The organism is Alphaproteobacteria bacterium (assembly GCA_033344895.1).
GTDB lineage: Bacteria > Pseudomonadota > Alphaproteobacteria > UBA8366 > Aestuariispiraceae > Pacificispira.
In genome coordinates this window covers 2,871,143-2,928,813 of record JAWPMN010000001.1, presented here as the reverse complement: position 1 = coordinate 2,928,813, position 57,671 = coordinate 2,871,143, and the positions used below count along the sequence as shown (strand labels likewise).

Sequence of the window (57,671 nt, the reverse complement as noted above, 5' to 3'; positions counted from 1 at the left end):
TTGCCGGTGACCGTCTCGTTGCCCTCCGACAGCGTGACCGTCCCGTCATCGTTCGCGACCGGGACATCGTCCACAACGTCGACCCGGATCGTGGCACTGGCGGCGTCGCCATCGGCATCGGTCACCGTCACGCCGAAGGGCATGCCGGCAATCGTGTTCTCGCCCGCGCCGGCAGGATGATCGAGCTGTCCGGTCAGATCGAAGGTCCAGCCGAATCCGTCCGTCGCATTGCCGGTCAGGGTCAGCGTAAAGACATCCTGACCATCCGCCGAGGCAGTGATCGTCTGACCGTCGCCGGACAGGGTGTAGCTGACCGCCTCACCGCCGGAGGTCAGGCCCATATCCTGCAGTTCCTGCGGGATCGACAGGGCGATGGAGCCGAAGCCGTCATCGCCGGTATCGATGTTGAGGCCGCCACTGACGGACGAGACCTGGCTCTGATCGGAACCGTCGGCCAGGTCGCCTGCCTCGCTGCCCAGATCGTCTTCGTCCACGACCGCGCTGTCCGCATTGGCACCCGGGTAGGATATCTCGATCGTCGGCTCGTCATCATCGGTGATCGTCACCGTAAGGACCGCCGTATCCTGGTCGCCATCCCCGTCGGTCAGGGTGTAGGTGAAGCTTTCGGTCACCGATTGCGAGCCCGTGACCGCGTCCTGCGCCGTCGTGAAGGTGTAGCTGCCGTCGGCCTGAACCGTCAGGCTGCCAGTCGCCGTGGTGACCGTGGCGCCGTTGACCGGATCGACCGTGGCCGTGGCCGGTGCACCGTTCTCGTCGGTATAGGCAATTTCGGTGACCGATGCGCCATCCGCACCCGGAATGTCGTTCGAATCCACCAGATTTCCGCTGACCGACTGGCCTTCCTCGACCGGGCCGGCATTGTCGTCGACCGCCACCGGGACGTCGTCGACGACCTGGACCGAGAAACCGTGTTCGAAGACCAGACCATCCAGCGAAGCCGGATCGAGGTCGAAATCGGTACCGCCGACTCCGTCCTTCGGAACGCCCAGGATGGTGAAGTCGAAGGTCAGAACGTCTTCCGCCGTGAACTGCGGATGATCCAGCTGGTCCATCAGTTGGAACGTATAGGTCGCGTCCGGATTCAGCGTCACGGTGAAGACCGGGCGCTCATCAGCCCCGCCTGCATCGGCGATAGCCGTCAGGACGCCGTTATCCTGCGTGAAGGTAACCGCGTCGCCGGCGGCCGTCAGACCGGTCGGCAGGCTGGCCATGTCGAAGCTGAAGTTCAGATCGCCGTATTGCAGCGCCGTCGGTGCACCCGGGGCCGGACCGTCCGCGCCGTAATCGATGGAAATCAGATCTTCGCCGGCGAGGTTGAGGTCGCCGATCGCGCTCAGGCTTTCCTTGTCCGTGTCGGAACCGTCGGACAGATCGTCCTCGTCCACCACGACCGTCTGGCCGGTAACCTCGGACCCGCCCGTGCCCGTGCCGTCCGGATCGATATAGGTGAAGTCGATCCCGGTGATCCAGTAGTCGGAACTGTCCTGGGTCGTCGTCTGACCGTCCTCCCCATCCGGAATGCCCTGGGCATACGGTGTCGCGGAGAAGACCAGTTGGTCGATCGTCACGCCTTCCGGCAGGTTGATGTCATAGCTGCCCTGATTGCTGCCGACATTGGCGGTGAAATCACCTTCGGCAACCAGTTGACCGTCCTTGTAGGCGGCCCAATGACCCTGTTCAACGCCTTCGCCCTCGCGGAACTCGTTGTTGAACAGGTTCGCGACGGTAAAGGTCACCCCAGTGACGTCATAGTCGAAATCGACCACCAACTGTTCGGAGATCGCTTCCGTCGGATCGTAGCCGAGCTGCCCGGCGACACCGGATTCCGGTGATCCCTTGACGCCCAGGCCAGGACCCGCAGTCGAATTGCCGACCGAGATGTTGTTCGCCGACAGGCTCGTCAGGTTGCCGTTTCCGTCGATCTGGCGTGCCGAAACGGTGAAGCCGGTATCCGGATCGTCGTAGGTTTCGGTATCGACCCGCCCGGTCTTGATGGTCGGGCCGCTGGTCGTCAGTTCGTTGACCGTCGCCACCGGCACGTCATCGACAATGTCGACGCCGAAGCTCTGCGGCACCACCGCATCCGCCAGCCCTTCGATGGCATCCTGATCGAAGTCCTTCTCGGCCAGGGCGGCCGCGTTCGGACGACCTTCGATGTTGAAGGTCAGCCCTTCGATGTTCTGGCCGTTGGCATCCTGGTGGTCCAGCGCATCCTGCAGCGTGAAGGTGTACTCGCCCGTCGTTGCGTCGATGGACACAGTGAAGACCGGGCGCTCATTCGCCCCGCCCGCATCGGCCGTAGCGGTCAAAACACCGTTCGACTGCGTGAAGGTAATGGCATCGCCATTGCTGGTCAGCGCCGTCGGCAGATTGACGAAGGTGAAGTCCAGATCCGCCGCAGTCAGGCCGGTCGGCGCATTCGCGTCAGCCGGGCCGTCCGCACCGTAATCGACGCTGATCAGATCGCCGGAACCGAAGCCCAGATTGCCCGTGGCCGACAGGCTTTCCTTCGTATCGTCGGTGCCGTCGGCCAGATCGTCCTCATCGACCGAGACAGACTCCGCCCCTTGAACGCCGGAAACATCCACGACAGCCACCGGCACATCGTCCGTCACGTCGACGCCGAAGCTCTGCGTGATCGTCTGACCCGACAGCGCGTCCGCCGCGTCCTGATCGAAGTCCTTCACCGCGTCGATGGCAGCCTGGCTCGGCACGCCCGAGACGCCGAAGCTCAGACCCTCGACGTTCTGACCATTCGCATCGGTATGATCGATGCTGTCCTTCAGCGTGAAGGTGTAGCTGCCGTCGGCGTTCAGTTCGACCGTGAACACTTCGCGCCCGCCGGCTTCCGCCGTCAGCGTGTCCGTGCCCGCATCGTAGCTGTAGCTCACCGCATCGCCCTGGCTGGTCAGGCCCGCCGGGCCCGTCACCGTCCAGTCCATGTCGCCATAGCCCAGAGCCGCAGGCGCGCCCGCAGCCGGACCGTCCGCGCCATAGTCGATGGTTACCAGATCCCGGCCACCGGCCAGCCCCAGATCACCACCCGTCGACAGGCTTTCCTTCGTCCCGTCCGTACCGTCCGACAGATCGTCTTCATCGACGGAACCCGTCACGGCCGTACCGACCGCAGACTGGTTCGCCATCGCTTCCGGCACGTCGTCGGTGACGTCGACGCCAAAGCTCTGCGTGATCGTCTGACCCGACAGTGCGTCGGCCGCGTCCTGATCGAAGTCCTTCACCGCGTCGATGGCCGCCTGGCTCGGCACGCCCGAGACGCCGAAGCTCAGACCCTCGACGTTCTGACCGTTCGCATCGGTATGATCGATCGAGTCCTTCAGCGTGAAGGTGTAGGACCCATCGGCGTTCAGTTCGACCGTGAACACTTCACGACCGCCGGCTTCCGCCGTCAGCGTGTCCGTGCCCGCATCGTAGCTGTAGCTCACCGCATCGCCCTGGCTGGTCAGACCCGCCGGGCCCGTCACCGTCCAGTCCATGTCGCCATAGCCCAGCGAGGCCGGAGCCCCCGCAGCCGGACCGTCCGCGCCATAGTCGATGGTCACCAGATCCCGGCCACCGGCCAGACCCAGATCGCCACCCGTCGACAGGCTTTCCTTCGTCGCGTCCGTCCCATCGGCCAGATCGTCTTCATCGACGGACCCGGTGACAGCCGTACCGACCGCGCTCTGGTTCGCCATCGCTTCCGGCACATCGTCAGTGACGTCGACGCCAAAGCTCTGAGTGATCGTCTGACCCGACAGTGCGTCCGCCGCGTCCTGATCGAAGTCCTTCACCGCGTCGATGGCCGCCTGGCTCGGCACGCCCGAGACGCCGAAGCTCAGACCCTCGACATTCTGACTATTCGCATCGGTATGATCGATCGAGTCCTTCAGCGTGAAGGTGTAGCTGCCGTCGGCGTTCAGTTCGACCGTGAACACTTCGCGACCACCGGCTTCCGCCGTCAGCGTGTCCGTGCCCGCATCGTAGCTGTAGGTCACCGCGTCGCCCTGGCTGGTCAGACCCGTCGGGCCCGTCACAGTCCAGTCCATGTCGCCATAGCCCAGAGCCGCAGGAGCCCCTGCAGCCGGACCGTCCGCGCCATAGTCGATGGTCACCAGATCCCGGCCACCGGCCAGACCCAGATCACCACCCGTCGACAGGCTTTCCTTCGTCGCGTCCGTACCGTCCGCCAGATCGTCCTCATCGACGGAACCCGTCACGGCCGTCCCGACCGCAGACTGATTCGCCATCGCTTCCGGCACATCGTCGACGACATTCACCTGGAAACCATGGCTGATCTGGACCTCACCGGCCGAAACCGTATCGCCGTCCCCATCGGTCACGGACTGGTTCGATGTCACCGTGCCGGTAACCCCGAAGTTCAGGGCGATGGTGTTCTCGCCGCTGCCCGCCGCGTGATCGATGCTGCCCTGCAGATCAAACGTATAGCTGTCATCGGCGTTCAGGGTGACGGTGAAGATTGTCTCACCATTGGCCGACCCCGTCAGAACGTTACCGGTCTGGCTGTAGGTGATGGCCTCGCCATTGGAGGTCAGCCCCGCCGGGCCCGTGATCGTCAGATCCGCAGGATCGTAGGTCACGCCACTGCCGGAAGCCTGTGCCCCGTCAGCATCGGCACCGAGCGCCGCCGTGAAGGCAATGCCACTGAGCCCCAGTGCGCCCGTAGCCGAGGTCGACTGGCTGCCGTCGGTACCGTCGGCTGTGTCATCTTCATCCACCGTCACGGACTGCGCGGCGATCGGGCCGGAAACCTGCGTCATTTCCGGAACGTCATCCACCACATCAATATTGATGCGACCGACCGCTTCAGACCCGTTGCCGTCGGTGACGACGACATCGAACGGCAGATCCTCGATGACATTCTCGCCGGCACCCGTCGGGTGGTCGAGATTGCCGGTCAGATCGAAGGTATAGCTGTAGCCGTCCGTCGGATTGCCGGTCAGGGTCATGGTAAAGACGGTGTCGGTTCCGTTGGAAGCCGAAATCGTCATCCCGTCGGTGGACAGGGTGTAGGAGATCGACTGACCGTCGGAGGTCAGGCCCATATCCACCAGTTCCTGCGGAATCTGCAGGACCACCGGATCGGTCGCCGCCGCGCCGTCATCGCCGAAGTCGATATTGATGTCCTGGCTGACCGAAGACACGCCGGTCTGGTCGGTGCCGCTGTCGACATCACCCGGCTGGGTCCCCAGATCGTCCTCGTCGACCGAACGGTTGCCCGTCGGTGCGTCGGGCTGGCCCGGCTCCTTGAAGGTGATGGTCGGGACGTCTTCGCCGATCTCGATCCGCTGGGTCGCGGTATCGGTATCACCGTCACCGTCGATAATCGTGTAGGTGAACGGATCGATGACGTCGTTTTCGACGTTGTTCGGCACGTCCTGGTTGGCCTGATAGGTCCAGGAACCGTCCGAATTGACCGTCAATGTCCCGTACTGGGTCGACACCGTGTCGCCGGCATTGGCTACCTGCGGGTCGCCGTTGACGTCGTTATAGGTGAAGCTTGTCAGCGTGATGCCGTCGGCACCGGCCACGTCATTCGTCAGGACGTTGCCGTTGATCGGGGCACCGCCCTCTTCCGCCTTGACGCTACCGTCGTCCTTGGCTTCCGGCATATCGTCGCGCACGTCGATCTCGATCATGCCGCGAGCCGTCGAACCGTCGCCATCCGTGGCAATCAGCGCGAAGGGAATACCCTCGATCAAGTTCTCGCCCAAACCAGTGGCGTGGTCGAGCTGACCGACCAGATCGAAGGAATAATTGTATCCGTCGACCGGATTCCCGGAAAGCGACATGGTGAAGACGGTATCGCCGCCCGCGGTCGCCGTAATCGTCGTCCCCGAGGCATCCAGCGTATAGCTGAGCGCCTGTCCGCCGGAGGTCAGCCCCTTGCCGATCAGGCCGGACGGGTCGCCCGCCGTGTTCGGATCCTCGAACAGCAGGGCATCGCTGGCCGCCGGCCCGTCATTGCCGAAATCGACGGCAACCGGACGCGTGACCACAGACGGATCGCTCTGGTCGGAGCCGTCGACGGAATCCGTCGGCTTGGCCAGATCGTCCTCGTCGACCAGGCCGCCGCCCTTCGCCGTCGGCTCGCCCGAACCGCCCGGCGGCGGGAAGTAGATGCCGGGTCCGTCATCACCGATCACGATGTTGACGGTTGCCGTGTCGGAATCGCCGTCCCCATCCGTCAACGTGTAGTTAAAGTCGTCTTCGACATCCTGGCCGCCGACATTCACCACATCCGTATCGGCCGTATAAGTCCACGCGCCGTCCGCCCCGACGGTCAGTGATCCGTGCTGTGTGTCGACGGTGACGCCGTTGACCGGATCGACCACGGCAGTCGCCGTGTTGCCGCTCTCGTCGGTGTAGGAAATCTGGGTGATCGTCGCGCCGTCCGCACCCTGCGTGTCATTGTCGATCAGCAGGTTGCCGGTAACAGTGTTGCCGGTGCTGTCCCCGGCCTGATCCAGACGGTATTCGCCATCGTCTTTCGCGTCCGGAACATCGTCGCGAACATCGATTTCGATCACGCCCGTCGTGGTGGAGCCGTCTCCATCGGTCGCGATCAGACCGAACGGAATGTCCTCGATCAGGTTCTCGCCGTCGCCCGCCGGGTGGTCCAGATTGCCAACCAGATCAAAGGTGTAGGTGAAACCGTCCGTCGGATTGCCGTTCAGCGACATCGTGAAGATCGTGTCGCCACCCGCCGTCGCGGTGATCGTGTTGCCCGACAGGCTGTAGGTCAGCGCCGTTCCGCCGGAAGTCAGACCCTTGGCGATCAGACCCGTCGGGTCGCCCGCCGCATTCGGATCCTGCAGCACCAGCGGATCGGTCGCCGCCGGCCCGTCTTCGCCGAAGTCCACCGCAACCGGACGCGTCACCAGGGACGGGTCACTCTGATCAGACCCGTCGACCAGGTCGCCCGGCTGGTTCAGATCGTCTTCGTCAACCAGGCCGCCGCCCTTCGCCGTCGGTTCGCCCGAACCGCCCGGCGGCGGGAAGTAGATGCTCGGCCCATCGTCGCCGACCACCAGGTGAACGGTCGCCGTATCGGAATCGCCGTCCCCATCCGTCAACGTGTAGTTAAAGTCGTCTTCGACATCCTGACCGCTGACATTCACGATGTCGGTGTCGGCCGTGTATGTCCAGGCGCCGCCCGCCCCGACGGTCAGCGTTCCGTATTGCGTATCGACGGTGACGCCGTTGACCGGATCGACCACGGCAGTCGCCGTGTTGCCGCTCTCGTCGGTGTAGGAAATCTGGGTGATCGTCGCGCCGTCCGCACCCTGCGTGTCATTGTCGATCAGCAGGTTGCCGGTAACAGTGTTGCCGGTGCTGTCCCCGGCCTGATCCAGACGGTATTCGCCATCGTCTTTCGCGTCCGGAACATCGTCGCGAACATCGATTTCGATCACGCCCGTCGTGGTGGAGCCGTCTCCATCGGTCGCGATCAGACCGAACGGAATGTCTTCGATCAGGTTCTCGCCGTCACCCGCCGGGTGGTCCAGATTGCCAACCAGATCAAAGGTGTAGGTGAAACCGTCCGTCGGATTGCCGTTCAGCGACATCGTGAAGATCGTGTCGCCACCCGCCGTCGCGGTGATCGTGTTGCCCGACAGGCTGTAGGTCAGCGCCGTTCCGCCGGAAGTCAGACCCTTGGCGATCAGACCCGTCGGGTCGCCCGCCGCATTCGGATCCTGCAGCACCAGCGGATCGGTCGCCGCCGGCCCGTCTTCGCCGAAGTCCACCGCAACCGGACGCGTCACCAGGGACGGGTCACTCTGATCAGACCCGTCGACCAGGTCGCCCGGCTGGTTCAGATCGTCTTCGTCAACCAGGCCGCCGCCCTTCGCCGTCGGTTCGCCCGAACCGCCCGGCGGCGGGAAGTAGATGCTCGGCCCATCGTCACCGATCGCCACCGCGACATTGGCCGTGTCCTGATCACCGTCGCCGTCCTGCAGCGTATAGGTGAAGTCGTCACGGACATCCTGACCACCGACATTCTGCACATCGCCGTCGGCGGTGTAGCTCCAACTGCCATCGGCGTTGACGGTGAGAGTCCCGTGCTGGGTATCGACAGTGACACCGTTGGTCGCATCGACCGCGGCGGTCTGCGTCGCGCCATTCTCGTCGGTATAGGAAATCTCGACGATGGCCGCGCCTTCGCTGTCGGCGCCGACCGTGTCGTTATCGGTCAGCAGGTTGCCTTCGACAACATTGCTGGTCGTGCCACCGGCCTGCTGCACGCGATAGACACCATCATCGCGGGCTTCCGGGACATCATCGATCACGTCGATCTCAATCGTACCGGACGCGGTAGACCCATCGCCATCCGTCACCGTCACGGTGAACGGGATGTCGGAGATCACATCCTCGGCCGTGGCCGTCGGATGATCCAGATTGTCCAGAAGGTCGAAGGTCCAGCCATAGCCGTCCGTCGCGTTCCCGGTCAGCGCCACGGTGAAGACCGTTGCCCCACCGGCACCGGCCGTCGCGGTGATCGTCTGCCCATCCTGGGAGGTCGAGTAGACCAGACCGACCCCGCCGGAAGACAGATTCATGGCGGTGAGTTCGGGCGGAACCGACAATTCGACAGACGCGATGCCGTCCTGGCCGCCATCGATGGTCAGAGTCCCCGAGACCGCGCTGCTGCCGCTGCCATCTGTGCCGGTTTCGCCGTCGCCCTGAGCCGGCGTCAGGTCATCTTCGTCGACGAAGGCACCGTCCGTGCCCAGGTTAGGATCGCCCGGAGGCGGCGGGTTAATCGTGATGGTTGGGGTATCGTCCCGCACCTTGATCGGCTGCTCGGCGCTGGCGGTGTCGCCGTCGCCGTCAACGATCGTGTAGGTAAAGCCATCCATCAACGGCGCCCCGGTCGGGGCATGATCCGATTCGTCGTTCGGCGTGTAGCTCCACGTCCCGTCCGCATTGACCGTCAATTGACCGTATTGGGTCGTGACGGTATCGCCGGCCGGTGCCGTAGCGGATTCGCCGTTCGCATTGGTATAGCGGAAGGCGGTCAGGCTGGCGCCCTCACTGTCCGCGCCGAAGCTGTCATTGGCCAGCACGTTGCCGGCTACCGTGGATCCGCCTTCGATCGCGAAGACCGTCGGGTCGTTCTTGGCCACCGGGATATCATCGGTGACATCGACGCCGAAGCTCTGCGTGATGGTTGCGGTGTCGAGGCCTTCGACCGCATCCTTGTCAAAATCCATCGCGTCGAGAACGGAATCCTTCACCGTGCCGGTCAGACCGAACTGCAGGTTCAGGCTGTTCTGCCCCTGACCTGCCTCGTGATCCAGCGTGTCGAGCAGTTCGAACGTGAAGGAACCGTCCCCGTTCAGCGTGACCGTGAAGACATCGCGTCCGCCCGCCGTACCAGTCAGGACATTGCCGTTCTGGCTGGTGGAAACCGCATCGCCCTGGCTGGTCAGCTGTGCCGGGCTGGTGACGCTGATCGCATAGTCGAAATCATCGTATTGCAGGGCGGTCGGCGCGCCGTTTGCCGGCCCGTCCGCACCATAATCGATGGTGACCAGATCGCGGCCCGCCAGCCCCAGATCACCGGAACTCACGAGATCGTTGCCATCCCCGTCGGCGACATCGACCGTCAGGCTGTCCGCACCGGAAATCAGCTCGTTGCCGCCGGACAGATCATCCTCGTCCACGCCCGCGGTATCGGCGGTGCCGACCGCATTCTGATGAACGGTAGCCACCGGCACATCGTCGGTGACGTCGACGCCGAAGCTCTGCGTGATCGTCTGACCCGACAGCGCGTCTGCCGCGTCCTGATCGAAGTCCTTCACCGCGTCGATGGCAGCCTGGCTCGGCACGCCCGAGACGCCGAAGCTCAGACCCTCGACGTTCTGACCATTCGCATCGGTATGATCGATGCTGTCCTTCAGCGTGAAGGTGTAGCTGCCGTCGGCGTTCAGTTCGACCGTGAACACTTCGCGCCCGCCGGCTTCCGCCGTCAGCGTGTCCGTGCCCGCATCATAGCTGTAGGTCACCGCGTCGCCCTGGCTGGTCAGGCCCGCCGGGCCCGTCACAGTCCAGTCCATGTCGCCATAGCCCAGCGAGGCCGGAGCCCCCGCAGCCGGACCGTCCGCGCCATAGTCGATGGTCACCAGATCCCGGCCACCGGCCAGCCCCAGATCCCCACCCGTCGACAGGCTTTCCTTCGTCGCGTCCGTACCGTCCGCAAGATCGTCCTCATCGACGGATCCGGTGACAGCCGTGCCGACCGCACCCTGGTTCGCCATCGCTTCCGGCACGTCGTCGGTCACGTCGACGCCGAAGCTCTGCGTGATCGTCTGACCCGACAGCGCGTCCGCCGCGTCCTGATCGAAGTCCTTCACCGCGTCGATGGCAGCCTGGCTCGGCACGCCCGAGACGCCGAAGCTCAGACCCTCGACGTTCTGACCATTCGCATCGGTATGATCGATGCTGTCCTTCAGCGTGAAGGTGTAGCTGCCGTCGGCGTTCAGTTCGACCGTGAACACTTCGCGCCCGCCGGCTTCCGCCGTCAGCGTGTCCGTGCCCGCATCGTAGCTGTAGCTCACCGCATCGCCCTGGCTGGTCAGGCCCGCCGGGCCCGTCACCGTCCAGTCCATGTCGCCATAGCCCAGAGCCGCAGGCGCGCCCGCAGCCGGACCGTCCGCGCCATAGTCGATGGTTACCAGATCCCGGCCACCGGCCAGCCCCAGATCACCACCCGTCGACAGGCTTTCCTTCGTCCCGTCCGTACCGTCCGACAGATCGTCTTCATCGACGGAACCCGTCACGGCCGTACCGACCGCAGACTGGTTCGCCATCGCTTCCGGCACGTCGTCGGTGACGTCGACGCCAAAGCTCTGCGTGATCGTCTGACCCGACAGTGCGTCGGCCGCGTCCTGATCGAAGTCCTTCACCGCGTCGATGGCCGCCTGGCTCGGCACGCCCGAGACGCCGAAGCTCAGACCCTCGACGTTCTGACCGTTCGCATCGGTATGATCGATCGAGTCCTTCAGCGTGAAGGTGTAGGACCCATCGGCGTTCAGTTCGACCGTGAACACTTCACGACCGCCGGCTTCCGCCGTCAGCGTGTCCGTGCCCGCATCGTAGCTGTAGCTCACCGCATCGCCCTGGCTGGTCAGACCCGCCGGGCCCGTCACCGTCCAGTCCATGTCGCCATAGCCCAGCGAGGCCGGAGCCCCCGCAGCCGGACCGTCCGCGCCATAGTCGATGGTCACCAGATCCCGGCCACCGGCCAGACCCAGATCGCCACCCGTCGACAGGCTTTCCTTCGTCGCGTCCGTCCCATCGGCCAGATCGTCTTCATCGACGGACCCGGTGACAGCCGTACCGACCGCGCTCTGGTTCGCCATCGCTTCCGGCACGTCGTCGGTGACGTCGACGCCAAAGCTCTGCGTGATCGTCTGACCCGACAGTGCGTCGGCCGCGTCCTGATCGAAGTCCTTCACCGCGTCGATGGCCGCCTGGCTCGGCACGCCCGAGACGCCGAAGCTCAGACCCTCGACGTTCTGACCGTTCGCATCGGTATGATCGATCGAGTCCTTCAGCGTGAAGGTGTAGGACCCATCGGCGTTCAGTTCGACCGTGAACACTTCACGACCGCCGGCTTCCGCCGTCAGCGTGTCCGTGCCCGCATCGTAGCTGTAGGTCACCGCGTCGCCCTGGCTGGTCAGACCCGTCGGGCCCGTCACAGTCCAGTCCATGTCGCCATAGCCCAGAGCCGCAGGAGCCCCTGCAGCCGGACCGTCCGCGCCATAGTCGATGGTCACCAGATCCCGGCCACCGGCCAGACCCAGATCACCACCCGTCGACAGGCTTTCCTTCGTCGCGTCCGTACCGTCCGCCAGATCGTCTTCATCAACGGACCCGGTGACAGCCGTGCCCACGACCGCCTGGTTGTTCGTGACCGCCGGGACATCGTCGATGACGTCGACCGTGAACGACCCGGTCGCCGTCTCCCCGTCGCCATCCGTCAACGTGACCGTGAATTCCAGATCATTGATGACGTTCTCGCCCGCACCCGACGGGTGGTCCAGATTGCCAACCAGATCGAAGGTCCAGCCGAAGCCGTTCGTCTGATCCCCGGTCAGCGTCGCCGTGAACACCGTCTCGCCATTCGCCGTCGCCGTTACCGTCGTGCCGTTCGTCGAATAGCTGATCGCGTGACCGTTCGAGGTCAGCCCCATCGCCGTCAGCGACGGCGCCGCGTCGATCGTCAGCGACCCGAAGCCCGCATTGCCGACATCCAGCGTGATCGAACCCGATACCTCGGACGCACCCGTCCCGTCGGTCCCGACATCGCTGTCGCCCTGCGCCAGGGTCAGGTCGTCTTCATCGACGAAGGCACCATCCGTGCCCAGATTCGGATCGCCCGACGGCGGCGGGTAAACCGTGATCGACGGGCCCTTGGTGATCGTCAGATCCAGTACCGCCGTATCCGTATCGCCATCGGTATCCGTGATCGTGTAGGTGATCCCTTCCGTGACCGAATTGGCCCCGTTGAAGTCCACAACATCGTTCGGCTCGAACGTATAGCTGCCGTCCTGGTTCAGCGTCAGCTTGCCGTACTGCGTGTCGACCGGCGTGCCGAAGCTGCCCGCAACCGCGGCACCGCCGCCGACCGGCGTATAGGTGAAGCCCGTCACCGTCAGCGCACCGTCCACATCCGAGCCGGACAGATCGTTCGTCAGAACGTTCCCAGTCAGATCCGCACCGCCCGCCTTCGTGCTGCCGCCGTCGTCATCCGCCGCAACAGGTACGTCGTCCACAATCGAGACACCGAAACTTTGCGTCAGCTTCGCACCGGCCAGCCCGTCGATCGCATCCTGATCGAAATCCTTTCCGGCCAGGGCCGCCGCGCTTGGCACGCCCACGATGTCGAAAGTCAGGGCCTCGACATTCTGACCGTTGGCAGTCTGGTGATCGATATTGTCCTGCAGCGTGAAGGTGTATTCGCCGGTCGCCGCGTTGATCGACACGGTGAAGACCGGCCGCTCGTCCGTGCCTCCGGCGTCGGCCGTGGCCGTCAGAACACCATTGGACTGCGTGAAGGTGATGGCATCGCCATTGCTGGTCAGCCCGGTCGGCAGATTCGTCGTGTCGAAACTGAAGGTCAGATCGGCGGCCGTCAGCGCTGTCGGCGCATTCGCGTCAGCCGGGCCGTCCGCACCGTAATCGATGTTAATCAGATCGCCGGAACCGAAGCCCAGATTGCCCGTCGCCGACAGGCTTTCCTTAGTAGCGTCGCTGCCGTCGGCCAGATCGTCCTCATCGACCGAGACAGACTCCGCCCCTTGAACGCCGGAAACATCCACGACGGCCACCGGCACGTCGTCGGTGACGTCGACGCCGAAGCTCTGCGTGATCGTCTGACCCGACAGCGCGTCCGCCGCGTCCTGATCGAAGTCCTTCACCGCGTCGATGGCAGCCTGGCTCGGCACGCCCGAGACGCCGAAGCTCAGACCCTCGACGTTCTGACCATTCGCATCGGTATGATCGATGCTGTCCTTCAGCGTGAAGGTGTAGCTGCCGTCGGCGTTCAGCTCGACCGTGAACACTTCGCGCCCGCCGGCTTCCGCCGTCAGCGTGTCCGTGCCCGCATCGTAGCTGTAGGTCACCGCGTCGCCCTGGCTGGTCAGGCCCGCCGGGCCCGTCACCGTCCAGTCCATGTCGCCATAGCCCAGAGCCGCAGGCGCGCCCGCAGCCGGACCGTCCGCGCCATAGTCGATGGTTACCAGATCCCGGCCACCGGCCAGCCCCAGATCACCACCCGTCGACAGGCTTTCCTTCGTCGCGTCCGTCCCATCGGCCAGATCGTCTTCATCGACGGAGCCGGTGACAGCCGTACCGACCGCACCCTGGTTCGCCATCGCTTCCGGCACGTCGTCGGTGACGTCGACGCCGAAGCTCTGCGTGATCGTCTGACCCGACAGCGCGTCGGCCGCGTCCTGATCGAAGTCCTTCACCGCGTCAATGGCAGCCTGGCTCGGCACACCCGAGACGCCGAAGCTCAGACCCTCGACGTTCTGACCATTCGCATCGGTATGATCGATCGAGTCCTTCAGCGTGAAGGTGTAGGACCCATCGGCGTTCAGTTCGACCGTGAACACTTCGCGCCCGCCGGCTTCCGCCGTCAGCGTGTCCGTGCCCGCATCGTAGCTGTAGCTCACCGCATCGCCCTGGCTGGTCAGACCCGCCGGGCCCGTCACCGTCCAGTCCATGTCGCCATAGCCCAGCGAGGCCGGAGCCCCCGCAGCCGGACCGTCCGCGCCATAGTCGATGGTCACCAGATCCCGGCCACCGGCCAGACCCAGATCGCCACCCGTCGACAGGCTTTCCTTCGTCGCGTCCGTCCCATCGGCCAGATCGTCTTCATCGACGGACCCGGTGACAGCCGTACCGACCGCGCTCTGGTTCGCCATCGCTTCCGGCACATCGTCAGTGACGTCGACGCCAAAGCTCTGAGTGATCGTCTGACCCGACAGTGCGTCCGCCGCGTCCTGATCGAAGTCCTTCACCGCGTCGATGGCCGCCTGGCTCGGCACGCCCGAGACGCCGAAGCTCAGACCCTCGACATTCTGACTATTCGCATCGGTATGATCGATCGAGTCCTTCAGCGTGAAGGTGTAGCTGCCGTCGGCGTTCAGTTCGACCGTGAACACTTCGCGACCACCGGCTTCCGCCGTCAGCGTGTCCGTGCCCGCATCGTAGCTGTAGGTCACCGCGTCGCCCTGGCTGGTCAGACCCGTCGGGCCCGTCACAGTCCAGTCCATGTCGCCATAGCCCAGAGCCGCAGGAGCCCCTGCAGCCGGACCGTCCGCGCCATAGTCGATGGTCACCAGATCCCGGCCACCGGCCAGCCCCAGATCGCCACCCGTCGACAGGCTTTCCTTGGTGTCGTCCGTACCGTCCGCCAGATCGTCTTCATCGACGGACCCGGTAACAGCCGTGCCCACAACCGCCTGGTTGTTCGTGACCGCCGGGACATCGTCGATGACGTCGACCGTGAACGACCCGGTCGCCGTCTCCCCGTCGCCATCCGTCAACGTGACCGTGAATTCCAGATCGTTGATGACGTTCTCGCCCGCACCCGACGGGTGGTCCAGATTGCCCACCAGATCAAAGGTCCAGCCGAAGCCGTTCGTCTGATCCCCGGTCAGCGTAGCGGTAAACACCGTCTCGCCATTCGCCGTCGCCGTTACCGTCGTGCCGTTCGTCGAATAGCTGATCGCGTGACCGTTCGAGGTCAGCCCCATCGCCGTCAGCGACGGCGCCGCGTCGATCGTCAGCGACCCGAAGCCCGCATTGCCGACATCCAGCGTGATCGAACCCGATACCTCGGACGCACCCGTCCCGTCGGTCCCGACATCGCTGTCGCCCTGCGCCAGGGTCAGGTCGTCTTCATCGACGAAGGCACCATCCGTGCCCAGATTCGGATCGCCCGACAGCGGCGGGTAAACCGTGATCGACGGGCCCTTGGTGATCGTCAGATCCAGTACCGCCGTATCCGTATCGCCATCGGTATCCGTGATCGTGTAGGTGATCCCTTCCGTGACCGAATTGGCCCCGTTGAAGTCCACAACATCGTTCGGCTCGAACGTATAGCTGCCGTCCTGGTTCAGCGTCAGCTTGCCGTACTGCGTATCGACCGGCGTGCCGAAGCTGCCCGCAACCGCGGCACCGCCACCGACCGGCGTATAGGTGAAGCCCGTCACCGTCAGCGCACCGTCCACATCCGCGCCGGACAGATCGTTCGTCAGAACGTTCCCAGTCAGATCCGCACCGCCCGCCTTCGTGCTGCCGCCGTCGTCATCCGCCGCAACAGGTACGTCGTCCACAATCGAGACGTTGAAGTCACGGACCATGGCCACAGCATCAGCGGCGAAGGCCGCGTCGCCATCACCGTCGACCGCATCCGCCGCGACACTGGATTTCACCGTGCCCTGGAGCTTGAAGGTCAGAACCGTCTCGTTCTGACCATTGCCGGAGGCATGGTCGATATTGTCATGCAGCGTCAGCGTGTACTGACCATTGACCGAATCGACCGACACCTCGAACACGGTCCGGCCGCCGGCCGATGCCGTCAGGACACCATTGGTCTGAGAATAGGTGATCGCGTCGCCATTGGAGGTCAGACCGGTCGGCAGGGTCGACGTATCGAAGCTGAAATTCAGGTCCGAAACCGTCAGGGAAGTAGGCGCGCCGGCACCAGCACCATCCGCGCCGTAATCGATGTCATAAAGCTTGCCGTCGCCGAAATTCAGGCTGCCGGTCGTCGACAGGGAGTGAGACTGATCCGACCCTTCCGGCGACAGATCGTCTTCATCGACAATGCCGGAAACACCGGTACCGGTGACCAGCGCGGTGGAATCGATCGCCGGCACGTCATCGGTAATCGAGACCGAGAAGCGGGCGTTGGCGGTCGAGCCGTCGCCGTCGGTAACGGTGACGATCAGATGCTCGAGATTGCCCGTCTTGGTAGCGATGACATCCTGGGCCGTCGCTGTCGGATGATCGACAGGACCCAGCAGTTCGAACTCCGCCTTGTACTGAGCGATATTCGTCGACGGATTGAACGACTGCTGTGACAGCGTCACCGTGAACACGGTGTTTCCACCGGCGGACGCCGTCAATGTAAGTCCATCGGCCGAGATATCGTAGGACAGACTCTGCCCCTGGGATTCGAAACCGAGGTTGGCGAGTTCCGTCTTCGTCGCATTGTTGAATGCCAGCGGGCTGACGGTCGTTGACGGACCATCGGCGCCGAAATTGACATTGAAATTCAAGGCGGTCGCAGTCGGCTCCTTCACCGGATCCGTTCCTGCGGCCAAATCATCCTCGTCCAAAGCCAAATCGGCCGGAGATGCCAGCGGCACGGTATCCGGGTCCGCCGGCGGCGGCGGCGGGGGCGGCGGCGGCGGGGGCGGAGGCGGAGGAGGAGGCGGGGGCGGGGGCGGTGGCGGCGGGGGAGGCGGCGGTGGGGGCGGCGGCGAAACTGCAATCGGCTGCTCGACAATCTGCCGCAATGAAAGGCCGGAGAAATCCTCTCCGCTGCCATCGCCATAGCTCGTCACCGGGCCGATATTCGCATTGCCCGCAGCGGAATCGATGCCCTGCAGAGCATCGGCCAGCGCGTTGATGTCGGAGCCCAGGTCCAGCAGTTCCTCGGCGGACATCAGGCCGCCATCCGGCATCAGCAGGATTGGCGGAGAATCGGAAAAGGCCGCATCGACCATCGCCGAAAACGTGATCTGCGCGCCGTCCGCGAAGGTCAGGATGATATCGTCATCCGTCTGCAGAATGTCTTCGACAATGTCGAGGTCGAAGGTGAGCTGAAGCGGTTGGCCCGGGCCGATCTCATAGACGAGGCTGTCACCGGCGCCCGGCTTTTCGATGGTGATTGCATTGCCGGTCAGCTGCGCATCGCTGTCGGAACCGAACTGAAAGATGCTGTCGGGGTCGGCCTGGCCCTCGGTATTCGGGGTCTGGCTGCCGAACCCGTCATAACCATAGAGAGCAAGGGCCTGATCGAAAGCGCCTTCCGGCGTCAGCAGCAGCGGAGGGTCGGCCGTGAACGCCCCCGGTTCCGGCGACTGCAGGACCACGGTGCTGCCATCGGTGAGCTGAAGCGTGATCTGAGATCCGTCGCCGTTGACCGTGGTCCCCTCGACGTCGAATTCGACGCGCAGCGCCTGCCCCGGCAGAACGGTGACCGTCACCGCTTCCCCCGGCGCCGGCTGCGGGATCGTCACCGCATCCGCCGCAGCAGGATTCTGGTCGCTGATGAAGTCGAACTGATCGTCCGCCCCATTCTGGTAGCCTAGCTTCGGAATTTGACCATCGACAGCCATGTCTTTCAGTCCTTCTCTCGATTTTCGCCGCCGTCTTTTCCCCCGCCCCCCGATCAGCCAGACTGTGTCTGCGCTGCAGGGCCAATTCGGGGATGAGGCGACCCGCGGACGGATTCCCGGCCCGCGTACATCTCTCCGCTAATAGATTGCTCACAGGGGCGTTCCGATATCCACAAAAACCTACTAAACTTTTACAGATTTTTTATTAAAATTGTTTGTATATTGAAAAATAGAGGTTTTTTCGAATGCCCTTTAGGGAATAGGACTCTGATCACCCACCCGGAGCAGGGTTCCTCATCGGTATCCGGCTACCGGATTCCGACTGATCCCCCTTGGTACATGGTGCATTCCCGACGCGCCGGGCAGGCGCATCGCAGCTTGTCCAGACAGCAGGGACCGGTCGCCAAGAAGGTCACAAGCAGCAAAAATCCAAGGAAGTGTTTCTCTGGTAGAGCTTGAGCTCCGCCTCACAAGACATGGCGCAAGCCGCCCTGGGACAGGATTGCGTGGACAGCGCCGACTCGCGGTCGGTCGCCCTTCTCACCCGCCCCAACAAACCGTTGGCTGGCGTGTCTACTCGTCAAAGAGTGAGTAAGGCGTCTCGCTGACGGCGCGCGACGGTATGGATACCGCCGGACCGATCGGCTGAGCCCGATGCGTCTCCCGCGCCACCTGACCGCTATCAGATGTAAAGCTCGGCGGCCCCTGCAGCGTCGACTTGTAGGAAGCCGCATCGACCACCGGCCCATCGAGCTTGGCGGTGGGGGTCGGCGGCGGCAGGGATTCGGAGCGCACGACCGGTTCCACCGGAATCTCATCCAGCGACGCATTGGGGTCGAGCGGAATCAGCGGATCGAGGGGGGCGTTGGGGTCAAGGGGCGCCAACGGATCGAGTGAATCCGACGATCCACCGGATGCGTTCGGGTCGAGCGGCGCCAACGGATCGAGCGGCGCATTGGGGTCCAACGGCGCCAGCGGATCGAGCGGACCGGAAGAATCAAGCGGGCCAAGCGGGTCGAGGTCCGGATCCAGCACGGTACCGCCCCCGGGCTGCCCGCCGGCGCCTGCCCCGAAAGACCGCTCCAGCTTCACGCCCTCGGGCGGGGACGGGTCAAGCTCACTGCGTCCCTCGCCGATCTGTGGCACATCCAGGGCAGCCATCAACGTGCCGCCTGTCGCGAGAATCCGATAGATGCTGAACAGTTCGAGGAACTCGGTCGTGACGAGGTTCCCCTTGGCAATGAACAGCTCGTTTTCGGCATCCAGCAATTCAAGCAGGTTGCGCCCGCCGACATTGAACTGCTGCCGATAGGTTTCCCGCACCCGGTCGTTCGCCTCGACCTCGCGACGCTGCGCCGCCAGCCGGTCGCGCGAACTGGTCAGCGCGTTCCAGGCCAGGCGCATTTCCTCTTCCGTTAGGCGAAGCGCGCGATTGTGCCGCTGGCGCGCCTCGCCGATCCGGTGGATCAGTTCCTGCACGCGGTTGGTATCCCGGCCGCCGCGGTAAAGGTTGTAGTTCACACGGATCAGGGCTGACGCGCTGAGGTCCGCCCCGCGGGACCCATCCTCGTTCCGGGCCGCATTTCCGTTCAGCTCCAGATTGACCGTCGGCCAGAGAGCCGACTTGCCGGAGCGGTATTCCTGGCGGACGGTTTCCAGATCGGCGCGTGTCACCGCGACAGTCGGATTGTTGCGCAGCGAAATGGCAACCGCATCTTCCAGAGTCTGCGGCAGCGCCCACATCGGCGGCACCGGCCGCACCAGTTCCTTCGGGGATTCCCCGATCACACGGACATAGGTGGCGTCCGCGTCGCGTAGCCGGGCCTCCGCCTCGGTAAGCGTGGCCTGCGCGGCCGCGAGCCGGGATTCGGCCTGCTGGACATCGGCGGTGGTGGCTGCCCCACCGGCTGCCTTCGTCTCGACCAGTTCCAGGGTCAATTCGTGTTGGCGAACGTTGTCTTCCGCAATGGCCGCCAGTTCACGCTGACGCAGCGATTCCAGATAGGCCTCAATGGCATCCAGACCGATGAATTCCGAGGTTTCCCGCACCCGCCGGGTTGCGGAAACAACGCGGCTTTCCTGACGGGCGACATCGGCATCGGTCGCGCGGCCGTCGAAGATCATCTGGGTCAGGGTCAGGCTGGACGAATAAGTTGGCATGCCGAAGCTGCCCTCGGCTTCACCGCGGGCAAAGGACGAACCGTCCCGGGTTGCTTCGTAGCCCGCGGACCCGGTGTAGTCCACGACCGGGTAATACTGCCCGCGCGCCTGATCCAGCTCGTACTCAACCGCGCGCTTGTTCTCCGCCACGATCCCGATATCCGGGTTGGTCTGGAGCGCCGACCGCACGGCGTCCGCCAGCGAAATGGCGTGCACGGGCCCACTCGCAAACAACGACGCGGCGGCGAGGGTGGTCCCGGCCGTCGCCAGCATGGCCCGAAGCGACTTCCGCCGCCCCTGCGTCTGGTCTTTGCCTTTGGTTGCCTGCATCGCTCCCCTCGCCTTCGGCCGACTTCAACGTCCTGCCGCCACACCACTCTCCCTTGGGAATGACAGCGCTTTACCTATCAATACTTAGTATCAAGCACAGGATATACTAAATGCGCGCCCAACTCACCGCAACGCATGCACAAGCAAATTCCCCGCAAATGACAGCGATCTGCAAAAATAATCGAAAGAACAGACTCCGTGCCTCCCGAATGGACCAGCAGTCTCCTATAAATATCCCATTGATCCGACTTGGGAGCCCACCATCATGGTAAATTTACACTCTTTGTTCCCAAGAATCGCGAATCAGTGGTCAATTTCAAACGCCTGAAGCGGCAACCAGGCCAGCTGCACAGGGATGGAATTGCGTGTTGTGACGCCGTCAAAAACCTTCCATACTCCGCCCCAATGCAGGCGAACCGAGCCTGACGGCACCATAGCCGACGGGCAAAAATGCGGGCAAACCGCGATCCGGAGCACGAATATCCGGACCCGGGGATCGGGGATCTGCAGTCAGGGATTGTCGGTCGGGGGACCGTGATCGGGAGTGGATCGGGGTAATTCAGGGGCAAAAAGGTCGGTATGTCGCAAGCGAACGCCACGCTGGTTGTGGAGGACATCCACAAGAGCTTCGGCTCCGTCGAGGTCTTGAAGGGAGTATCGCTGACGGCCCAAAAGGGTGACGTCATCTCCATACTCGGCTCCTCCGGTTCCGGAAAAAGCACCTTCCTACGTTGCATCAATCTGCTGGAAACACCGAATTCCGGTCGTGTCACCGTAAATGGTGAGACCATCGAAATGCGGGCGCGCGCCAATGGCGAGCCGGTTCCGACCGACCGGAAACAGGTCGAGCGGCTGCGCACGAAACTGGCCATGGTCTTTCAGGGGTTCAATCTGTGGTCCCACATGACGGTCCTCGAGAATGTGATCGAGGCCCCGGTTCATGTGCTGGGCATTTCGAAGTCCGAAGCCGTGGACCGCGCCAGCAAGCTGCTTGAGAAGGTCGGCATCTACGAGCGGAAGGATTACTACCCCGCCCATCTTTCGGGAGGCCAGCAGCAGCGCGCGGCAATCGCGCGGGCCCTGGCAATGAACCCCGATGTCATGCTTTTCGACGAACCGACTTCGGCGCTCGATCCGGAACTTGTCGGCGAGGTGCTGAAGGTCATGCGCGATCTGGCCGATGAGGGCCGGACGATGCTGGTCGTCACGCATGAGATGTCATTCGCACGCGATGTTTCGAACAAGGTCATATTCCTGCATCAGGGCCGCATCGAGGAAGAGGGCATCCCGCAGGACATGTTCGGCGCTCCGAAGTCGGAGCGTTTCAAGGGATTCCTGGCGAAAACGCGCGAGTAACGGCGGGTCGCTGCGGAAGATATGGTCGCGTAGGGACGGAGGTCCCGCCCGAACGCGCCCAGAACCAAACGAATTCCCGATCCGGACATATCCCGGTACGGGTTTCGGGCACTTCAACAAGGGAGTACAAGGATATGCGTTTCAACACACTGGCATCCGCGGTCCTGGCCGGCGCGTTCGCGCTGGGTCTGGGTTCCGCGCAGGCGCAAGACTCGCTGCGTATCGGCGTCGAGGGGGCCTATCCTCCGTTCTCCGAAAAGACGGAAAGCGGTGATCTGATCGGTTTCGACATCGACATCGCCAACGCGCTCTGCGCCGAGATGAAAGTCGAGTGCACCCTGGTCGAACAGGACTGGGACGGCATCATTCCGGCCCTGCAGGCCAAGAAGTATGACGCCATCGTGGCCTCCATGTCGATCACCGCCGATCGCAAGAAGGTCGTCGACTTCACCAACAAGTACTACAACACGCCCGCCAAGTTCGCGGCCAAGGACGGCATGTTCGATTCCGACACCGCCGAAGCCCTGGCCGGCAAGCGGATCGGCGTGCAACGCGGCACGATCCATGACGATTATCTGACTTCCACCTACGCGAACTCGGAAATCGTCCGCTACGGCACGCAGGATGAAGTCTACCTCGACCTCACCGCCGGCCGCCTGGACGCCATCCTGGCGGACTCTCTGGCGATCGACGAAGGCTTCCTGAAGACCGATGCCGGAAAGGGCTACTCCTTCTTCGGCACGGACCACAACGATCCGGAATACTTCGGCGAAGGCGCCGGTATCGCCGTCCGCAAGGGCGAGGACGACCTGCGTAACAAGCTGAACGACGCGATCGCGACGATCCGGTCCAACGGCACCTACGACGAAATCCGCAAGAAGTATTTCGACTTCGACATCTACGGAGGATAATCGCTTTTCCGGCCGGGGCGCGTATCCGATACGCGCCCCGTTCGGTTTTCGCAGAAACTGAATTCGTTCGACCCTTTCAGAACCCTCATTCGGAAAGCGCCCGCTGAGCCCCATGGAAGATGTCTGGCAATATCGGGAACTGATTTTTTACAAGGGCGGGGCATTGACCATTCAGGTTGCCCTCCTGTCCCTGGTCCTGGCCACGCTGTTCGGATTGCTGGGCGCATGGGCAAAGCTTTCGAAGAATGCGGCAGCCCGCGGTGCCGCCGAAACCTACACAACCGTCATTCGAGGCATTCCAGACCTGGTGCTGATGCTGCTGGTCTTTTTCCAGGGTCAGATCATTCTGAACCGGTTCGGGGAATGGGCGGGCCTGTGGGATTATGTCGAGATTGATCCGATGACAGCCGGCATCGGCACGATCGGATTCATCATGGGTGCCTATTACACGGAAACCTTTCGGGGTGCCTATCTGTCCATCCCGACCGGCCAGATCGAAGCCGCGATCGCCTGCGGCATGAGCAAGCCGCTGATCTTCCGGCGCATCATATGGCCGCAACTGGTGCGCTACGCGCTTCCCAGCTTCACCAACAACTGGCTGGTACAGATGAAGACCACCGCCCTGGTCAGCCTCATCGGACTGCAGGACATCGTCTACAATGCCAATGCCATCGGCCGGAAACTGCGTGAGCCATTCACCTTCCTGTTCGCGGCCCTGCTGTTCTTCCTGGTCATGACCGCTGTATCGGAAATCGTGCTGCGCTATCTCGAGCGCCGCTATTCGGCCGGCGTCCGGCGCGCCTAGGGGGACAGCATGGACGACGAAACCGAAATCTCCCCGATCCAGGAATTCATCATCAACGCCGTTTTCGACTACACGGTGGTCGTCGACAATTACATGGCATTCGTCACAGGGGTCTGGAATACGGTCACCCTGGTCGCCCTGTCGCTGTTGATCGGCGGCCTGCTGTCGATCCCGATGGCGGTGTTGCGCGCGGAGCGGCATCCGATCTTCAGCCCGCTGATATGGTGCTATACCTACTTCCTGCGCGGCACGCCGCTGCTGATCCAGACTTTCCTGATCTATTACGGTCTGGGCCAGTTTGAGGTCGTTCGGGACAGCTTCGCATGGCCGGTGCTGCGGGAGGCATGGTGGTGCGCCCTGATCGCATTCTCGCTCAACTCCGCCGCCTACACGACCGAGATCTTTCGCGGGGCGATCGAAGCGACGCCCTACGGGGAGATCGAGGCAGCAAAGGCGGCCGGCATGTCGCGCTATACCATGCTGCGCCGGATCATCCTGCCCAGCGCCTTCCGTCGCGCCCTGCCCGCCTATTCGAACGAAGTGATCTTCATGCTGCACGGCTCCGTTGTCGCCTCGACCGTAACGGTGATCGACATTCTGGGCGCCGGCCGCTTCGTCAACGGCAAGTATTACATCTACCTGGAAGGCTTCCTGACCGCGGCGATCCTATACATGATTCTGGTCTATCTGATCTCGCGCGGGTTCAAACTCTGGGAACATCGCTGGCACGCCCATCTGCGGCCCAGAACCGAGCCGGAACCGGCGGAGTAGTCCGAGATACCGATTCTGGTGGGTCACTGAGCACCGGACTCAACCACTGGACCAACCCGTCCTATTTGGGGTGGCGGCGCCAAGCGCGTACCACAACTTGTGCCTGAGCACTCGGAACTCATTGATTTTGTGATATAAATATCAGTTAACGTCGGGATTTTCCCAAATTTATCTAAAATGTCTCGTATCCGGATTCGGGTGATTCTAGCCTTTGCTCGTCGCCAGAAGGCGGCGTTGGAGCATCGGCCTAGGAGGGGCATTGCGATGATCTGGAAATATGTCCGCGAGCCCAAGCCCGCGGGTCAGGAAAATCGGCGTCGTCACCGGCGCCACCGCGTTCAGCGGACCCGAGCCCAAATTGATCGGGCAAATGCGCAAGTCATCGATATATCGGAAAGCGGCGTTCGGATTGCCGGCGCGCCGGGATGGGTCGTGCCCGGTCAGGGCCTGGCATTGCGGCTCATCTTCTCGACCCTGTGGCGGGACGTTCAAATCCCGGTACAGGGACGGGTTCTGCGCCGCGGTGACACCGGCACGATCGTGGTTTACCCGCCCCCGATCGAGGAATGGTCTCAATCGCTGGCAAAGCTGGTTCGCGCCAGCGCCCCCATGACGCCTTGATTGGACGGAAACCCGGGTCGGGGCCTTTCAGGCCTTGGCCCGGGCCGGAGACGGTGTGCGATCCAACAGCGATACGGCGCCGGTAATCAGGAACAGAATGGCCAGACCGTACGGCAGGGCGGCCGAGCCGAGATACTCCATCGCAGGCCCGAAACCCAGCGGACCGGCCGTAGTACCGATCCCCCACATGATGGCGAACAGGGCACTGCCGGTTGCAAGCCGCCGGCCACGGAACCGCTCCCCCAGTATCGCCAGCGCCAGCGTGTAGGGCGCAAAGGACAACCCGCCGAACAGCACCATATAGGCAAGCCCTGTCCAATGCGTCAGGTCGACAAACGGCACCAGGGCCGCGGCCCCGACAACGAGGAACAGGATGATCGTCAGCAGGCGGGTTCGCGCCATCTTGTCGCTGAGATAGCCCAGCGGCAACTGGAACAGGACAACGCCCGCCGCCATCGCCGCGAGCGGCAGGGAGGCCTCCGCGTCCGGGACGCCGGCCGACAGGGAATAGGAAGGCAGAAGCCCCAGAATGACCCCGTCCAGTATCCCGAACAGCGCCACCACGATGAGCAGCACCGCCGCCTGTCGCAACACCTGCATGACAAGATCGCCGTGCTCGCTCAAATCTTCGGCCTCCGCCAGGGGATCCTTCTTGCGGAAGGCCAACACCGGCATGAAACACAGGCCGATCAGGAATCCGGCCGTCACGAATGGAACAAAGCCCTGGTATCCCGTCCAGGTCACGGCCAGCGAACCGATGGCGAAGCTGGATGCCATCGCCGCGACATAGATCGCCATGGTTCTCCCCCGGCTCTCCTCTGTCGCGATGGCATTGATCCAAGCCTCACCGGCTGCGAACAACGCCGTAACGGCGATCCCCAGGACGAACCGCAGAATCAGCCAGACCGTATAGTCCGGCATCACCGGGAAGAGCATCAATGTGAAGATGGCCAGGAAGGTGCTGCCCGCCAGCAACCCGAAGGTCCCGTACAGCCGTACCATGCGCGGCACCAGGAACCCGGCGACGAAGACGCCGAGGCCGGATGCCGTCGCGTTGATGCCGATTGCCGCCTCGTCGAATCCATCCGCCTCCAATGATAGGGCAATCACCGGATAGACGAACCCGACACTGAACGAAAAGGCGCAGATCGTTCCGATCACTGCCACCATTTCGAACAGTCTTGAATGCAGGAAACCAGCCATGATGGCTGCATGCCCAGAAAAAGCGGAACTGGCAAGAACAATCGTATAGCGCGTATTGAAATCGCCGACTCAGTGGGTGTCGCTGCGCCGCGTATAGTGATCCCGGGCCCAGACGACATGGCGTCGCATCGCCATGGCCGCGCGTTCTGGATCACGCGCTTCGATTGCGTCGACGATGTCGGCATGGTGGGCAATGACGGTGGCATCATCTTCCGCCGTCGCGAACAGTTCGGTGCGGTGATACTTCAACATTTCGGCCAATGTGCCACGCACCACCCCGAGCAGATGGCGATAGACGACGCTTTCCGACGCTCGCGCGATCTCCATGTGGAAGGCGACATCCGCGGCGGCCTTGTCCGGACAGTTTCGCTTCATCGCTTCCAGCGTCTCGCGCAGAGCGGCGACGCTGGCTTCCGTAGCATTCTCGGCCGCCCGCCGGGCCGCCCAGACCTCGATCTCGCAACGCAATTCCATCAGATCGAGCATGTTGCCCTTGTCGAGCCGAACGAGCTCGGCCAGGGCCGGGTCGGAAATTGCCGCCTGGGACACGACCCGTGTGCCGCCGCCCTGAACCGCGTCCAGGAATCCCTGCGCCTTCAACGTCTGAAGCGCAGCACGAACGGACACGCGGCTGACCTCCAGCATGGCGGCCAGCTTCCGCTCCGCGGGCAGGTTCTGGCCCGGCTCGATATCGCCGCTTGCGATAAGTTTCAGTATCTCCGTGGCTACCCGATCAGCCACGCGCTCACGCCGATCCAGCATGTGCGATGTATCCGGCACGCGCGTATCCCCCAAGGTAACGCCTCTCCCAAGGCCTAAGACCCTATCATTTCGGGCGCGCCTTGGCAGGCCCCTTTTTCGACTGTCCGTTTTCGAACCCGCTCAGGACCCGGTGATCATCCGCGGATCAGAAGCCAGATCCTGGCGACTTCATTGGTCGAAACATCGGCCAGATCGGCGACCCGGCGAAGGCTGGCACCATCCCGTAGCAGCCCGGCGATCAGGCGGAAACGATCTTCCTCCGACGCCCGGTAGCGACTGGGACGGAATGTCGATGTCGTGCGTGGCCGGGCGGGGCCGCGCCCAGGCCGCTCCTTGTCCAGTCCGCGCGCTTCCGCCTCGCGCTTGGCCATCTCATAGCGATAGCGTTCGGCCCGCTCATAGGCCTCGGACATCCGCATCCGCGCAGCGGCCCAGGCCTCGAAATCCGATCGTCTTGCCTTGCGTTCCTCTGCGCTGATCCGACCGTCGTCGCGCTCGGGATGGGTCTCCTCGATCGCTTCCTCGACCGACATGCCGTGAATCGCCGCCATGCGCTCCGCCGCCTCACGCGCGGCCGCACGTTCCCCGTCGATCGTGGCGCGTTCCATAACGCCTACGATCTTGCGGAAGCGCTCGCGCTCCTTGTCGTCGAATGCCTGTGCGGGCATGTACCGGCCCCGGTTTCATCGTGTCGAGAGCCCTTAAACTAGCGCGGGATTCGGTGCCTCGCCACCGAGCTTTTCAATTCCGTCGCGGCCAGTATGATGCGCGCGCCATGCAGTGTGCGCCGACTTCTACGCTCCATTCCGAGAAGCTACTGACCGCCGAGGACCCGGCGCCCGTAACCGTGCGCAACAGGAACGGAACAGGGCCGGGCGTGATTGTCTGCGACCACGCCTCCAACACCGTCCCGCGCAAGCTCGGGTCCCTCGGCCTGCCGGAAGCGTCCCTGCGAAAACACATCGCCTATGACATCGGGGCGCGCGGCATCGCCGAGGTCGTCTCGGACATGCTGGACATGCCAGCCATCATCGGCGGGTTTTCCAGGCTGGTGGTGGACCTGAACCGACCGGAAGACGATTTCACCTGCATCCGCGAGATCTATGACGGGGCGGTTATCCCCGGCAATCGTCGCCTTTCCCCGGCAGAGCGGGCGGCAAGGATCGAGGAGTTGCAGCGGCCCTATCACGATGCAGTCACTCAGGCGATCGAACGGAAATGCACTGAGTTGCCCGTGCCGGCGCTGATCTCGATGCACAGTTGCACCGACCTGTACCGCGACGAGCGCCGTCCCTGGCATATCGGTGTGCTGTCCAATCGCGACCGGCGCATGGCCGAACGCGTGCTTCAGCGTCTGGCCGCACACCGCCCGGATCTCACCATCGGCGACAACAAGCCTTATTCCGGCATGGATCCCTACGGCCATACGGTCGAACGGCATGCCCTGCCCCAGGGCCGTCCCAATGTCCTGTTCGAAGTCCGCCAGGACCTGATCGGCGATGCCGCCGGCCAGCGGGAATTCGGAGAATTGCTGGGCACCATTCTGAAGGAAGTCCTGGGCGACCCCAGCCTGTTCACCCGGTTTCAGGGTTGACGGCGCCCCCGGCGGCCCGACAGCATGGGCCAGCAACATCAGCCGGGATGAAATCCTCCAATGAGCCAGATCGATCCGCCGCCTTTCACCGTCGGCATTGAGGAAGAATATCTGCTGGTCGATCCGGCGACCGGCGAACTGGTCAGCGATCAGGACGTTCAGGAAGCCATCATCGAGGACGTCCGTGCCGCGATCACCGACGAGATCGGCATGGCGACGCCGGAATTCCTGAAGGCACAGGTCGAAGTCGGGACCGCGGTCTGTCATTCGCTTCAGGAGGCACGCGACCGGCTGCGGACCCTGCGCACCGAGGTGGCGGAATCGGCCGGCAAGCGTGGTCTGGCCCCCATCGCCGCATCGACGCATCCGACGGCGAAGTGGCTGCGCCTGCAGCACACCGACAAGCAGCGCTACGCCATGCTGGCAAACGATCTGCAGGAGGTCGCGCGGCGCCTCGTGATCTGCGGCATGCATGTCCATGTCGGTGTGGAAGACAACGAGCACCGCATCGACCTGCTGGGACAGATCGCCTATTTCCTGCCGCATCTGTTGATCCTGACCACGTCATCCCCCTTCTGGCAGGGGCGCGACACCGGCCTGAAGAGTTACCGCCTGTCGGTCTTCGATGAGTTGCCGCGAACCGGCCTGCCGGAGCATTTCGATTCCTGGTCTCACTATGAGAAGCATGTCGAGGCCCTGGTGGAATCCGGCGCGTTGGAGGACGGGTCGAAACTGTGGTGGGACATCCGCCCGCATTTCAGGTTCCCCACGCTGGAAATGCGCATCGCCGACATCTGCACGCGTCTGGATGACGGCATCGCAGTCGCCTCGATCTATTCCTGTCTGATTTCCATGCTGCAGAGACTGCGTCGCAAGAACCAGCGCTGGCGGAAGTATTCCAATATGCTGATCCGCGAAAACCGCTGGCGGGCACAGCGCTACGGTTTCGACGAGGGGCTGATCGATTTCGGCATAACGAAAACGGTCTCCTATCCCGACCTGCTGGAAGAGATTATCGAATTGACGGCGGAGGACGCCGACCGGCTGCGCTGCGTCGACGAAGTGGCGCATACCCGCACAATCCTGAAACGCGGCACCAGCGCACATAATCAGGTCAGAACCTATCGCGAAGCGATCAAGGCCGGAAAGTCCGAGGAAGACGCGCTGAAGGCCGTCACCGATTGGCTGATTCAGGCCACCGTGAAGGATCTCTGAGGATGAGCGTGGGCAAGCAGGATCGAGATGCCGCCGTCTCCCAGGCCATGTCAGGCATCCGCGCCATTCTGGACCCTGACGTGACCGTCGACCGGCTGGAACAGGCCAAGCAGGTGCTGATCCGACTGTGCGACCGCAGTGATCTCTTCAACCACGACGCCTATCCCCTGCCCCCCGGCGACGAAATCGAAAGCACCTATCTGATCCAGTGCGACGATGACGGACGCTACGCGCTCTATGTCAGCTGCGCAAAGCCGGGCATGGCCTACCGCCCGCATAATCATGGCGGCTCCTGGGCCATTATCGGCGGCGTTCAGGGACGCGAAAGTCACCGCATGTACGAGGAAACCGGCGACCCGGCCGATCCGATCGACCACCGCGCCACGCTGATGGTCCGCCCTGGGCACGCGGTCTCCATGATGCCCGACGGCATCCATGCCATCGAGGTGGAAGGGACGGAGCCGATTCTGAATCTGCACCTGTACGGCCATCGTTTCGAGGACCAGATGGCCCGATCCGAATTTGATGAGGCCTCGGGTGAGCGGTTTGTGTTCAGACTGGAAAATGTTGGGGAAATCGTCGACCTGCTCTGACGCGGTGGCTTGCACAGCCGAAAGAACCGATTACCTCGGTATCTGACGAAACGTTCCGATCAGGAGGACAGAAATGAGCGACAAAATCGACGACCAGACGCGGATCGAACTGGAAGCCGCCGCGTTTCGCCGCCTGCGCGACCACCTGCGCGAACGCACCGACGTGCAGAATATCGATCTGATGAATCTGAGCGGCTTCTGCCGAAACTGCCTGAGCCGTTGGTACGACGAGGCGGCCGCCGAACGCGGCATAGAGCTGGGCAAGGACGCCGCACGCGAAATCGTCTACGGCATGCCATTCGGGGAATGGAAGGCCAAATATCAGACGGAGGCCTCTCCGGAACAGAAGGCAGCCTTCGCAGACTCCCACAAGCAGGGCTAATCCTTCTGGACATCCCGCATGGTCAGGGCCGTCCCGGCCCCGACCAGCGCCAGGATCGACAGCGCGACAATCCCGACCTCCAGTCCGAAGGTCATGGTCGCGCCCGAAAACAATCCCAGCACCAGCAGCAGCACGCCGATGATGCTGTTGCTGAGCGCGACATACTCCGCCTTCTTGTCCTTACCGGCCAGGTCGACGATGTGTGTCTTGCGGCCAATCCGGACGCCCGAATGGGATACCCCCAGCAAGAACAGCAGAACGGCATAAAAGGCGACTGCCCCCTCCGCCGCCGGGCTCAAGGCCGCGACGCCCAGACCCGTGAGACCAAGCAGGCCGGCAAATCCGGCAGCGAGCGCCATGGTGTTTCGGCTGGATACATCGGACAATTGTCCCCAGAAGCTCGAACTCAGCGCGGCGGCCAGGCCTGATGCCAGGATCAGCCAACCCAGCCCGGTGAGGTCCTGACCGGTTTCCCGCTGCGCCATGGCGACAAATAATGGTCCCATGAGGGAGGTCGCGATCATGAAGGTGCGGGCCGCCAGGAAAAGCTGCAATTCCTTGTCGGAGCGGAGCGTGCTGATTTGATCGGCAATGACATCGCGAAGGGTCTGTCCGCCCTCGGTCGCGCCGGGCTGTTCCTTCAGCTGGGCATAGGTAAACGCGCCGGCCAGCCACGTCGCCGCGGCCGCGACCAGCAATCCGTAAAGCACCCAGTCCGGCCGCGCTTCCTCCGGCGCAAGTGCCAGGTAGAAGCCGACAAGACTGGCAACGACCCCCGAGGCGGTTCCGGCATATCCGCTGACCCGGCCACGCCGCGTCTTTGAGACCGTCTTGCCAAGCGTATCCTTGGCCGCAATGGAGGCAACGCCCCGCGCCAGGCTGAATGCGACCAGAAGGGCAAAGATCGTCCAGCCGGCCACGGCGCCTTCCATACCGGACAGACCAACCAGCGCCATGCCCAGAATACAGGCGCCCTCCACAACACTGGCAATCGCCCAGAAGTATTTCCGGATCGCAAAACGGCGCAGGATCCCGCCTACCAAGATCTGCGGCAGAAGAGCGAGCGATTCCCGGACCGGCACCAGGAAACCGATCAGAAAGACGGGCGCACCGACCGCGCCGATCAGCCAGGGCAGGACAACCTTTGCATCCGCCAGCGCGTCACCGGTCTTGCTGAACGCCTGCGCGACGACCTGCAGGACGAAATTGACCGGTTGATCGTTGCACTGGCTGTCTGGAATGTCCTTGCAGACACGTGCCTCATCGGCGCCGGTAGCCAGTTCGTAGAGACTTTCGCTCAGGTTCTTGTCGGACATAATCCCTCCCGGTGGGAAGGAAAATGTAGGGCGTCTGCCCAAAAGAAAAAGCGCGGAACCGAAGTTCCGCGCTTTTCCCGAACGATCAATTGCGATCAGGCATTCGGATCCCAGCCTGAAATCGCCTTCACTTCGAGGAACTCGAGCAGGCCCCAGGAACCGCCTTCGCGGCCGTTGCCCGACTGCTTGTAGCCGCCGAACGGGCTGCCTCCGGGGCGCGACGCCCCATTCATGATCACCATGCCGGCCCGCAGTTGACGGGCAACTTTCTGGGCCCGTGCCTGGCTGCCGGACTGGACGTAGGACGTCAGACCGTAGACCGTGTCATTGGCGATCCGGATCGCCTCTTCCTCGTCATCGAACGGCAGCATGGACAGAACCGGGCCGAAAATCTCTTCACGGGCGATGGTCATGTCGTTCGTGACATCGGCGAAGACCGTAGGCCGTACGAAGTAACCGCGGTTCACGCCTTCCGGGCGGCCGACACCGCCGGCGACCAGACGGGCGCCTTCGTCGATACCGGCCTGAATCAGCCCCTGGATCTTCTCGAACTGGGCTGCGCTGACGACAGGACCGATATGGCGACCTTCTTCCGACGGCTCCCCGACCTTGGTGGCTTCGGCCGTCTCGCGGGCAATTTCCACGGCGTCGTCATACACCGAACGCTCGACCAGCATGCGGGTCGGCGCGTTGCAGGACTGTCCCGAATTGTAGAAAACACCGATGGAACCGCCCTTGACCGCCTTGCGGATATCCGCATCGGCAAAGATGATGTTCGGGCCCTTGCCGCCCAGTTCCAGCGACACGCGTTTGACCGTGTCGGCCGCCGCCTTGGTCACGGCGATCCCGGCACGGGTCGACCCGGTCAGCGACATGATGTCGATATCCGGATGAGTGCTCATCGCCTCACCGACATTCGGGCCGTCGCCGTTCACCAGATTGAACACGCCTTTCGGAATGCCGGCCTCATCGACGAATTCGGCAAACAGCATTGAAGACAGGGGCGCGATTTCCGACGGCTTCAGGACCATGGTGCAGCCCGCGGCCAACGCTGCGCCGACTTTCAGCGTGACCTGGTTCATCGGCCAGTTCCACGGCGTGATCAGCCCGGCAACGCCGATCGGTTCATGAACGATGTATTCACCCGGGGCATCGTCACGCAGCGGATGTTCCCAGGCGAAGCTGTCCATGACCTGAATGAAGGCGCGAAGATGGCCCGTGCCGGACGCGGCCTGTGCATTGCGCGCCATGGCGATCGGCGCGCCCATTTCCTTGGAAATCGCTTGCGCCATTTCCTCCGCACGGCGTTCATAGACCTCGACCAGCTTCACCAGATACGCGCGCCGTTCCGCTGGGGTCGTCCGGCCCCAGGTTTCAAAGGCCTTCTTGGCGGCGGCAACGGCGCGGTCGACATCGGCCTTAGAGCCCAGGGATATGGTCGCGCAGGCTTCTTCCGTCGCCGGATTGATGACGTCGAGCGTCCTGGGGGCGGACGGGGCCGTCCACGCGCCGTCGATGTAAAAGTCGGTCAATGCGGGCATGTTCTGTCTCCCTTGGAACTGGGTGCGGAATCTCGGTCGCGGACTGTATCAGAGGCCTTCCCGAAGAAAAGCCGAAACGGACCGGCATTGCGCCGGTCCGTTCACAAGGCCTTTGACGATGTGGCGGTCGCCTATTCGGCAGCACGCTGCCGCGGCGGAACCCATCTCATCGCAGACAATTGGTCGTTCAGCGGCACGTCCGCCATGGCATCCACATAGTTGGTCATGACCTTGACTGCCACCCCCAACACGACTTCATAGGCCTGTTGACGGGTATACCCGGCATCAAAGAAGTCCTGCAGCGCCTTTTCACCGACCTGCCCACGGTTCACCGTGACCGCCGTCGCAAAGGCATGCAAGGCCTCCAGCTTGGGATTGTTCAGCGCCTCGCCCTCACGAACATGTTCGATCTCCGCTTCGTCGAGTCCTGCCTTCTTGGCACCGCCGCTGTGGGCCGCGACGCAGAAGTGGCATTCGTTCTCGCGGCTGATTGCCAGAAGCACCAGTTGGCGCTCGGCCGGTGACAGGGACGACTTGTCGTAAATACCGGACAGCGTCAGGTAGCCTTCCAGGGTTGCCGGCGCTTCGGCCATCGCACCCAGAATGTTCGGCAGAAAGCCAAACTTCGCCTGCACGTTCTCGAGCAATGGCTTGGAGCCTTCCGGGGCACTGCCGATGGAATGGATGACACTATCGCTCATGCTTGAAACTCCTTGTCGATTGAACCCGGACGGCCAACCGCCGTCCGATGCCTCGGTCAGGGAGGTGGTGATTGTGGAACGATTGTTCCAATACAAAATGCCGCCTGGGCGTTCACAGTCGTGTGAGAGTTATTCGAAGGCGGCGTCGACGGCCTGATCGCAGATCTGCTTCAGCATGCGAGGGTCGGAATTGATCTTCGAAATGACTTGTAGCCCTTGCATGGTCGCCATGAGATGGCGGGCTTTAGCACGGGCATCCACATCATCCGGCAATTCACCGAAGGATTGTGCCCGTCGCAACAGGCGGTCCAGCGCGTTCTCGATTCGCGCCAGCGCCCGACGAGCGTGGTCCAGGACCTCCGGATCGCGACTGCCGAATTCCGTGGCGGTGTTAGTGATCATGCATCCCGCATGGCGCCCGTCACAGGATCGCGTCACAAGACGTTCGAAAAGCGATTCCAGGGCCGGTCGCGCGCTGCCCGGCGTCGTGGCGGCATCCAGGTTGGCCACGGTACTGGCCGCGACATAGCGTTCGAACGCTTTGAGGAAGATCTGCTTCTTGTCCCCGAAAGTACCGTACAGACTGGCGCGGTTCACACCCGTGCTGTTGACGATATCGTCGATCGACGTGGCGTCGTAGCCATGCTGCCAAAAAGTGCGCATGGCACGGTCCAGTACTTCATCCGGATCGAAAGCTCTGACGCGACCCATTGTTCAGACTCCTCTTTCACCCTTCCAATATAGATTTCTGGAATGGGCATTCAATTTCTTTGCCAGGGCCGCTTCGGGCCATCGGTCGCTATTCCGGTTTGTCGCCCGGGTTGCACATTGCTAAACCGGACCGACGCGAAAACGGGAGTGTGACATGAGCGACTGGTCCGGCAAATCGATTCCGCGCCTTGAGGATACAAGACTGCTGACCGGCAAAGGCCGCTTTGTCGAAGACTTGCGCCTGCCGGACATGCTGCATGCCGTCGTTTTCCGGTCTCCGGTCGCGCATGGCCGTATCACGGAGCTGGATGTCGCCGACGCAGCCGAAATTCCGGGCGTCGTCGGCATTCTGACTGCTGCCGACCTGGACCGACTGGGCTGCAAGCCGATGCCGTGCAAGGCCGCCCATGCCGGCAGCGACGGCACGCCCTTCCGCGCCCCCGTCCGCGACCTGCTGGCGCGGGACACGGTCCGTTTCGTCGGTGACCCGATCGCCTTCATCGTCGCAGAGTCGGAATCCGCCGCCCACGACGCGATGGAAGCAATTCTGGCGGATTTCAATGAACTGCCCGCCGTCACCGATCCGGTCCACTCAACCGACACCGCCGTTGTCTGGGAGGAGGGCGATGCTGATGTGGTCGAAGCCGCCTTTGCCGCAGCAAACCAGATCGTCGAGATCAGCCAGCGCAGCGACCGGGTTTCCGTCGCGCCGATCGAGACACGGTCCGCCCTGGGGCAATACAAGGACGGCGGCTACACCCTGTTCACCCAGACGCAGGGCGTACATTTCATGCGCGACATGATGGCCGCGACGCTTGGCGTCGACCCTGCCGCCGTCCGCGTGGTGACCGGCGATGTCGGTGGCAGTTTCGGCATCAAGCTGATGAATTATCCCGAACAGTCACTGGTGCTTGCCGCGTCCAAGGCATTCGGGCGCCCCGTACGCTGGGTCGAAAGCCGGTCCGAGGCGTTCCTGTCCGACGCCTATGGACGGGGCCAGGCCGGGAAGGCTTCTATTGCAATCGACGCCGACGGCCGGATCACCGCATTGAAGGTCGACACGATCGGTGACATGGGCGCCTATGCGTCTGCGCTGGGTGTCGGTGTACTGACCAAGGGATTCACCAAGACACTGGGTCATGTCTATGACATCCCGGCCCTGCATGTGCGGGTCTCGGCCGTCTATACGAATGCCGCCCCGACCGATGCCTACCGCGGCGCCGGGAAGCCGGAGGCGCAGTATCTGGTCGAACGCCTGATTGAGAAGGCAGGGCGGGAAACCGGGCTGGGGCCGCTTGAGTTCAGGCGCCGCAATCTGGTGCCTGAAGCCAAGATGCCCTATCAGGCCGCCAATGGCTTCATTTACGATTCCGCCCGCTTCGAAGCGGTCATGGATGCCGGTGCGGACGCGGCCGATTGGCAAGGCTTCGAGGCCCGGCGGGCGGAAAGCGAATCCAGGGGATTGAAGCGCGGTATCGGGATCGGCCTATACCTGCACCTGACCGGCGGCAGCGCATCCGAACGCAGCGAAGTGCTGCTGCAACAGGATGGCAGTGTCCTTGTCCTGACCGGGGTCCAGGCATCCGGCCAGGGGCACGAGACCGCGTTTGCGCAATTGCTGGCCGACAAGCTGGAAATTCCGATGGACCGCATTCGCGTTGTCGAGGGCGATACCGCGGAAATCAAGACCGGCGGCGGGACCGGCGGATCGTCTTCTCTGCCGATTGCAGGCGTGACGATCATGAAGGCAGCCGATGTCATGCTGGACAATGCTCGCGCACTGGCCGCCGAGCGGCTGGAAACCGCCGAGGTGGACCTGGAGTACGGCGCGGGTGGTTTCACGGTCGTCGGCACGGACCGCCGCGTCACCCTGACGGAAATTGCCGCCGACCTGCCGGAGGAACGCGAGAATCTTTGCGGTGGCACCGCCGAAAGCGATCACGAAATCCAGACTGTCCCGCATGGTGCCTATATCGTGGAAGTCGAGGTCGATCCGGATACCGGTTTCGTGAAACTCGACCGGTTCACAGCGGTCGACGATCTCGGCCGTCGGGTCAATCCGATGATTGCCGAAGGTCAGATTCATGGCGGCCTGGCGCAGGCAATCGGTCAGGCCTTGTACGAGCGCACCGCATTCGATCCGGATACCGGTCAGTTGCTCAGCGGGTCTTTCATGGATTACCAGCTGCCCCGCGCCGGGGATGTGCCGTTTTTCGATCTGCATTCGGCCGACACGCCGACGGAGATCAACATTCTGGGCATGAAAGGCGCCGGTGAAATCGCCAGCATTGGTGGCCCGGCCGCAGTCGTAAATGCCGTCGCAGACGCAATCGGGCGCCAGGACATCGACATGCCGCTGACGCCCGAACGGGTCTGGAACTACCTGAACGCCTAGATCATGAAGTAGACCGAAAAGGCGAAGCCGGCGGCAACGGAACCGATGGCCGCTATGGCGAGGTACATCAGGAAAACCGGCATCTTCACCAATGCTTTGACGGCGACCGCGGCCGGGATGCAGGTGACGCCGCCCGCGACCATGAAGGCCAGCGCGGCCCCGGGTTGCAGGCCCACTTCCATCAGGCCGCGGACCAGCGGGATCGCAGCGTATCCGTTGAGATAAGCGGGAACCCCGACCGCCGCCGCGGCGGGAACAGCGAACGGGCCAAGTTCTGACAGGCCGCCCGCAATCCGCTCCATCGGAACCCAGGCGATCATCATCGCCTCGATCAGGAAGGCAAGGCTCAGCCACTTGACCAGAAACCAGCCCATCGTCCCGGTCTCCTCGACGAACTGAATGCGACGATTGCCTTCCGTCCAGAACGCCCAACGCGGCGTCTCATCCTTGGCGGGGCCGCAGCCCTGACCGGTCGCGACCGGTGACGGCTTGGTGCCACAGCAGGATTTCCCGCCCACACCGTCGCGCAGAACGTCGCAGAGCATGCCCATGTGCTGCATTGCCATGACCGTGCCTCCGCCGAGCAATCCCAGCCCGATGGCAGCAAGCGTCTTCGCAATCGCCATTTCCGCCCCAAGCACGCCCCAGGTCAGGACCAGCATTTCCGGATCGATCACCGGTGAGGCGAGCCAGAAGGCCATGACCGGTGCCAGCGGCACCCCGGCAGCCAGCAGCGCCGCGATCAACGGCACCACCCCGCAGGAGCAGAACGGCGACAAGGCTCCAAAGACGGCCGCCGTCAGGACCGCGCTTTCCTGTCGCCCGGACAGGGCGCGGGCAATCAGGGCATCCGCACCCGTCGCCTTAACGTAGGCGGCGATCAGAATACTTGCGGCAATGAAGGGCCCGGTTTCCGCGAGGCTGTTGCCGGTCGCACCGAGGAGCGCCGTCGCATCATCCGTCGCCAGCAGAAAGACCGCAGCGATTAGAGCAGCGAACGCCCAGACAACCCGGTCCCTCGGCAGGGATCGAAGCCAGGAAACGATACTTCCAGAAACATCGAAATAGTTGGGCGAAGTACCTTGGGCGTGATCCGTCATCGTCGCTCTCCAAAGCGTCAGGCGCTTATCTTGTGGGCGCTGTGGGGTTGTGTGGGGGCGATGCCGCTGTCGGCACAGCATTCTTCCGTCAGGAATCCGAGAACCTTGTTCATCGTCCTGTAATTCGCAACGCAGGTATGAGTGGTCCCTTCCCGCCGCCGCAAAACCATTCCGACCATCTCCAGATGCTTCAGATGATGGGACAGCGTCGAAGCCGGAACCGACAGGGCGGCCTGAATTCGGCCGACACTCTGTCCCTCTTCACCCGCACGGACCAGAAGGCGGTAGATCGCCAACCGTGTGGGGTTTCCAAGGGCCTCCAAGCAGGCCGCAGTCTGTTCCAGTTCACTCATGCCCTAAAACTACGGCGATCTCAGATCGATGTCAACGGTATTTCTAGAATCATCGAAATATAGGCAATCACCGCCCTTGCTGGTGAATCGACTTGAATTCCCGCGACAGCCCGATTAGCTGGACAGGGTCAAACAAAACTGGAACGAATTCGTGGCAGCCCTGCCCAACATCCCCTCCCCCTGCATCGGTATCTGCGCATTGGATCCTGCGACAGGCCGATGCTCCGGCTGCATGCGCACGACGGGAGAAATCGCGGAATGGGGCGGTGCAACCAACGAGCGCCGTTACGAAATTGTCCAGGCGCTGCGCGCGCGGCGCATTGCCGCCGGACGGGTGTCGGAAAGCGACCTGCGCCCGAGGCGCCGACGCCGCGGCGGGGCGGCGACGGAAACGTGATCGATTCAACGGCCATTCGGTTCGCCGCCTACCGGGTGGAAGACGCCGAAGCGGTGCGACGGTTGCACGAGACCGCTTGGTCCGGGCTCGCCGGCCCCTTCCACACACCGGACCAGATACGCGCGCATATTCTTCTGATTCGCGACCCGGGTTACGCAGGGACCCTCGCCGCCAACAATCTCCTTCTTGCATGGCATGAGGACGGGCGTCTGCTGGGAAGCGCCGGCTGGTGTGACGTGCCGGATTCGTCCCATGCCGCCCGAATTCGGAAGGTCTTCGTCCATCCGGACACAGCCGGAGCCGGACTGGGCCGGCGGTTGGTGCAAAGGGTGGAACAGGCCGCCCGCGCAGCCGGCCGCCGGCACCTGACTGTCCGATCCAACGCCAATGCGGAAGGGTTCTATGCGGCCCTGGGATACAGTCCGGTTTCACGCGGCGTCATGCCCGCGCCCGGGGCCGACCTGCCTGTCATCTTCATGGAGAAGTCCGCATGACGGCCCTGCCGACCATCACCGCCGAGCAGGGCCGTCACCTGATTCTGGGGCTTCAGGGCCTGGGTGAATCGCACCGCCGGCCAATGAATGACGACACCCTGATGGATCTGATCTGTCGGCTGGGTTTCGTTCAGATCGACAGTATCAACATGCTGGAACGCGCCCATCACATGATCCTGTCCAGCCGCGCCACCGGCTACCGGCCGCTTCAGTTGAAGCGTCTGGTGGAGCGGAAGCGGCAGCTTTTTGAAAACTGGACCCATGATGCATCGGTCATCCCGTCGGCATTCTATCCGTACTGGATGCGGCGCTTCGAAAACCGCCGAAGACTGTTGTCGGATCGCTATACCCGTTGGCACGGCCCGGATTTCCTGAACGAAACCGCACAGGTCCTGAGCCATATCGAGGCAAACGGTCCGGTGCTTTCCCGCGAACTCTCGCCAGACGAGCGCAAGGGACCCGGAGCCTGGTGGAACTGGCACCCCTCCAAAACGGCCCTGGAATATCTTTGGCGGATTGGAGAACTGGCGATCTGCCGCCGGGAGGGTTTCCAGAAGGTCTATGACCTCACCCATCGTGTGATTCCGGCACCGCATCGCGAGGCGCCCGTGGACCATGACGAACTTGTCGACTGGGCATGCCGGGAGGCGCTTCATCGGCTTGGATTCGGGACCGCAGGCGAAATCGCGGGCTATTGGGACCTGATCACGACGGACGATGCCAAACGCTGGTGCGACCGGCATCTCGGTGAGGGAGTGGAGCCAGTCTGCGTCGAACAGATCGACGGACGGAAGCGCACATTGTTCGGGCGGATGGACCTCGTCGCCGCCGTGCGCTCCACCGGCGCGCCGCCACCCGGTTTGCGCATCCTCAACCCGTTCGACCCGGTCCTGCGCGACCGTAAACGTCTGAAAGGCCTGTTCGGATTCGACTACCGGATCGAGGTCTTCGTGCCTGCCGAGAAGCGGACATTCGGCTATTATGTCTTCCCCATTCTCGAGGGAGACAGAATGGTCGGCCGCATCGACATGAAGGCGGATCGAAACGCGGACGCGCTGCAGATCACCGCCCTGTGGCCCGAACCGGGAATCCGTTTCGGCAAGGGGCGCATGAAAAAGCTGGAATCCGAACTGGACCGCCAGCGGAAATTTGGAAACCTGTCCGGCATCCGTTATGAGGACGGCTGGCTGCGCGACCCGATTGTCCTGAATCAGGCCCTGTAGCCAAGCCCGGCAGCAGGGCCCGTCCGTTAGCTGCCCAGTTCCCTGGACCGGCGCGTGGCGGCAGCAATCGCCTCCACCATGAGGTCCGGCAGGCCGTCGCCTTCCCGCATCAGCACTTTCAGCGCTTCCAGGGTCGTCCCGCCCGGGCTGGTCACATTCTCGCGCAGTTTCGACGGCTGTTCTTCGCTGGACAGGGCCAGTTGTCCCGCCCCGGCAACGGTCACGAGAGCGAGCCGATCCGCCAGATCCTGCGGCAGCCCGGCGGCAGCACCGGCCTTCGCCATGCATTCGATCAAAAGGAAGGTGTAGGCCGGTCCGCCCCCGCTGAGCGCGGTCACCGCATCAATCAGGCGTTCGTCGTCAACGCTCGCCGCCTCCCCGACGGCACGCAGCAACCGTTCGGCCAGCGCAACCTGATCCGCACTGACATTCCCGTTCGGGCAAGCAACCGTGATCCCCTGGCCAATGGCGGCGGGCGTGTTCGGCATCGCACGTACGATGGCAGCGTCCGCCCCCAGATGCGTCTCGAAGTATCCGATGGTCTTCCCGGCCGCAATGGACACAAACAGGCTCGACGACCCGGAGAAGCGTTTGTAATCGGCCAGTAATGCATCCATCTGCTGCGGCTTCACCGCCAGAACGATGACCTCCGGATCAAGATCGTCCGGCACCTCGTCCGCGCCCGCCACGACGGTGACGCCATCACGCCCCTTGAACGGTCCGCCCCCCATGGGATCGACGACATAGACACCGCCTCCGGCGATACCGGATTCGAGCCAGCCGCTCAGCATTGCGCCGCCCATCTTGCCGCATCCGATCAGAATGAGGGGTCTCGTCAGGGTCTGCGTCATGGGATACTCCTTTGGACTTCGATGTCGGGGGGTCGGTCACCCGGCCGTGCCGAACAGATTTTCAATTTCGACGACGATCGCCCCCTGTCGCTCCGCAATGTCCATGGCCCTTGCGACCAATTCCTCGGAGAACCCCAACTGTTCTGTCACCTGGGACAGGACGCTCGATTCGCTGGGGTGGAAGTTGTCGTCGATGAACGCCATGATGGCGAGTGCAAGCAACAGTACAAGTCGGGAATGGCGGTCATCGAATTCAGATACGTCGATCGGGCCGAAAACGTCCTGTGTCGGTGCATCCACACCCGGTCCAAGCTCGTTTCGAAGAATCTGGTAGAGCGCATCCTCTTCCACGCGCACCTTGGCATCGGCGATCATCATGCGCTTCGCCAGCGCCAGAAGCGCGATCTTTTGCCTGAGGCTCAGCTTCTCAAAGAACATCCGCCCACTCCCCGATCAGATGGTGGGGTTCTTTCGCCATAGGTGGCATCCGATGTCAATTTGGAAGCGCCCCATCGGAACGCAAAATCCCCCGCGCCCTGAAACGCGGGGGATCAGGAAAGAAGATCCGCCTGAGACAGGCGCGACCGGTCAGGCTTCTCCCTGACAGTCCAGCAGTGCTGCCTGCACGGCTTCCTCGGGCTGATACCCGCCCCAGAGCAGGAACTGGAATGCCGGATAGAAGCGCTCGCACTCGGCCAGGGCGATATCCATCAGATCTTCCAGCTGCTCAACGGAGAAACCCGCCATTCCGCGCGTCGGGATCGTGTGGCGATAGGTCGGGGAACCGCTTTCCGAACACAGATCGAAATGGCCCATCCACATCTTTTCATTGATCAGCGCCAGCAGTTCCGCCACGCCACGGCGGCGATCGCTGGGAATCTTCAGATCGAACGTGCAGGTGTAGTAGAATGCATGCATGTCTTCCCGCCACACGAACAGCAGACGGTAGTCGCACCAGCCGCCGGTCGTCTCGACGATCAATTCCTCGTCGTCAGACCGTTCGAAAGGCCATTCATTGGCCTGGAACATGGCTTCGAGGATATCGAGCGGATTCGCGAGCTGTGCGGTATGGTCGACCTGCAAACTGGTCATGGGTCTTCTCCCCTTCGATGGTGCGGAAGGGATGGCCCGCCGCCCCGAAATCTCCATGCCGGCCGCAAAGAGCCCGGGACCCGGCGGATCCTCCGCCGTCGGTGCCGTGACGATCACCGCTCTAGGCCTCTCTCCATGCCTATCCAGATGTCGTGTTAGCCGCGATATCTGGTGGATCGGTCCGTATCACCGCACTAGGTTTAGACTGCCATAGGGGATTCACGGGCGCAAAGACTTTTTCGAAGAAAGTTTTGTTGCCGCCGACGGGGCCAAGCTGTGGCGAGTCGCGGTTCTGAAAAACCCAAATTTTCGGAACACCAGAAGATTCTCCACCCGTACGCTCAGCCGGTCGAATGGCGGTGGGAGTCGGAAGGGAAAAGGGCGGCCGGGGGCGTCGGCACCCCCGGCCGCGATCAAGGCCGCGGATCAGAAGTACCAGTTCAGGCGCAGGGTAACCTGCCCGTCGTCTTCCAGGGACGCCGAGGGGGAATTTGTATCGGCGTTGAGGAAGAAACGGCCTTCGAGTTCGGCCTTGAGGGAATCGCCGATGCGCCGTTCGGCCTCGGCGAAGAAAAGCATCTCGCCATTGCGCGTATCGGTGACGAGGCCAACCAGGCCTTCAGTCGACTGTACGTCGTTCAGGGCAAGACGCATTCCGGTGAAAACATCGCGGTCGAACAGGGTCGCCGGCGCGCCGGAATCCCGGCCATCCCAGAGATACTCGGCCAGCAGACCGAGATCCGCATCGCTGTCCGCAATGCCGTAGAGCGTGTATTCGAAACCGCCGACCATGGCGTAAAACGAATCGCTGGTTCGAAATCCACTGTGGCGGATACCTTCAAATTTCCACAGCCAGGCATCGGCTGTGTACTGCAGGTCGATCCCGGTCTGGTCGATCTGGTCATAGACCGGAGCCACCGCTGCACCGTCCTGCGTCGAGACCGGAATGAATCGCGGCTCACGGCTGGTACCGTGGAAATGGCTGGCACCAACATCCCAGTTGCCGAAGTAGTGGGCGTAGCGCGCGGCAAAGTCGACATGGCGCCGACCCTGACTGCTTTCATACTGCGTCTGGTCCTCATCGACCGGCAGGGCCCCGCGCAGCCGTGCCGAATCGCCGGGAAAGGTTCGCTCCCGGAACCCCGGAAGCACAAACAGCCCGACAGTGCCCCAATCCTGCAGGAGGTTCAGGTTGACCATCGGCTGGCCCAGCTTGTCCTCGCCGTCGATATCCTCGACGCCGTCATTCTGGTTGATGACGTCGACCAGGTGCCGTGACTCCGCAACGCCCCAGAAGACCTTCCCCAAGCCGGCGATCACATCCCAGGTCTCGCCTTCGTAGTACAGGTTGGCTTCCCGAAGGTCCCAATGCGTCCGTTCGTCCGGATCGGCCGCATCATAGCGCAGAAAGGGAATCACCGTCAGGCGCAGGGCATCACCACCCTCCCACCGGAATTCCGGTTCCACCGCAATCGACGGTCCGAAATGCCGGTCGTCCTGATCGGCGAATTTTGGATCTTCAGGGAAGTACCGCAGTTCAGCGGAGACGGAGCCCGAAAGCTCCGCCTCCTGCGCGCCTGCCCAACCTGCCGGCATCCCGAGCGCGATCGCCGCGCCCAGGCCCAATATTGTGCGTCGCATACCCGTCCCCGCGCGTCTCACCGGATGTTGTCGAGGCGCGACTTGTTGAAGTTTCGCTCCGACACGCCCGTCCGGAATTCATAATCCTGGAAGACCAGGATGGTCTCCTTGCCGGTCTGATGGTTGGTCATATGCAGATTGTGGGCGCGCCAGTACTGATCGAGATATTCCTTCCAGTCGCTGGATTCGAGCGTCTTCAGGAGCGAATCCTTCCGGTCGTAGAACTCGACCTTGAGAATTCGATACTCGGCCTGGTCAATGTAGGCGATCTGTCGGGTGTACCCGGAATCCTCGTACAGCGGATAGCGCTCGACCATGAAGCAGGTCATGTCCCCGCATTCGGTATCGCCGAGATACTTGTAATCGTACTTCCCGACTTCGAAGCTGGTCAGATCCTCATAGGCGAATTCACTGCCGACGAAGGGTCCGGACTTGTTTGACGAACTGATCCGCTTCACCCGTTTCAGGGCCGGCAGATAGAGCCATTGGTCATCCGGCTCCAGAATCTTGGTAAAGCTCAGGAATGCCGTGCCCTCGATATCCCCCGGATTCAGGAAATAGGTGAGGCTCTTGTCACCCTCTTCCGGATTCGGGACCTCCAGGGTCTCGACCCAGAGTTCCCGGGTCGAGGTTTCCCCCTCGGCGTTCCTCAGCAGCATCTGCATCGCGACCCTGCTGTCTTCAAATCCGATATCCCGGGCATCGACTTCTACGGCAATTTCATGGCCGCGTTCCTCCGGCGTCGCCGCAAAGGCGATGCCGGCGGCGGTCGGGGTCAGAAGGGCTGCGACCGTGGCGGATAAAAGCGACTGTCTGATCATGAGTTTACTCCGCAGCTTGCGTGGTGGGTTGAGTGGCGTTCATCGACGCATCGCGTGACCGTTTGCGGCCACGATCCAAGGTGAGCAGTACCGCCGGCAGCAACAGGAAGTCCGCGATCAGGGCCATGGCGAGTGTGATGGCCGTCAGCATGCCCAGCGACGAGTTGATCTGGAACGCGCTGAAAGACAGGACCCCGAAACCGGCGATCAGGATCGCACTGGTGACCCAGAGCGCCGTCCCGACGGTAGAGAAGGCGTAGCGGACGGCGTCTTCGGCACTGGCGCCCTTCTCGATTCTGGCCCGGCGATACTTCGACAGGAAATGCACCGTCGCATCGACGATGATGCCAAGACTGGTTGCCGTGACGATTGACGACGCCATGCCGATCTCACCGACGAGAATCGCCCAGACACCGAAAGCCATGACAGGCGGGATCAGGTTGGGCACCAGACTGATCAGGCCCAGGCGAATACTGCGCAGGGCCAGCGTCAGGGTGGCCGAGATCAGCAGGAACGCCAGGAACGTTCCGGTCAGCATGCCTTCGATGTTGCGCTCGGCGATATAGGCGAACATCACGAACGGGCCCGAGGCCTCGGTCGCCTCCCCGGTCGGCAGGTTTGCCGCCAGATAGGCCTTGGCCTCGCGGTCCAGCGCCTGCAGCTCGTTCGTGGTGATGTTCTCCAGCGTCGCCACGATACGCGTCGACGATTTGTCGACATTGATCTGGTTGTTCAGATCCAGACCATAGGGCAGCGACATCTCGAACAGCAGCAGATACTGCGCCGCTAGATTGCGCTCATCCGGCAATCGGTACTCAGCCGGATCATCGGCATGCATGTTCTTGTTCAGGCGCTTGAAGATATCGGTAACCGTCTGGACATGAACCACTTCCGGTCGGGCGCGAAGCCAGTCCGCGAACCCGTCCGTCGACTTCAGGAAACCGGGATCGCTGACGGCACCGGACCCGCCGGCCGGCAACGACCATTGCGCCTGATAGATGCCGGACAGGTTATCCATGGCGAAATCCGTGTCCTGACGGAATTCCAGGGATTCATCGAAATAGTTCACGAACTGGTCGTTCAGTTCGATCCGCGGGATCATGACCCCCAGGACAACGACGGTCGCGGTCGTACCGACCAGCAGTCGCGTCCGGTGGGCAATGACCCATTCCGCGAAACGGTCCATCGCCGTGCGGGCCCCTTCCGGCGACGGCTTCACCCGGATCGGCAGGATCGCCATCAGCGCCGGCAGGAACAGGATCGAGTAGATCCAGGCGGCCGTGACGCCCATCGCGGTGATGTTGCCGAGGTCACGGAAAGGCGGCGCATCCGAGAAATTGAGCGACAGGAAGCCGATGACCGTCGTCAGGCTGGTCAGAAAGACCGGCTGGAAGTTGATGCGCAAGCTCTCGCGAATGGCGTCATACTTGCTGTCGCCGGCCCGCATCCGTCCGATCATCGTGATCAGGATGTGGATCGAATCCGCGATTGCGATCGTCAGGATGATCGTCGGCGCGCTGACCGAAGGCGGCGTCAGGCCAATGCCCAGCCAGCCGGCCAGCCCCATGGCGGTTACCGCCGACAGGGCAATGACCAGCAGGGTGGAAATCGTGCCCGTAACCGACCGCAGCAAAACCGCCATGACCAGTAACAGCGACGCGTACATCAACGGCACCAGCAGCGACATGTCCGCCTGACTTGCCTCGGTAAAGGCGTTGTTCAGCGCGACGGAGCCGGTGATGGCGAGACGGGCATCCGGATGATTGCCGCGAAACTCCTCCGCCAGAATTCGGGCGTATTCCATCGCCTCCGGCACTTCCATTTCGCTCTGCAGCGGCAGGTTCACCGTCACGGATACCGCGGCGGTTCTGGAATCCGGCGACACAATGCGGTCCAGCAGCAATGGTTCGCTCAGCGCCGTTCGCTCGATTCGGTCAAGGTCGGCCCTGTCGAGCGGCGATGCATCCGGAACGAGATCTTCGACGATCAAATCATCCTGCCCAGAGGCATAGCTGTTTTGAAAATTCGTCAGGCTGTCGACCCGGGTGGAATACGGAATCTGCCAGGACTTTTCCGTCAGGTCCCGCATGCCGGACAACAGTTCGGGCGTGAAGACCGTCCCTGTTTCCGGCTGGATGACGAACATGATGACGTCTTCCCGGACATAGGTCCGCTGCAGGGATTCAAAGGCCTGGAGCTGAGGATTGTCTTCACTGAAGAAGACCCGGTAATTGGTGGAAAACTCGAGATTTCTGCCGCCGGCCGCTGCGCCGAACGCTGCCACGAGGGACAGCAGAACGATCGCCCAACGCCAGCGCAGAACGAATTCCGAGAAGCGCGCAAGCATGTTCTTTTCCTTACCTTCCAAGTCACGGCGCAGGGGGCGCCAAGGATGTAAACTGCACGGTTTCGTTTATATAAACTACACGGACGAGTTTACTTTTCAATAAGAAATTTCCTATACTCTTGACCGCATATCAGCGCCGCCTAGCTGTGACGGGGGCGGCCGATCGTAGAGGGCCGCATTGAGTAATCTGATAAACCTCTTACTGTTCCCCCTGCGGGAGCGCGGTGAGACAAACGGAGTGATACGCCTGTGGAAGGCCAAGCCCTGACCGACGAAAAGCCGATGACGAGGTCCGAGGAAAAGCGGGCACAGATCATCGATGCCGCCTCGCATCTGTTCATGAAGTTCGGCTATCGCAGCGTCAGCATGGATGCCATCGCCGCCGACGCGAATGTGTCGAAGCGAACCGTCTACGGTCACTTTTCGGACAAGGCCTCGCTGTTCATCGCGGTGATGAACCGGCATTGCGCGATTATCGGCGGACAACGCGTACTGGACGATCGCGATGACGGCTGCGTCGAGTTGAACGAGGATATCGCGGCCGGCATGGACGATCGGTCACCCAGGCCGGTTCTGACGGCATTCTGCATCCGGTTTCTGCGGATTCTGATGTCGAAGGACGGTGTCCGGTTGTTCCGGGTCGTCCTGTCCGAAGCCGAACGTTTCCCCGAACTGGCCCAGAGTTTCCACGAGGACGGACCTAAGCCGCTGATCCGCCGCCTTCGTACCTATCTGCAGGAGCAGCACGACAAAGGCATCCTCGACATTCGGGACACGGAACGCGCCGCCTGGCGCCTGATCGCCATGATCAAGGAGCCCTGGCACATGCGATTGAGCCTTGGAGTCGGCGATGTCCCGTCGGACGAGGAAATCGAACGTCATGTAGACGACACGATCGCCTTTTTCCTCAAGGCATACGCGCCGGACTAAGTCCCTCCCCCGGATTGAGGCTAACCATGTCATCGGACCACAGAGTGCTCGTGATCACGAGCGTGCCGGATCAGATTGCCCCGCCCCTGCGGCAGCGTTTTCCCGATATGGCCATCCATGTCGAAGACGACCCGGACAAGGTTCCCGGCGTTCTCGAGCGCTTCCAGCCGACCGTCATCTTTGCCATTGCCGGGGAGCCGTATCCGAAGAACCGGTTTCCGGAACTTCTCACCTTTCCGTCAGTTCGATGGTTGTCGAATGGCGGCGCGGGCGTCGACCATATCGGGAAATGGGACCCCGCCGCAAAGACGGTAACGAATGCCGCCGGAGTCAATGCGCCCTTCCTCGCCCAGTTCACCATCGCCGCGCATATGTCCGCCAATATCGGCATGCCGCGCTATGCCAAACAACAGAGAGCGAAACACTGGGAACGCCATGAATGGCCACCGCTGACCGACCGCAAGTTCTGTGTCGTCGGCCTGGGCAGCATCGGTCGTCTGGTGGCACAGCACGCGAAGTATTTCGGGATGCATACAGTCGGCACACGCGGCACTGCCCGGCCGACCGACCATGTCGACACCGTCTATGGCTCGACAGACCTCCTGACGGCTCTGGACGGCGCGGATTTCGTCTCGGTCCATTGTGCGTCGACGCCGGAGACTGCCGGGATCATCAATGACGCCGCTTTCGACGCCATGGCGGACGGCGTCATATTCCTCAACGCCTCACGCGGCGCCGTCGTCGATGAAGATGCCCTGTTGCGCGCCCTGAACCGCGGCAAGATCGGTACGGCCATTCTGGACGTTTTCCGAACCGAACCTCTGCCGCAGGACAGCCCGCTCTGGGACCATGAGAACGTTATCGTCACCCCCCATATGGCCGACAGCATCAGCGGCTGGGAGGTCAATCTCACCCGCGCCTTCGGCGACAATCTGGAACGCTGGATCGCGGGCGCGCCATTGGAAAGCCTGGTAGACCCCGCCCGGGGCTACTGACACGACGGGGTGTCACCCCGAAAGTCCCGCAAATTCGCCCGAGACTACCTCTTAGGATAGCCGATCGCCTGCAGGCTTTCGGCAATCTCGTCCAGGATGGCGGGATCGTCGATGGTCGCCGGCGTCTTGTATTCCTTGCCGTCGGCGATGGACGCCATCGTGCCGCGCAGAATCTTGCCGGACCGGGTTTTCGGTAATCGCTTGACCACAGTTGCGTTCTTGAAGGCCGCGACCGGCCCGATCTGATCGCGGACCAGCTTGACCACATCCTTCACGATCTCGTCCTCACCGCGGTCGACCCCGGCCTTCAGCACCAGGAAGCCCAGCGGCAACTGGCCCTTCAACTGGTCCTCCGCCCCGATCACCGCGCATTCCGCGACATCGGGATGCGAGGCAAGGACCTCTTCCATCGCACCCGTCGAGAGGCGATGCCCGGCAACATTGATCACATCGTCGATACGCGACATGACATAGAGATACCCATCCTCGTCCATATAGCCTGCGTCACCGGTCTTGTAGTAGCCGGGATAGTCCGCCAGATAGCTGTCGATGAACCGCTGATCCGCGTTCCACAGCGTCGGCAGGCAACTCGGCGGCATCGGCAGTTTGACGCAGATCGCCCCCATCTCCCCGCGCGGGACCTCGTTCAGCTTGTCGTCGATGACCCGGATGTCGTAGCCCGGAACCGCACGGGTCGGTGACCCCGGTTTGACCGGCAACGGTTCGATCCCCATGCAGTTCGAGGCCATCGGCCAGCCGGTCTCCGTCTGCCACCAATGATCGATAACCGGAACCTTCAGCTTCTCCTGCGCCCAGGCCAGTGTGTCCGGGTCGCAGCGCTCCCCGGCCAGAAACAGGGCGCGGAACTTAGACAGATCGTATTCTCCGATCAGCGCGCCGCGAGGATCTTCCTTCTTGATCGCGCGGAAGGCGGTCGGGGCGGTGAACAACGTCGTCACGCCATGCTCCGCGATCACGCGCCAGAACGTCCCGGCATCCGGTGTGCCAACGGGCTTCCCCTCGAATAGGACGGTCGTGCAGCCCTGTAGCAACGGCGCGTAGACGATGTAGGAATGCCCCACGACCCATCCGACATCCGACGCCGCCCAGAAGATTTCCCCCGGATCGACGTCATAGATGTTCTTCATCGACCACTTCAGGGCAACCATGTGCCCGCCATTGTCGCGCACGACGCCTTTCGGCTGACCCGTCGTGCCGGATGTATACAGGATGTAGAGCGGATCGGTGGCCTTGACCGGCACGCATGCCGCCGGGGCCGCCCCCTCCAGAGCGGACTTCCAGTCGTGATCACGGCCGTCCTTCAGGTCCCATCGGGCTTCTTCGCGCTGGGTCACGACGATGCTTTCGACAATGCCCGGCGCCAGATCGAGGGCGCCTTCCACCAGCGGCTGATAGGGAATTATGCGTCCCGGCTCTATCCCGCAGGACGCTGTCAGAATCGCCCGCGGGCGCGCGTCCTTGATCCGGGTCGCCAACTCGTTCGACGCAAAGCCGCCAAAGACGACCGAATGAACGGCCCCGATCCGCGCGCAGGCCAGCATCGCAACCGCGGCCTGCGGAATCATCGGCATGTAGATGATGACCCGGTCGCCCTTCTCGATGCCCAGCGACTTCAGCACCCCGGCACAGCGCGCGACCTTGTCCCTCAGGTCGGAATAGGTGATGCGCTTCTGCCGCCCGGTGATCGGGCTGTCATAGATGATCGCGTCCTGATCGCCACGTCCTCCGTCGGCATGGCGGTCGACGGCATTGTAACAGGTGTTGCATTCCGCACCGGGGAACCAGCTGTAAAAATGCGGCGCACGGCTGTCGTCCAGCACCTTTTCCCAGGGCTTGATCCACTCAAGCTCAGCCGCCGCATCGGTCCAGAAACCGTCGCGATCCTCGATGCTGCGCCGATAGATTTCGTCGAGTTTTCCCATGTCGCGTTTCCCCCTGAGACTCAGGATCATCTTTTGTTTTGAGCGATTTTCCGGATATCACGATAATGAACAAGAGGCGAATTGGCACAGAAAACTATCCGCCGAAACCAAAACACCGGCCCCGAGAGCCGGAGCCGGTGTTTCGTTTCCTTGTGGAACGCTGTTGTGCGTTTTCGACCTAGCCGCCGAGCAGTTCCACATTGATGCCGATCGTGACGGCGCCGATCGGGGCGCCGGACGCATCCGTGATGGTCCTGCTGACCTGGCTGATGAAGCTTTCCGACGAATCGTCGAACTCCACCTCGTCGATCAGCTGACCGTCGGGACCGACCCCGAATGTCTGCTGGAACTTGGCCTCGTCGCCTTGCCAGTAGTCACTTGTCGGATCACTCTGGCCGACATTCAGCCCCTTGTTGTCCATCACGAAAACCTCGGCGATCAGACCGTTGCTTTCGTCCTTTTTCTGCTTCAGCCAAGCGGACAGATCGTTTGCCAGGACCTCCGATATCATCGGGCCGGATCCCGCATCCTTTTCAGCGCGCCATTTCTGATCCAGCGCTTCGATATCAGCGTCGGACAATCCGGCATGTTTCTCATTCTGCGCCTCCACAGCCGAGGTTACGACCGAGTCCTGAATCCAGGTAGCGTTCTCAATATACTTCGACAACTGAGGTTTAAAGTCATTGGCTGCCGCAGGGGCGACGCTCGCCGCAAGAAACAGGACAACCGCGCACGTTACATGGCTTACACGCATATTTCCTCCTCCCACGCCCCACGCTTCAAGGCGCGGAACGTTTGCATGATTCTATGTATTCACGATTACGCATTGTTTCATGTCCCGGTCTATTCGCCGGATGTTGTCTACACGTACCTAGACATGTGTTAACAATTAATTATGAAGTTGAAGCTTATGTTGCCGATCAAGAAAGGTCGTCCGCAAAAACGGACAGCAAGATCTCCGGCAGGACTTGAACGGGACGGAAACGGAATGAAACTCGACGATATCAGGATTTCGTGGAAACTGGGCGCCGGTTTCTGCTTTATGGCGGTGTTGATTCTGGCGGTGGGGTTCGTCGGTTACCGTGGCTTGAGTGCGATGAACGAAGGCACGCAGGTCGTTGAAACCAGCAGCGCGGTCTCCAATGCCCTTGCCCGTGCGCAGATCAACACGGAACGGTTTGGCCGAACTGTGGACCCCGCGGATGCCGATACTGCACTGGCCGATATCGAAGCAACCCGAACGGCAATCTCAAGCCTGGAGGGCCGACTGGACGCCGAAGCAGAGGCGGTCCGGCTCGCCGCGCTGGAAGCGGTCGACAGCTTTGAAGCCAACCTAAACTTCTACACCGACTTGCGCCTGACCCAAGTTCAGACAATCGAGGAACTGGACAAGGATCTGCAAACTGTCCTGAAGGCTGCCACGACAGTCGCTAGCGGCCAGGAAATGCAGCTCACATGGGCAAAATCCGCCGCAGAGACCGCTGCCAAGGAACAGGAAGCCGCTTTCGCGGTCGTCGATGTAACGAATTCCCTCAAGGACCTCGCCCGCCGGGCGGGTGTTGAAGCCGCCATCTTCCGATATACCGGCCGAGAGGGCGCGTCGAACGCGGTGAATGACCTTGTGAAGGAAATCTTCGTCGACTCGGTGACTCTCAAAAATACGCTCGCGGGCACCTCGCTGGAGGAGGACGCCAACCGGATATCGAAACTGGCCCAGGATTACCGCAAGGCATTCGCCAAGGCGGTGAAAAATCCGAACAGCCTGACCGCCGGGGTTACCGCAGACGCTCTTCTGGCGGATTTCATCACCGCCGTGTCCAAGATCGCGGACAAGCAACGCGAAGTCTTCGATGCCGCCTCCGAAAAAGTGAAGACAACCTCTGCGGAACTGACGATGCGTCAGGCGATTGAGCGTGAGGCCACGCGCCTGACCCTGGTTTTCCGTCAGCTTGCGACACTGAAGGCATCCTTTGGTCAACTGACGACCCGTGAAGCATTCGAGAAGAACCTCCAGGAGACCGAGAAGCTGATCGGCGCGATGAAGAAATCCGCGCAGACACTTTCGGAACTGACCCCCGACGATGTACTGAGAAAGACGTCCCAGACGATGATTCAGTCAGCCGACCGCTATCTCGCCAAGTATGGAGAGATGGTGGCCCGCGCAAATGACGGGCTCGCTGCGGAGGAAACGATGCGGGCCGCCGCCCAGGATCTGAGTGCGTCCAGCGAACAATTGACCCTTGTCGGTTCGAGTGTCCTGGACAGTGTTCGGCAGGACAGTCTGGCCTTCATCGGTGTCGGTGTCGCGGCAGCCGTGCTGCTGGCCGCCGGCATGGGCGTCATGACGAACTTCACCGTGGTTCGTCCGATCACCCGCCTGTCGGACAGCATGAACACCCTGGCCGAGGGCGACAATTCGGTCGACGTGCCGGGGACCGGACGCGGTGACGAGATCGGCGCGATGGCGAAGACTGTGGAGGTCTTCAAGGAGAACGGGCTCGAAAAAGAACGTCTGCAGAAGGAGCAGCAACGCCTGGAGGCGAAGGCCGAGGAAGAGAAGCGCCGCGCCACCGAAGAGCTCGCCAAGACCTTCGAGCAGTCGGTCATGGGCGTGCTGTCCCAGGTCGGCACCGCAACGAAGGAAATGCGCGAGGCAGTTTCCTCGATGCTGGCCAGTGCGTCCGAGACGTCGACGTCCACGGACAGCGCGGCCCAGGCTTCGGCCCAGGCCAGTAACAACGTGCAGGCCGTCGCCGCGGCTGCGGAGCAATTGTCCGCAACCGTGTCCGAAGTCACCCGCCAGATCGCGACCTGCGTTCAGGTTGCTACCGAAGCGCAGACCTCGGCACAGGAAACCGACAACGCGATCCAGGAACTGGCCGGTTCCGCCGAACGTATCGGCGAGGCGGTCCGGTTGATTTCCGAGGTCGCGGAACAGACGAATCTGCTGGCGCTCAACGCCACGATCGAGGCGGCGCGCGCCGGAGAGGCCGGTAAGGGCTTTGCCGTCGTCGCCAACGAGGTCAAGGCCCTGGCAAGCCAGACCGGCAAGGCCACGGACGAAATCGCCAATCTGGTTCGCGAAATTCAGGGCAGTACCGACGATGCGGTTGGCCGGATCAAACGCATTGCCGAAACCGCAGCCAAGGTAAATGAGGTGATTTCCACCGTCGCCGCGGCCATGGAGGAACAGGGCGCGGCTACATCCGAAATTGCCCGCAATGCCGAAGGCGCCGCTGACGGTACCTCCCAGGTGGTCGGCAATATCGACTCCGTCCGGGAACAGGCAAATTCCACCGGCGCCCTGGCGCGCCAGCTCATGGACGAAGTCGAAGGGCTGGACACCGGCGCGGGACGGCTGTCCGAAGCGGTCGACGGGTTCCTCGGAAAACTACGGGCCGCTTGACCAAACTCCCTTAGCTGACGAACGGCCGTCCCTATCCGGGGCGGCCGTTCGCATTTCACCATCCGGCCGGCACACCCGATCGGTGGCCGGGCACATAAATGTGATCACATCTCTTTCTTAATGTGATCACATTTGCTAACGTCGCCCCGCCGGTCGCCCGGCCTGTGCCTGTAGTCTAAAAGGAAATCAGAGATGACCGAGATTCGCCGCAACCTCGACGTCGAGGAACTGGTCCGCCTGGACACCGCCCATCACATGCATCCGTTCACGGATTACAAGGGCCTGGCAGGTGAAGGCGGCTCGCGCATCATTACCCGCGCCGAAGGCGTCTATCTCTATGACGGGCACAACAACAAGATTCTGGACGGCATGGCCGGGCTGTGGTGCGTCAATGTCGGCTACGGCCGTGACGACCTGGCGGAAGTGGCATACCGCCAGCTGAAGGAGCTGCCCTACTACAATACCTTCTTCAAGACCGCCCACGCGCCGTCGATCGAACTGGCCGCGAAAGTGGCGGAGAAGCTGCCGGCGAATTTCAATCGGGTCTTCTTCGCGAATTCCGGTTCCGAAGCAAACGACACCAACGTCCGGATGGTGCACCACTATTGGCAATGCGCCGGGAAGCCGGAGAAGCGCTTCATCATCGGGCGTGAAAACGCCTACCACGGCTCGACCGTGGCCGGCGCGGCATTGGGCGGCATGGCCCCGATGCACAAGCAGGGCGGCAAGCTGATCCCGACGATCCACCATGTCATGCAACCCTACTGGTACAAGCTGGGCGGCGAGATGACCCCGGCCGAGTTCGGTCTGCACGCGGCGAAGTCGCTGGAAGACCGGATTCTTGAACTGGGTCCGGAGAACGTTGCGGCCTTTATCGGCGAGCCGATTCAGGGCGCCGGCGGCGTGATCATCCCGCCGGAAACCTACTGGCCGGAGATCAACCGCATCTGCAAACAGTACGACATCCTGCTGATCGCCGACGAGGTGATCTGCGGCTTCGGGCGCACCGGCAATTGGTTCGGACTGGAGACATTCGGCATCGAACCGGACCTGATCACCATGGCGAAGGGTCTGTCCTCCGGCTACATGCCGATTGCAGCGACCGGCGTCTCGGACCGGGTCGCCGACACGATCACCGCCCATGGCGGCGAATTCTTCCACGGATATACCTATTCCGGGCACCCGGTTGCCTGCGCCGTGGCCCTGAAGAACATCGAAATTCTGGAATCCGAAGGCCTTGTCGAAAAGACGGCGACCGAGACAGGGCCGCATCTGGCCAAGCGCCTGGCGGAGTTCAACGACCATCCGCTGGTCGGCGAAACCCGCAGTGTCGGTCTGATCGGCGCCATTGAACTGGTGAAGAACAAGGAAACCCGCGAACGGTTCGAACCAGCCGGCAAGGTCGGCACCATGTGTCGCGACCATTTCTTCAAACGCAACGCGATCATGCGGGCCTGCGGCGATGCCATGGTTCTGTCGCCGCCGCTGATCATCGAGAAGGACGAGATTGACGCGCTGATGTCCGTGACACGCGAATGTCTGGACGCCACGGCGCGCGACCTGGGGATGATGTGAGCCGCGAGGGACCGCGGAACGCATTGACAGGGGACCCCAGAAAATGCCCTGATTCGTCGAATTGGTCGGCCCGCTAGAGCCTTCCCGACACGAGTCAGGGGTAAAGCCGGCGAACCGGTGTGGCAACGACCGCGACCGGGACCGGGAACCAGTAGAGGAGAACAGGGAATGACAGGTAAGTTTCACAAAGGACTGACGCGTCGCAGCATGCTGCAGGCGACGATGGCCGGGGCCGGTGCGGCCTGGGCCGGAATTACCCTCGGCCCGAAGGCGCATGCCGCCGCTCACGGGGAGGAGCCGAAGGTCAATTTCTACAACTGGGACACCTATATCGGCGAAACGACGCTGTCGGACTTCGAGAACCAAACGGACATCGAAGCCAACATGTCGCTGTTCGCGGACAATGACGAATTGTTCGCCAAGCTTCGGGAAGGCAATCCGGGCTTCGACGTGATCGTCCCGTCCGACACCTATGTAGCGCGCATGATCGCCGCGGACATGCTGGAGCCGCTGGACTACAGCATGATCCCCAACGTGAAGAATCTGAATCCGCTGTTCACCGACGCGGACTACGATCCTGGCCGCAAGTACTCCGTGACCTACATGTGGGGCACGATGGGTGTCGGCTATCGCAAAAGCGCGGTACCCGGCGGCATCACCAGCTGGTCGCAGATCTTTGACAGCGACGCGTTCTCCGGCCGGATGGCGATCCTGTCCGAAAGCTCTTCGATGATCGGCATGGTGTCGATGTATCTGGGCACGGGCATGAACCCACGCACCCAGGAAGAAATCGACGCGGCAGTGGACCTGCTGATCAAGCAGAAACCGCATTTCAAGACGATCGCGGAGGACAATGGGCAGGACCTGCTGCTGTCCGGCGAAGTCGACGTCACCATCGAGTGGTCGGGCGATATCGGTCAGGTCATGCTGGAAGACGACGACATCGACTATGCCATTCCGAAGGAAGGCTCCCTGATCTGGGCGGACAACCTGGCCATCCCGAAGGACGCACCGCATCCGATGAATGCGCACAAGTTCATCAACTACATTCTGGATGCCCAGGCCGGCGCGCTGATTGCCGACTACATCCAGTATGCCACGCCGAATGAGGCCGCCCGCGCGCTGCTCAACGACAGCTACAACAAGAATCCCTCGGTCTTCCCGCCGGAAGACGTGCTGGCCAAGTGCGAATGGGGCGAATATCTGGGTGAAGACGTCTCGCGCATGCAGGAC

37 protein-coding genes (2 of these 37 running past the window's edge) are annotated in these 57,671 nt (G+C 62.5%); 18 read left to right on the top strand and 19 right to left on the bottom strand.

Annotation, left to right across the window (positions count from 1 at the left end):
• A protein-coding gene (locus R8L07_14160; protein MDW3206675.1) for a DUF5801 repeats-in-toxin domain-containing protein crosses the window boundary here: on the bottom strand, nt 1–17,903 show its 5' portion. Its footprint begins 16,426 nt before the window's first position; the window shows 17,903 of its 34,329 coding nt (coding positions 1–17,903); its start codon is at nt 17,901–17,903; its stop codon lies beyond the left edge, outside the window.
• Nucleotides 17,904–18,476: 573 nt separating this feature from the next.
• Nucleotides 18,477–20,393: a TolC family outer membrane protein gene (locus R8L07_14155; GenBank protein ID MDW3206674.1), complete on the bottom strand. Its 1,917-nt coding sequence runs from the start codon at nt 20,391–20,393 to the stop codon at nt 18,477–18,479.
• Between the two features lie 579 nt (nt 20,394–20,972).
• Between R8L07_14155 and R8L07_14150 the strand changes: the two genes are divergently transcribed.
• The 5 genes from R8L07_14150 to R8L07_14130 all read left to right on the top strand — a co-directional run bounded on the left by R8L07_14150 (nt 20,973) and on the right by R8L07_14130 (nt 24,857).
• Nucleotides 20,973–21,749, top strand: coding sequence for an ABC transporter ATP-binding protein (locus tag R8L07_14150; GenBank protein ID MDW3206673.1), 777 nt, complete (start codon nt 20,973–20,975; stop codon nt 21,747–21,749).
• 134 nt (nt 21,750–21,883) lie between these two features.
• A complete protein-coding gene (locus R8L07_14145) occupies nt 21,884–22,660 on the top strand; it encodes an ABC transporter substrate-binding protein (protein MDW3206672.1) in 777 nt (258 codons plus the stop codon).
• A gap of 112 nt (nt 22,661–22,772) precedes the next feature.
• Entirely contained in the window at nt 22,773–23,465 is a 693-nt protein-coding gene (locus tag R8L07_14140) for an ABC transporter permease subunit (GenBank protein ID MDW3206671.1), read from the top strand.
• 9 nt (nt 23,466–23,474) lie between these two features.
• Nucleotides 23,475–24,236, top strand: a complete 762-nt coding sequence (locus R8L07_14135) for an ABC transporter permease (protein ID MDW3206670.1) — start codon at nt 23,475–23,477, stop codon at nt 24,234–24,236.
• A 264-nt stretch (nt 24,237–24,500) separates the two neighbouring features.
• Nucleotides 24,501–24,857: a PilZ domain-containing protein gene (locus R8L07_14130; GenBank protein ID MDW3206669.1), complete on the top strand. Its 357-nt coding sequence runs from the start codon at nt 24,501–24,503 to the stop codon at nt 24,855–24,857.
• Nucleotides 24,858–24,884: 27 nt separating this feature from the next.
• Here R8L07_14130 and R8L07_14125 read toward each other — a convergent pair whose 3' ends face one another.
• From R8L07_14125 to R8L07_14115, 3 genes are all read right to left on the bottom strand, one after another.
• Nucleotides 24,885–26,060 carry an MFS transporter gene (locus tag R8L07_14125; GenBank protein ID MDW3206668.1) on the bottom strand — a complete coding sequence of 392 codons (1,176 nt, stop codon included), beginning with the start codon at nt 26,058–26,060 and terminating at the stop codon, nt 24,885–24,887.
• 69 nt (nt 26,061–26,129) lie between these two features.
• Entirely contained in the window at nt 26,130–26,840 is a 711-nt protein-coding gene (locus tag R8L07_14120) for a FadR/GntR family transcriptional regulator (GenBank protein ID MDW3206667.1), read from the bottom strand.
• A gap of 116 nt (nt 26,841–26,956) precedes the next feature.
• Complete coding sequence (locus R8L07_14115; protein MDW3206666.1) at nt 26,957–27,490, bottom strand: hypothetical protein; 534 nt, start codon at nt 27,488–27,490, stop codon at nt 26,957–26,959.
• 107 nt (nt 27,491–27,597) lie between these two features.
• On the opposite strand from R8L07_14115, the gene R8L07_14110 reads away from it, so the two are divergent.
• The 4 genes from R8L07_14110 (at nt 27,598) to R8L07_14095 (ending at nt 30,606) form a co-directional block, all read left to right on the top strand.
• Entirely contained in the window at nt 27,598–28,416 is an 819-nt protein-coding gene (locus R8L07_14110; protein MDW3206665.1) for an N-formylglutamate amidohydrolase, read from the top strand.
• Nucleotides 28,417–28,485: 69 nt separating this feature from the next.
• Entirely contained in the window at nt 28,486–29,631 is a 1,146-nt protein-coding gene (locus R8L07_14105) for a carboxylate-amine ligase (GenBank protein ID MDW3206664.1), read from the top strand.
• A 2-nt stretch (nt 29,632–29,633) separates the two neighbouring features.
• Nucleotides 29,634–30,224, top strand: coding sequence for a cysteine dioxygenase family protein (locus tag R8L07_14100; protein MDW3206663.1), 591 nt, complete (start codon nt 29,634–29,636; stop codon nt 30,222–30,224).
• Between the two features lie 73 nt (nt 30,225–30,297).
• Nucleotides 30,298–30,606, top strand: coding sequence for a DUF1244 domain-containing protein (locus R8L07_14095; protein MDW3206662.1), 309 nt, complete (start codon nt 30,298–30,300; stop codon nt 30,604–30,606).
• Here the strand turns inward: R8L07_14095 and R8L07_14090 are convergent.
• The 4 genes from R8L07_14090 to R8L07_14075 all read right to left on the bottom strand — a co-directional run bounded on the left by R8L07_14090 (nt 30,603) and on the right by R8L07_14075 (nt 34,875).
• Complete coding sequence (locus tag R8L07_14090; GenBank protein MDW3206661.1) at nt 30,603–31,922, bottom strand: MFS transporter; 1,320 nt, start codon at nt 31,920–31,922, stop codon at nt 30,603–30,605. The two genes, R8L07_14095 and R8L07_14090, sit on opposite strands and share 4 nt — an antisense overlap.
• Nucleotides 31,923–32,017: 95 nt before the next feature.
• Nucleotides 32,018–33,463: an aldehyde dehydrogenase family protein gene (locus R8L07_14085; protein ID MDW3206660.1), complete on the bottom strand. Its 1,446-nt coding sequence runs from the start codon at nt 33,461–33,463 to the stop codon at nt 32,018–32,020.
• Between the two features lie 131 nt (nt 33,464–33,594).
• A complete protein-coding gene (locus R8L07_14080; protein MDW3206659.1) occupies nt 33,595–34,164 on the bottom strand; it encodes a carboxymuconolactone decarboxylase family protein in 570 nt (189 codons plus the stop codon).
• A 129-nt stretch (nt 34,165–34,293) separates the two neighbouring features.
• Nucleotides 34,294–34,875, bottom strand: a complete 582-nt coding sequence (locus R8L07_14075) for a TetR/AcrR family transcriptional regulator (protein MDW3206658.1) — start codon at nt 34,873–34,875, stop codon at nt 34,294–34,296.
• A gap of 154 nt (nt 34,876–35,029) precedes the next feature.
• Between R8L07_14075 and R8L07_14070 the strand changes: the two genes are divergently transcribed.
• Entirely contained in the window at nt 35,030–37,270 is a 2,241-nt protein-coding gene (locus R8L07_14070) for a xanthine dehydrogenase family protein molybdopterin-binding subunit (GenBank protein ID MDW3206657.1), read from the top strand.
• Here R8L07_14070 and R8L07_14065 read toward each other — a convergent pair.
• Together R8L07_14065 and R8L07_14060 are read right to left on the bottom strand one after the other, a co-directional pair.
• Nucleotides 37,267–38,370: a permease gene (locus R8L07_14065; GenBank protein MDW3206656.1), complete on the bottom strand. Its 1,104-nt coding sequence runs from the start codon at nt 38,368–38,370 to the stop codon at nt 37,267–37,269. The genes R8L07_14070 and R8L07_14065 overlap by 4 nt on opposite strands.
• Nucleotides 38,371–38,387: 17 nt before the next feature.
• Nucleotides 38,388–38,723 (bottom strand): helix-turn-helix transcriptional regulator, encoded by a 336-nt coding sequence (locus tag R8L07_14060; protein ID MDW3206655.1) that lies wholly within the window; start codon nt 38,721–38,723, stop codon nt 38,388–38,390.
• A 151-nt stretch (nt 38,724–38,874) separates the two neighbouring features.
• On the opposite strand from R8L07_14060, the gene R8L07_14055 reads away from it, so the two are divergent.
• The 3 genes from R8L07_14055 to R8L07_14045 are packed head-to-tail and all read left to right on the top strand — an operon-like array spanning nt 38,875 to nt 40,837.
• On the top strand, nt 38,875–39,120 hold the full coding sequence (locus tag R8L07_14055) for a DUF1289 domain-containing protein (protein MDW3206654.1): 246 nt from the start codon (nt 38,875–38,877) through the stop codon (nt 39,118–39,120).
• The gene (locus tag R8L07_14050) at nt 39,117–39,614 is read left to right on the top strand and encodes a GNAT family N-acetyltransferase (GenBank protein ID MDW3206653.1); all 498 of its coding nucleotides are present in this window, start codon (nt 39,117–39,119) and stop codon (nt 39,612–39,614) included. The genes R8L07_14055 and R8L07_14050 overlap by 4 nt, the downstream gene beginning before the upstream one ends.
• Nucleotides 39,611–40,837, top strand: a complete 1,227-nt coding sequence (locus R8L07_14045; protein MDW3206652.1) for a crosslink repair DNA glycosylase YcaQ family protein — start codon at nt 39,611–39,613, stop codon at nt 40,835–40,837. Before R8L07_14050 ends, R8L07_14045 begins: the two co-directional genes overlap by 4 nt.
• Nucleotides 40,838–40,863: 26 nt before the next feature.
• On the opposite strand, the gene proC is transcribed toward R8L07_14045, so the two are convergent.
• From proC to R8L07_14015, 6 genes are all read right to left on the bottom strand, one after another.
• Nucleotides 40,864–41,688 (bottom strand): pyrroline-5-carboxylate reductase, encoded by an 825-nt coding sequence (gene proC / locus R8L07_14040; protein MDW3206651.1) that lies wholly within the window; start codon nt 41,686–41,688, stop codon nt 40,864–40,866.
• 36 nt (nt 41,689–41,724) lie between these two features.
• Entirely contained in the window at nt 41,725–42,126 is a 402-nt protein-coding gene (locus tag R8L07_14035) for a hypothetical protein (protein MDW3206650.1), read from the bottom strand.
• A 150-nt stretch (nt 42,127–42,276) separates the two neighbouring features.
• The gene (locus tag R8L07_14030) at nt 42,277–42,780 is read right to left on the bottom strand and encodes a YbjN domain-containing protein (protein MDW3206649.1); all 504 of its coding nucleotides are present in this window, start codon (nt 42,778–42,780) and stop codon (nt 42,277–42,279) included.
• A gap of 426 nt (nt 42,781–43,206) precedes the next feature.
• The gene (locus tag R8L07_14025) at nt 43,207–44,421 is read right to left on the bottom strand and encodes a hypothetical protein (GenBank protein MDW3206648.1); all 1,215 of its coding nucleotides are present in this window, start codon (nt 44,419–44,421) and stop codon (nt 43,207–43,209) included.
• Nucleotides 44,422–44,438: 17 nt separating this feature from the next.
• Entirely contained in the window at nt 44,439–45,242 is an 804-nt protein-coding gene (locus R8L07_14020) for an outer membrane lipoprotein-sorting protein (GenBank protein MDW3206647.1), read from the bottom strand.
• Nucleotides 45,243–45,246: 4 nt separating this feature from the next.
• Nucleotides 45,247–47,589, bottom strand: coding sequence for an MMPL family transporter (locus R8L07_14015; protein MDW3206646.1), 2,343 nt, complete (start codon nt 47,587–47,589; stop codon nt 45,247–45,249).
• Nucleotides 47,590–47,871: 282 nt separating this feature from the next.
• On the opposite strand from R8L07_14015, the gene R8L07_14010 reads away from it, so the two are divergent.
• The gene (locus tag R8L07_14010; protein ID MDW3206645.1) at nt 47,872–48,519 is read left to right on the top strand and encodes a TetR/AcrR family transcriptional regulator; all 648 of its coding nucleotides are present in this window, start codon (nt 47,872–47,874) and stop codon (nt 48,517–48,519) included.
• A 26-nt stretch (nt 48,520–48,545) separates the two neighbouring features.
• A complete protein-coding gene (locus R8L07_14005; protein MDW3206644.1) occupies nt 48,546–49,514 on the top strand; it encodes a D-2-hydroxyacid dehydrogenase in 969 nt (322 codons plus the stop codon).
• 44 nt (nt 49,515–49,558) lie between these two features.
• Here R8L07_14005 and R8L07_14000 read toward each other — a convergent pair whose 3' ends face one another.
• Both R8L07_14000 and R8L07_13995 read right to left on the bottom strand, forming a co-directional pair.
• Nucleotides 49,559–51,457, bottom strand: coding sequence for a propionyl-CoA synthetase (locus R8L07_14000; GenBank protein MDW3206643.1), 1,899 nt, complete (start codon nt 51,455–51,457; stop codon nt 49,559–49,561).
• Nucleotides 51,458–51,635: 178 nt separating this feature from the next.
• The gene (locus R8L07_13995) at nt 51,636–52,211 is read right to left on the bottom strand and encodes a PDC sensor domain-containing protein (protein MDW3206642.1); all 576 of its coding nucleotides are present in this window, start codon (nt 52,209–52,211) and stop codon (nt 51,636–51,638) included.
• 234 nt (nt 52,212–52,445) lie between these two features.
• Between R8L07_13995 and R8L07_13990 the strand changes: the two genes are divergently transcribed.
• The 3 genes from R8L07_13990 to R8L07_13980 form a co-directional block, all read left to right on the top strand.
• Nucleotides 52,446–54,863 (top strand): methyl-accepting chemotaxis protein, encoded by a 2,418-nt coding sequence (locus R8L07_13990; GenBank protein ID MDW3206641.1) that lies wholly within the window; start codon nt 52,446–52,448, stop codon nt 54,861–54,863.
• A gap of 192 nt (nt 54,864–55,055) precedes the next feature.
• Nucleotides 55,056–56,438, top strand: coding sequence for an aspartate aminotransferase family protein (locus tag R8L07_13985; protein MDW3206640.1), 1,383 nt, complete (start codon nt 55,056–55,058; stop codon nt 56,436–56,438).
• 168 nt (nt 56,439–56,606) lie between these two features.
• Nucleotides 56,607–57,671: the 5' portion of a spermidine/putrescine ABC transporter substrate-binding protein gene (locus R8L07_13980; protein MDW3206639.1), read on the top strand. 30 nt of this gene lie beyond the right edge of the window; the window shows 1,065 of its 1,095 coding nt (coding positions 1–1,065); the start codon lies at nt 56,607–56,609; the stop codon falls past the right edge of the window.

Bases quoted from the DNA above. Each gene is read 5' to 3' on its own strand.
- R8L07_14155 (MDW3206674.1), bottom strand. From the start codon at position 20,393: ATGCAGGCAACCAAAGGCAAAGACCAGACGCAGGGGCGGCGGAAGTCG.
- R8L07_14150 (MDW3206673.1), top strand. From the start codon at position 20,973: ATGTCGCAAGCGAACGCCACGCTGGTTGTGGAGGACATCCACAAGAGC.
- R8L07_14145 (MDW3206672.1), top strand. From the start codon at position 21,884: ATGCGTTTCAACACACTGGCATCCGCGGTCCTGGCCGGCGCGTTCGCG.
- R8L07_14140 (MDW3206671.1), top strand. From the start codon at position 22,773: ATGGAAGATGTCTGGCAATATCGGGAACTGATTTTTTACAAGGGCGGG.
- R8L07_14135 (MDW3206670.1), top strand. From the start codon at position 23,475: ATGGACGACGAAACCGAAATCTCCCCGATCCAGGAATTCATCATCAAC.
- R8L07_14130 (MDW3206669.1), top strand. From the start codon at position 24,501: ATGATCTGGAAATATGTCCGCGAGCCCAAGCCCGCGGGTCAGGAAAAT.
- R8L07_14125 (MDW3206668.1), bottom strand. From the start codon at position 26,060: ATGGCTGGTTTCCTGCATTCAAGACTGTTCGAAATGGTGGCAGTGATC.
- R8L07_14115 (MDW3206666.1), bottom strand. From the start codon at position 27,490: ATGCCCGCACAGGCATTCGACGACAAGGAGCGCGAGCGCTTCCGCAAG.
- R8L07_14110 (MDW3206665.1), top strand. From the start codon at position 27,598: ATGCAGTGTGCGCCGACTTCTACGCTCCATTCCGAGAAGCTACTGACC.
- R8L07_14100 (MDW3206663.1), top strand. From the start codon at position 29,634: ATGAGCGTGGGCAAGCAGGATCGAGATGCCGCCGTCTCCCAGGCCATG.
- R8L07_14095 (MDW3206662.1), top strand. From the start codon at position 30,298: ATGAGCGACAAAATCGACGACCAGACGCGGATCGAACTGGAAGCCGCC.
- R8L07_14090 (MDW3206661.1), bottom strand. From the start codon at position 31,922: ATGTCCGACAAGAACCTGAGCGAAAGTCTCTACGAACTGGCTACCGGC.
- R8L07_14085 (MDW3206660.1), bottom strand. From the start codon at position 33,463: ATGCCCGCATTGACCGACTTTTACATCGACGGCGCGTGGACGGCCCCG.
- R8L07_14080 (MDW3206659.1), bottom strand. From the start codon at position 34,164: ATGAGCGATAGTGTCATCCATTCCATCGGCAGTGCCCCGGAAGGCTCC.
- R8L07_14075 (MDW3206658.1), bottom strand. From the start codon at position 34,875: ATGGGTCGCGTCAGAGCTTTCGATCCGGATGAAGTACTGGACCGTGCC.
- R8L07_14070 (MDW3206657.1), top strand. From the start codon at position 35,030: ATGAGCGACTGGTCCGGCAAATCGATTCCGCGCCTTGAGGATACAAGA.
- R8L07_14065 (MDW3206656.1), bottom strand. From the start codon at position 38,370: ATGACGGATCACGCCCAAGGTACTTCGCCCAACTATTTCGATGTTTCT.
- R8L07_14060 (MDW3206655.1), bottom strand. From the start codon at position 38,723: ATGAGTGAACTGGAACAGACTGCGGCCTGCTTGGAGGCCCTTGGAAAC.
- R8L07_14045 (MDW3206652.1), top strand. From the start codon at position 39,611: ATGACGGCCCTGCCGACCATCACCGCCGAGCAGGGCCGTCACCTGATT.
- proC (MDW3206651.1), bottom strand. From the start codon at position 41,688: ATGACGCAGACCCTGACGAGACCCCTCATTCTGATCGGATGCGGCAAG.
- R8L07_14035 (MDW3206650.1), bottom strand. From the start codon at position 42,126: ATGTTCTTTGAGAAGCTGAGCCTCAGGCAAAAGATCGCGCTTCTGGCG.
- R8L07_14030 (MDW3206649.1), bottom strand. From the start codon at position 42,780: ATGACCAGTTTGCAGGTCGACCATACCGCACAGCTCGCGAATCCGCTC.
- R8L07_14025 (MDW3206648.1), bottom strand. From the start codon at position 44,421: ATGCGACGCACAATATTGGGCCTGGGCGCGGCGATCGCGCTCGGGATG.
- R8L07_14020 (MDW3206647.1), bottom strand. From the start codon at position 45,242: ATGATCAGACAGTCGCTTTTATCCGCCACGGTCGCAGCCCTTCTGACC.
- R8L07_14015 (MDW3206646.1), bottom strand. From the start codon at position 47,589: ATGCTTGCGCGCTTCTCGGAATTCGTTCTGCGCTGGCGTTGGGCGATC.
- R8L07_14010 (MDW3206645.1), top strand. From the start codon at position 47,872: ATGACGAGGTCCGAGGAAAAGCGGGCACAGATCATCGATGCCGCCTCG.
- R8L07_14005 (MDW3206644.1), top strand. From the start codon at position 48,546: ATGTCATCGGACCACAGAGTGCTCGTGATCACGAGCGTGCCGGATCAG.
- R8L07_14000 (MDW3206643.1), bottom strand. From the start codon at position 51,457: ATGGGAAAACTCGACGAAATCTATCGGCGCAGCATCGAGGATCGCGAC.
- R8L07_13995 (MDW3206642.1), bottom strand. From the start codon at position 52,211: ATGCGTGTAAGCCATGTAACGTGCGCGGTTGTCCTGTTTCTTGCGGCG.
- R8L07_13990 (MDW3206641.1), top strand. From the start codon at position 52,446: ATGAAACTCGACGATATCAGGATTTCGTGGAAACTGGGCGCCGGTTTC.
- R8L07_13985 (MDW3206640.1), top strand. From the start codon at position 55,056: ATGACCGAGATTCGCCGCAACCTCGACGTCGAGGAACTGGTCCGCCTG.